This window comes from Streptomyces laurentii (assembly GCF_040635425.1).
In the GTDB taxonomy this organism is placed as follows: domain Bacteria; phylum Actinomycetota; class Actinomycetes; order Streptomycetales; family Streptomycetaceae; genus Streptomyces; species Streptomyces laurentii.
On record NZ_JBEYHT010000047.1, the window covers coordinates 1 to 55,960 of the forward strand.

Annotated in this window: 51 protein-coding genes, 1 tRNA gene and 1 riboswitch (1 of these 53 cut by a window edge); of the genes, 19 read left to right on the forward strand and 33 right to left on the reverse strand. The window is 72.3% G+C overall.

Going from position 1 to position 55,960, the window contains the following annotated elements:
- Positions 1-248: 248 nt before the first annotated feature.
- Entirely contained in the window at positions 249-1,589 is a 1,341-nt protein-coding gene (locus ABZ693_RS25445) for a UDP-glucose dehydrogenase family protein (RefSeq protein WP_359881488.1), read from the forward strand.
- 87 nt (positions 1,590-1,676) lie between these two features.
- On the opposite strand, the gene ABZ693_RS25450 is transcribed toward ABZ693_RS25445, so the two are convergent.
- Genes ABZ693_RS25450 through ABZ693_RS25460 form a run of 3 tightly spaced genes read right to left on the reverse strand, consistent with a single transcriptional unit; the run spans position 1,677 to position 4,709 of the window.
- On the reverse strand, positions 1,677-2,921 hold the full coding sequence (locus tag ABZ693_RS25450) for a dipeptidase (protein ID WP_359881491.1): 1,245 nt from the start codon (positions 2,919-2,921) through the stop codon (positions 1,677-1,679).
- Positions 2,918-3,415: a 5-(carboxyamino)imidazole ribonucleotide mutase gene (gene purE, locus ABZ693_RS25455; RefSeq protein ID WP_359881628.1), complete on the reverse strand. Its 498-nt coding sequence runs from the start codon at positions 3,413-3,415 to the stop codon at positions 2,918-2,920. Before purE ends, ABZ693_RS25450 begins: the two co-directional genes overlap by 4 nt.
- A 34-nt stretch (positions 3,416-3,449) precedes the next feature.
- Positions 3,450-4,709 (reverse strand): 5-(carboxyamino)imidazole ribonucleotide synthase, encoded by a 1,260-nt coding sequence (locus ABZ693_RS25460; protein ID WP_435842534.1) that lies wholly within the window; start codon positions 4,707-4,709, stop codon positions 3,450-3,452.
- 100 nt (positions 4,710-4,809) lie between these two features.
- On the opposite strand from ABZ693_RS25460, the gene ABZ693_RS25465 reads away from it, so the two are divergent.
- Entirely contained in the window at positions 4,810-5,349 is a 540-nt protein-coding gene (locus ABZ693_RS25465; protein ID WP_359881494.1) for a GtrA family protein, read from the forward strand.
- A gap of 17 nt (positions 5,350-5,366) precedes the next feature.
- Here the strand turns inward: ABZ693_RS25465 and ABZ693_RS25470 are convergent, their stop codons facing one another.
- Both ABZ693_RS25470 and ABZ693_RS25475 read right to left on the reverse strand, forming a co-directional pair.
- Entirely contained in the window at positions 5,367-6,632 is a 1,266-nt protein-coding gene (locus ABZ693_RS25470) for a sensor histidine kinase (protein WP_359881497.1), read from the reverse strand.
- A gap of 73 nt (positions 6,633-6,705) precedes the next feature.
- Positions 6,706-7,383 (reverse strand): response regulator transcription factor, encoded by a 678-nt coding sequence (locus tag ABZ693_RS25475; RefSeq protein WP_359881500.1) that lies wholly within the window; start codon positions 7,381-7,383, stop codon positions 6,706-6,708.
- Between the two features lie 432 nt (positions 7,384-7,815).
- On the opposite strand from ABZ693_RS25475, the gene ABZ693_RS25480 reads away from it, so the two are divergent.
- Complete coding sequence (locus tag ABZ693_RS25480; protein WP_359881503.1) at positions 7,816-9,336, forward strand: peptide MFS transporter; 1,521 nt, start codon at positions 7,816-7,818, stop codon at positions 9,334-9,336.
- Positions 9,337-9,425: 89 nt separating this feature from the next.
- Here the strand turns inward: ABZ693_RS25480 and ABZ693_RS25485 are convergent, their stop codons facing one another.
- The 6 genes from ABZ693_RS25485 to ABZ693_RS25510 form a co-directional block, all read right to left on the reverse strand.
- Entirely contained in the window at positions 9,426-10,835 is a 1,410-nt protein-coding gene (locus ABZ693_RS25485) for a hypothetical protein (RefSeq protein ID WP_435842537.1), read from the reverse strand.
- A gap of 47 nt (positions 10,836-10,882) precedes the next feature.
- On the reverse strand, positions 10,883-11,947 hold the full coding sequence (locus ABZ693_RS25490; protein WP_359881506.1) for a hypothetical protein: 1,065 nt from the start codon (positions 11,945-11,947) through the stop codon (positions 10,883-10,885).
- Positions 11,944-12,852, reverse strand: a complete 909-nt coding sequence (locus ABZ693_RS25495; protein ID WP_359881508.1) for a COG1361 family protein — start codon at positions 12,850-12,852, stop codon at positions 11,944-11,946. Before ABZ693_RS25495 ends, ABZ693_RS25490 begins: the two co-directional genes overlap by 4 nt.
- Entirely contained in the window at positions 12,852-13,526 is a 675-nt protein-coding gene (locus ABZ693_RS25500) for a peptidase (RefSeq protein ID WP_359881635.1), read from the reverse strand. Before ABZ693_RS25500 ends, ABZ693_RS25495 begins: the two co-directional genes overlap by 1 nt.
- Before the next feature lie 206 nt (positions 13,527-13,732).
- Positions 13,733-14,161 carry an ATP-binding protein gene (locus ABZ693_RS25505; protein WP_359881511.1) on the reverse strand — a complete coding sequence of 143 codons (429 nt, stop codon included), beginning with the start codon at positions 14,159-14,161 and terminating at the stop codon, positions 13,733-13,735.
- Between the two features lie 138 nt (positions 14,162-14,299).
- Positions 14,300-14,665: an STAS domain-containing protein gene (locus tag ABZ693_RS25510; RefSeq protein WP_359881513.1), complete on the reverse strand. Its 366-nt coding sequence runs from the start codon at positions 14,663-14,665 to the stop codon at positions 14,300-14,302.
- 183 nt (positions 14,666-14,848) lie between these two features.
- On the opposite strand from ABZ693_RS25510, the gene ABZ693_RS25515 reads away from it, so the two are divergent.
- Together ABZ693_RS25515 and ABZ693_RS25520 are read left to right on the forward strand one after the other, a co-directional pair.
- On the forward strand, positions 14,849-15,682 hold the full coding sequence (locus tag ABZ693_RS25515) for an RNA polymerase sigma factor SigF (RefSeq protein ID WP_359881515.1): 834 nt from the start codon (positions 14,849-14,851) through the stop codon (positions 15,680-15,682).
- On the forward strand, positions 15,679-15,966 hold the full coding sequence (locus ABZ693_RS25520) for a phosphotransferase (protein WP_359881518.1): 288 nt from the start codon (positions 15,679-15,681) through the stop codon (positions 15,964-15,966). Before ABZ693_RS25515 ends, ABZ693_RS25520 begins: the two co-directional genes overlap by 4 nt.
- Positions 15,967-15,981: 15 nt before the next feature.
- Here the strand turns inward: ABZ693_RS25520 and ABZ693_RS25525 are convergent, their stop codons facing one another.
- Complete coding sequence (locus tag ABZ693_RS25525) at positions 15,982-16,524, reverse strand: hypothetical protein (RefSeq protein ID WP_359881521.1); 543 nt, start codon at positions 16,522-16,524, stop codon at positions 15,982-15,984.
- A gap of 178 nt (positions 16,525-16,702) precedes the next feature.
- Between ABZ693_RS25525 and ABZ693_RS25530 the strand changes: the two genes are divergently transcribed.
- The gene (locus ABZ693_RS25530; protein ID WP_359881524.1) at positions 16,703-17,086 is read left to right on the forward strand and encodes a hypothetical protein; all 384 of its coding nucleotides are present in this window, start codon (positions 16,703-16,705) and stop codon (positions 17,084-17,086) included.
- Between the two features lie 7 nt (positions 17,087-17,093).
- Here ABZ693_RS25530 and ABZ693_RS25535 read toward each other — a convergent pair whose 3' ends face one another.
- The 5 genes from ABZ693_RS25535 to hutU are packed head-to-tail and all read right to left on the reverse strand — an operon-like array spanning position 17,094 to position 23,285.
- Entirely contained in the window at positions 17,094-17,738 is a 645-nt protein-coding gene (locus tag ABZ693_RS25535; protein WP_359881527.1) for a 4a-hydroxytetrahydrobiopterin dehydratase family protein, read from the reverse strand.
- Positions 17,739-17,759: 21 nt separating this feature from the next.
- Positions 17,760-19,007, reverse strand: a complete 1,248-nt coding sequence (hutI, locus tag ABZ693_RS25540; protein ID WP_359881530.1) for an imidazolonepropionase — start codon at positions 19,005-19,007, stop codon at positions 17,760-17,762.
- Between the two features lie 14 nt (positions 19,008-19,021).
- Complete coding sequence (locus ABZ693_RS25545) at positions 19,022-20,374, reverse strand: formimidoylglutamate deiminase (RefSeq protein ID WP_359881533.1); 1,353 nt, start codon at positions 20,372-20,374, stop codon at positions 19,022-19,024.
- A complete protein-coding gene (locus tag ABZ693_RS25550; protein ID WP_359881638.1) occupies positions 20,365-21,573 on the reverse strand; it encodes an allantoate amidohydrolase in 1,209 nt (402 codons plus the stop codon). Before ABZ693_RS25550 ends, ABZ693_RS25545 begins: the two co-directional genes overlap by 10 nt.
- Positions 21,574-21,590: 17 nt before the next feature.
- Entirely contained in the window at positions 21,591-23,285 is a 1,695-nt protein-coding gene (gene hutU, locus ABZ693_RS25555) for a urocanate hydratase (RefSeq protein ID WP_359881536.1), read from the reverse strand.
- A gap of 104 nt (positions 23,286-23,389) precedes the next feature.
- Here hutU and ABZ693_RS25560 point away from each other — a divergent pair, with 104 nt between their 5' ends.
- From ABZ693_RS25560 to ABZ693_RS25585, 6 genes are all read left to right on the forward strand, one after another.
- Entirely contained in the window at positions 23,390-24,742 is a 1,353-nt protein-coding gene (locus ABZ693_RS25560) for a type III PLP-dependent enzyme domain-containing protein (protein WP_359881539.1), read from the forward strand.
- 37 nt (positions 24,743-24,779) lie between these two features.
- The gene (locus ABZ693_RS25565) at positions 24,780-25,259 is read left to right on the forward strand and encodes an SRPBCC family protein (RefSeq protein WP_359881542.1); all 480 of its coding nucleotides are present in this window, start codon (positions 24,780-24,782) and stop codon (positions 25,257-25,259) included.
- A 128-nt stretch (positions 25,260-25,387) separates the two neighbouring features.
- On the forward strand, positions 25,388-25,792 hold the full coding sequence (locus tag ABZ693_RS25570) for a roadblock/LC7 domain-containing protein (RefSeq protein WP_359881545.1): 405 nt from the start codon (positions 25,388-25,390) through the stop codon (positions 25,790-25,792).
- 206 nt (positions 25,793-25,998) lie between these two features.
- A complete protein-coding gene (locus ABZ693_RS25575) occupies positions 25,999-26,745 on the forward strand; it encodes a transcriptional regulator (protein ID WP_359881548.1) in 747 nt (248 codons plus the stop codon).
- Positions 26,746-26,786: 41 nt separating this feature from the next.
- Entirely contained in the window at positions 26,787-27,179 is a 393-nt protein-coding gene (locus ABZ693_RS25580) for a roadblock/LC7 domain-containing protein (RefSeq protein WP_359881640.1), read from the forward strand.
- A gap of 91 nt (positions 27,180-27,270) precedes the next feature.
- A complete protein-coding gene (locus tag ABZ693_RS25585; protein ID WP_359881551.1) occupies positions 27,271-27,642 on the forward strand; it encodes a hypothetical protein in 372 nt (123 codons plus the stop codon).
- Between the two features lie 151 nt (positions 27,643-27,793).
- Here the strand turns inward: ABZ693_RS25585 and ABZ693_RS25590 are convergent, their stop codons facing one another.
- Together ABZ693_RS25590 and ABZ693_RS25595 are read right to left on the reverse strand one after the other, a co-directional pair.
- Positions 27,794-28,627: a MurR/RpiR family transcriptional regulator gene (locus tag ABZ693_RS25590; protein WP_359881553.1), complete on the reverse strand. Its 834-nt coding sequence runs from the start codon at positions 28,625-28,627 to the stop codon at positions 27,794-27,796.
- Positions 28,628-29,172: 545 nt separating this feature from the next.
- Complete coding sequence (locus ABZ693_RS25595; protein ID WP_359881556.1) at positions 29,173-30,561, reverse strand: cystathionine beta-synthase; 1,389 nt, start codon at positions 30,559-30,561, stop codon at positions 29,173-29,175.
- 125 nt (positions 30,562-30,686) lie between these two features.
- Between ABZ693_RS25595 and ABZ693_RS25600 the strand changes: the two genes are divergently transcribed.
- The 3 genes from ABZ693_RS25600 to ABZ693_RS25610 all read left to right on the forward strand — a co-directional run bounded on the left by ABZ693_RS25600 (position 30,687) and on the right by ABZ693_RS25610 (position 34,610).
- Complete coding sequence (locus ABZ693_RS25600) at positions 30,687-31,883, forward strand: SGNH/GDSL hydrolase family protein (RefSeq protein WP_359881558.1); 1,197 nt, start codon at positions 30,687-30,689, stop codon at positions 31,881-31,883.
- Between the two features lie 112 nt (positions 31,884-31,995).
- On the forward strand, positions 31,996-33,216 hold the full coding sequence (locus ABZ693_RS25605; RefSeq protein WP_359881561.1) for an acetyl-CoA C-acetyltransferase: 1,221 nt from the start codon (positions 31,996-31,998) through the stop codon (positions 33,214-33,216).
- 497 nt (positions 33,217-33,713) lie between these two features.
- Entirely contained in the window at positions 33,714-34,610 is an 897-nt protein-coding gene (locus ABZ693_RS25610; RefSeq protein ID WP_359881564.1) for a hypothetical protein, read from the forward strand.
- A 75-nt stretch (positions 34,611-34,685) separates the two neighbouring features.
- On the opposite strand, the gene ABZ693_RS25615 is transcribed toward ABZ693_RS25610, so the two are convergent.
- From ABZ693_RS25615 to ABZ693_RS25625, 3 genes are all read right to left on the reverse strand, one after another.
- Complete coding sequence (locus tag ABZ693_RS25615) at positions 34,686-35,015, reverse strand: hypothetical protein (RefSeq protein ID WP_359881566.1); 330 nt, start codon at positions 35,013-35,015, stop codon at positions 34,686-34,688.
- A 136-nt stretch (positions 35,016-35,151) separates the two neighbouring features.
- The gene (locus ABZ693_RS25620; RefSeq protein ID WP_359881569.1) at positions 35,152-36,054 is read right to left on the reverse strand and encodes a Bax inhibitor-1/YccA family protein; all 903 of its coding nucleotides are present in this window, start codon (positions 36,052-36,054) and stop codon (positions 35,152-35,154) included.
- 215 nt (positions 36,055-36,269) lie between these two features.
- A tRNA-Leu gene (locus ABZ693_RS25625) sits at positions 36,270-36,351 on the reverse strand.
- Positions 36,352-36,814: 463 nt separating this feature from the next.
- Between ABZ693_RS25625 and ABZ693_RS25630 the strand changes: the two genes are divergently transcribed.
- Positions 36,815-37,585, forward strand: a complete 771-nt coding sequence (locus ABZ693_RS25630; RefSeq protein ID WP_359881572.1) for an ABC transporter ATP-binding protein — start codon at positions 36,815-36,817, stop codon at positions 37,583-37,585.
- 178 nt (positions 37,586-37,763) lie between these two features.
- A complete protein-coding gene (locus tag ABZ693_RS25635) occupies positions 37,764-40,295 on the forward strand; it encodes an ABC transporter permease (RefSeq protein WP_359881575.1) in 2,532 nt (843 codons plus the stop codon).
- An 89-nt stretch (positions 40,296-40,384) separates the two neighbouring features.
- Here the strand turns inward: ABZ693_RS25635 and ABZ693_RS25640 are convergent, their stop codons facing one another.
- From ABZ693_RS25640 to ABZ693_RS25690, 11 genes are all read right to left on the reverse strand, one after another.
- Entirely contained in the window at positions 40,385-41,635 is a 1,251-nt protein-coding gene (locus ABZ693_RS25640; protein ID WP_359881577.1) for a phospholipase D-like domain-containing protein, read from the reverse strand.
- Between the two features lie 153 nt (positions 41,636-41,788).
- Positions 41,789-43,153 (reverse strand): class I SAM-dependent methyltransferase, encoded by a 1,365-nt coding sequence (locus ABZ693_RS25645; protein WP_359881579.1) that lies wholly within the window; start codon positions 43,151-43,153, stop codon positions 41,789-41,791.
- A 198-nt stretch (positions 43,154-43,351) separates the two neighbouring features.
- Positions 43,352-44,731 carry an NAD(P)/FAD-dependent oxidoreductase gene (locus ABZ693_RS25650; protein ID WP_359881582.1) on the reverse strand — a complete coding sequence of 460 codons (1,380 nt, stop codon included), beginning with the start codon at positions 44,729-44,731 and terminating at the stop codon, positions 43,352-43,354.
- A 678-nt stretch (positions 44,732-45,409) separates the two neighbouring features.
- The gene (locus tag ABZ693_RS25655; RefSeq protein ID WP_359881585.1) at positions 45,410-46,324 is read right to left on the reverse strand and encodes a Ppx/GppA phosphatase family protein; all 915 of its coding nucleotides are present in this window, start codon (positions 46,322-46,324) and stop codon (positions 45,410-45,412) included.
- A complete protein-coding gene (locus ABZ693_RS25660) occupies positions 46,321-46,908 on the reverse strand; it encodes a DUF501 domain-containing protein (protein ID WP_359881587.1) in 588 nt (195 codons plus the stop codon). The genes ABZ693_RS25655 and ABZ693_RS25660 overlap by 4 nt, the downstream gene beginning before the upstream one ends.
- Positions 46,909-46,939: 31 nt before the next feature.
- Complete coding sequence (locus ABZ693_RS25665) at positions 46,940-47,410, reverse strand: FtsB family cell division protein (protein WP_359881589.1); 471 nt, start codon at positions 47,408-47,410, stop codon at positions 46,940-46,942.
- 241 nt (positions 47,411-47,651) lie between these two features.
- Positions 47,652-48,932, reverse strand: coding sequence for a phosphopyruvate hydratase (gene eno, locus ABZ693_RS25670; protein WP_359881592.1), 1,281 nt, complete (start codon positions 48,930-48,932; stop codon positions 47,652-47,654).
- Between the two features lie 513 nt (positions 48,933-49,445).
- Positions 49,446-50,267, reverse strand: coding sequence for a transglycosylase family protein (locus ABZ693_RS25675; RefSeq protein WP_359881595.1), 822 nt, complete (start codon positions 50,265-50,267; stop codon positions 49,446-49,448).
- A gap of 3 nt (positions 50,268-50,270) precedes the next feature.
- A riboswitch (cyclic di-AMP (ydaO/yuaA leader) is annotated at positions 50,271-50,445 on the reverse strand.
- Positions 50,446-50,714: 269 nt separating this feature from the next.
- Positions 50,715-52,055, reverse strand: coding sequence for a transglycosylase family protein (locus ABZ693_RS25680; RefSeq protein WP_359881598.1), 1,341 nt, complete (start codon positions 52,053-52,055; stop codon positions 50,715-50,717).
- 128 nt (positions 52,056-52,183) lie between these two features.
- The gene (locus ABZ693_RS25685; protein ID WP_359881599.1) at positions 52,184-53,437 is read right to left on the reverse strand and encodes a cytochrome P450 family protein; all 1,254 of its coding nucleotides are present in this window, start codon (positions 53,435-53,437) and stop codon (positions 52,184-52,186) included.
- A 134-nt stretch (positions 53,438-53,571) separates the two neighbouring features.
- Positions 53,572-54,213, reverse strand: a complete 642-nt coding sequence (locus tag ABZ693_RS25690) for a TetR/AcrR family transcriptional regulator (RefSeq protein WP_359881601.1) — start codon at positions 54,211-54,213, stop codon at positions 53,572-53,574.
- Positions 54,214-54,374: 161 nt separating this feature from the next.
- Here ABZ693_RS25690 and ABZ693_RS25695 point away from each other — a divergent pair, with 161 nt between their 5' ends.
- Together ABZ693_RS25695 and ABZ693_RS25700 are read left to right on the forward strand one after the other, a co-directional pair.
- Positions 54,375-55,181 carry an alpha/beta fold hydrolase gene (locus ABZ693_RS25695; protein WP_359881643.1) on the forward strand — a complete coding sequence of 269 codons (807 nt, stop codon included), beginning with the start codon at positions 54,375-54,377 and terminating at the stop codon, positions 55,179-55,181.
- Positions 55,182-55,253: 72 nt separating this feature from the next.
- Positions 55,254-55,960: the 5' portion of a globin domain-containing protein gene (locus ABZ693_RS25700; protein WP_359881602.1), read on the forward strand. Its footprint extends 517 nt past the window's final position; the window shows 707 of its 1,224 coding nt (coding positions 1-707); the start codon lies at positions 55,254-55,256; its stop codon lies off the right edge, out of view.

A 55,960-nucleotide genomic window follows, 5' to 3' on the forward strand; every position in this document is an offset into this window, starting at 1 on the left:
ACCGCGGCGGCGAACGGAGCGATCTTCGCCTCCGCCAGCGAACGGACCGTCTCCCGGAGCATCTCGTGCTCCTCGGACAGGCGATACAGGTCGAAATCAGCGGATCCAGCCACCGTGACACTCTCCCACGCTTGTTATCTACCACTGAGTAACCGAAAGGGTAGGGCGAGATCCGGTCCCGATCCAGGCCCCCGCGCCACCCCGACTATGCTCGGGCAGGCATTCCGCCCGACCTCACTGGAGTCCGCATGGCCCTCAAGATCACCGTGATCGGCACCGGCTACCTCGGCGCCACGCACGCCGCGGCCATGGCGGAGCTGGGCTTCGACGTCCTGGGCCTCGACGTCGCCCCCGCGAAGATCGAGATGCTCGCGGCCGGGCGCGTCCCGATGTACGAGCCGGGGCTTGAGGAACTGCTCGCCCGGCATGTCGACACGATCGGGGGATCGACCGGCCGGCTGCGCTTCACCACCTCCTGGGACGAGCTCGGGGCGTTCGACGGCGACGTCCACTTCGTGTGCGTGAACACGCCGCAGAAGCACGGCGAGTACGCGTGCGACATGTCGTACGTCGACAGCGCCTTCACCTCGCTGGCGAAGGTCGTCCGCGGTGACGCCCTGGTCGTCGGCAAGTCGACCGTGCCGGTCGGCTCGGCCCGGCGGCTGGTCGGGCTGCTGCCCGAGGGGGTCGCGCTGGCCTGGAACCCGGAGTTCCTGCGCGAGGGCTTCGCCGTACAGGACACCCTGCACCCGGACCGCATCGTCGTCGGCGTCCCCGAGGGCCCGGCCGGCGAGACCGCCGAGAAGGTGCTGCGCGAGGTGTACGCGACACCGCTGGCCGAGGGCTCGCCGCTGGTGCTGACCGACTACCCGACCTCCGAGCTGGTGAAGACCGCCGCCAACTCCTTCCTCGCCACCAAGATCTCCTTCATCAACGCGATGGCGGAGGTCTGCGAGGCGGGCGGCGGCGACGTGGCCCGGCTGGCGGAGGCCATCGGCTACGACGAGCGGATCGGCTCCAAGTTCCTGCGGGCCGGCATCGGCTTCGGCGGCGGCTGCCTGCCCAAGGACATCCGCGCCTTCATGGCCCGCGCGGGCGAGCTGGGCGCCGACCAGGCGCTGACCTTCCTGCGCGAGATCGACTCCATCAACATGCGGCGCCGCGCGTCCATGGTCGAGATGGCCCGCGAGGCGCTCGGCGGCGGCTTCCTCGGCAAGCGGGTCGCCGTGCTCGGCGCGACCTTCAAGCCCGACTCGGACGACGTCCGCGACTCGCCCGCGCTGAACGTGGCCGGTCAGATACACCTCCAGGGCGGCCAGGTCACCGTGTACGACCCGAAGGGCATGCCGAACGCCCGCCAGGTCTTCCCCACCCTCGGGTACGCCGACTCGGCGCTCGACGCCGTACGCGGCGCGGACGTGGTGCTGCACCTCACGGAGTGGCGCGAGTTCCGCGACGCGCTCGACCCGGCCGAGCTGGCCGGCGTCGTCGCGTCGCCGGTCATCCTCGACGGGCGCAACGCCCTCGACCCGGTCCGCTGGCGCGAGGCCGGCTGGACGTACCGGGCGATGGGCCGGCCGACCGCCTGACCCGCCGGAGCATGCGTGAGGGGCCCGGTCCCGTACGGGGAAATCCGTACGGGACCGGGCCCCTTCTCGCGTGACGGTCGTACGGCCTCAGGCGAGCGAGGCGATCGTCGCCACCGACGGGCCCTGCCGGCTCTGCCGGTCGCGGGCCACGGCCTCAGCGTCGCGCAGTACGCGGACCGCGTTGGACCAGGTCAGCTTGGCGAGGTCGGCGGGCGACCAGCCGCGGGTGAGGAGCTCCGCGATCAGGTTCGGGTAGCCCGCGACGTCGTCCAGGCCGGCCGGGGTGAAGGCGGTGCCGTCGAAGTCGCCGCCGATGCCGATGTGGTCGACGCCGGCGACCTCGCGCATGTGGTCGAGGTGGTCGGCGACCGTGGCCGGGGTGGCGATCGGGCGCGGGTTCTCCGCCTCGAAGGCGCGGTGGACCGCCATCGCGTCGGCGGTGGTGTCGAGGTGGTGCAGGCCGTGGGCGCGCATGTTGTCGTCGGCGCGGGCGGTCCACTCCACGGCGGCGGGCAGGATGAACTTCGGGACGAACGTCGCCATGGCCACGCCACCATTGCCGGGCAGCCGCTCCAGGACGTCGTCCGGGATGTTGCGCGGGTGGTCGCAGATCGCGCGGGACGAGGAGTGCGAGAAGATCACCGGCGCGGCGGAGGTGTCGATGGCGTCCCGCATCGTCGTCGCGGCGACGTGCGAGAGGTCGACCAGCATGCCGGTGCGGTTCATCTCGCGGACGACCTCGCGGCCGAAGGCGGTGAGTCCGCCGTGCCGGGGCGTGTCGGTGGCCGAGTCCGCCCAGTCGTTGTTCTCGTTGTGGGTGAGCGTCATGTAGCGCACGCCCAGGGTGTGCAGCGCGCGCAGGGTGGCGAGGGAGTTGTTGATCGAGTGGCCGCCCTCGGCGCCCTTGAGGGAGGCGATCCGGCCGTCGGCGCGGGCCGCTTCCATGTCGTCGGCGGTGAGCGCGGGCGCCAGCTCGCTGCCGTAGCGGGCGAGGAGCTGGTCGACGGCGTCGATCTGCTCCAGGGTGGCGCTCACGGCGTGGTCGCCGGCCAGCCGGCCCGGCACGTACACGGACCAGAACTGGGCGCCGACGCCGCCGGCCCGCAGCCGGGCGAGGTCGGTGTGCAGCGCGCCGCGCTGGTCGCCGGCGATGTCGAGCTTGTCGAGGTCGTAGCCGCAGTGCTCGCGCAGCGCCCACGGGAGGTCGTTGTGACCGTCGACGACGGGGGCCTCGGCGAGCAGTTCCAGGGCCTCGGCGAGGCGGGCGGACGCGGCCTCGGTCACACCGGGGGCGGCGGCGCCCGGGGTGCCGTCGGTCTCCGCGGCGCTCATCGGGCGAATCCGAAGGAGGCGGAGCCCTCGACCTTCTGACGGAGCCGCTTGCCCTTCTCCGTCGCCTGGTCGTTGAGCTTCTTCTGGAACTCGGTCATCCGGGTCTGCAGCGCGGGGTCGTGCGCGGCGAGGATCCGGGCGGCGAGCAGGCCCGCGTTGCGGGCGCCGCCGACGGAGACGGTGGCGACGGGGACGCCGGCCGGCATCTGCACGATGGAGAGCAGCGAGTCCATGCCGTCGAGGTACTTCAGCGGGACGGGCACGCCGATGACGGGCAGCGGGGTGACCGAGGCGAGCATGCCCGGCAGGTGGGCCGCGCCGCCGGCGCCCGCGATGACCGCCTTGAGGCCGCGGCCTGCGGCCTCCTCGCCGTACGCGATCATCTCGCGCGGCATCCGGTGCGCGGAGACGACGTCGACCTCGTACGCGATCTCGAACTCGTCGAGGGCCTCGGCGGCGGCCTCCATCACGGGCCAGTCCGAGTCGGAGCCCATGACGATGCCGACGAGCGGGTGTCCGGCGGGCGTGTTACTCAACGATCGTCCCTCGCAGGTAGTCGGCGGCGTGACGGGCGCGCTCCAGCACGTCGTCCAGGTCGTCGCCGTAGGTGTTGACGTGACCGACCTTGCGGCCGGGCTTCACGTCCTTGCCGTACATGTGGATCTTGAGCTGGGGGTCGCGGGCCATGCAGTGCAGGTACGCCGCGTACATGTCGGGGAAGTCGCCGCCGAGCACGTTGCTCATCACGGTCCACTTCGCGCGCGGGCGCGGGTCGCCGAGCGGGAGGTCGAGCACGGCGCGGACGTGGTTGGCGAACTGCGAGGTGACCGCGCCGTCCTGGGTCCAGTGGCCGGAGTTGTGGGGGCGCATGGCCAGCTCGTTGACGAGGATGCGGCCGTCGCGGGTCTCGAAGAGCTCGACCGCGAGGTGGCCGACGACGTCGAGTTCCTTGGCTATGCGCAGCGCCAGCTCCTGCGCCTGGCCGGACAGCTCCTCGGAGAGCCCGGGCGCGGGCGCGATCACGGTGTCGCAGACGCCGTCGACCTGTCGGGACTCGACGACCGGGTACGCCACGGCCTGGCCGTGCGGCGAGCGGACGATGTTCGCGGCCAGTTCGCGCGCGAAGTCGACCTTCTCCTCCGCGAGGACGGGCACGCCGGCCAGGAACGCGTCATGTGCGTCCTCAGCCTTTCGTACGAACCAGACACCCTTGCCGTCGTAACCGCCGCGCACGGTCTTGAGGATGATCGGGAACCCGTCGCCCTCGGCGGCGAAGGCCGCCGCGTCGGCCGGGTCGGCCACGATGCGGTGGCGCGGGCTCGGGGCGCCGATCGCGTCGAGCCTGGCCCGCATCACCCCCTTGTCCTGGGCGTGCGCGAGGGCCGCGCGGCCGGGCCGGACGACGACGCCGTCCGCCTCCAGGGCCGCGAGGTGCTCCGCGGGCACGTGCTCGTGGTCGAAGGTGATCACGTCACAACCGCGCGCGAAGTCACGCAGCGTGTCCAGGTCGCGATAGTCGCCGACGACGACCTCGCTCACCACCTGGGCCGCCGAGTCCTGCGGGGTGTCACTGAGGAGCTTGAACTTCAGGCCGAGGGGGATGCCCGCCTCGTGGGTCATACGGGCGAGCTGACCGCCACCGACCATGCCGACTACCGGGAACGTCACCCTCTTAGGGTATCCGCACAAGTTCCGGAGCCGTCTCCGGCTGTGTTTTGTCACAGCGGGAGTGGGGTCGGGCACGGATCGCGAGCATCGGGCGCGGGCGGCCGTACGGGTGGTTAGCATGGCGTGGTCGTCGCCTTCTTACGGCGGCTTCACCCGCAGGAACCCGCACAGCCCCGAACGCGACCGCACGCACCCGAACGGACAGGACAGAGCCCTCACGATGAGTGAACCCGGCACACTGCGTCCGCGCGTCGAGCGCCTCGCCCGCGAGGTCGCCAAGTTCGGCGTGGTCGGCGGCCTCGGCGTGCTGGTGAATCTGGCCGTCTTCAACCTGGTGCGGCACTACACCGGCCTGCCGGTGGTGCGGGCCAGTCTGATCGCCACCATCGTGGCCATCCTCTTCAATTACGTGGGGTTCCGCTACTTCACGTACCGCGACCGCGACAAGTCCGGCCGCACCCGCGAGATGACGCTGTTCCTGCTGTTCAGCGCGATCGGCCTGGTCATCGAGAACGGTGTCCTGTACGCGGCGACGTACGGCGCGGGCTGGGACACCCCGCTCCAGAGCAACTTCTTCAAGTTCTTCGGCATCGGCGTCGGGACGCTGTTCCGCTTCTGGTCGTACCGCAGCTGGGTGTTCAAGGCCCTGCCGGTGGAGAGGACCGGGAAGACCGAGGCCGAGCGGGCGGTGCGTACCGCCGAGGCCCTGCTGGAGAAGACCCCGCGCCAGGCCACCCGCAAGCAGCCCGACCGGGTCTGATCCGAAGCCGTACCGCGTCAGCGGACCGGGCGCTCCGGCTCCGTACGGCTGCGCACCTCACGGCTCAGGAAGAGCGCGAAGACCGGCGGCTGCTGCTGGAGCAGTTCGAGCCGGCCGCCGTCCGCCTCCGCGAGGTCCCGGGCGACCGCGAGGCCGATGCCCGTGGAGCTGCGCCCGCTGACCGCCCGCTCGAAGATCCGCGCCCCGAGGTCGGCGGGGACGCCCTGGCCCTCGTCGGTCACCTCGATCACGGACTGGTTGCCGGTGACGCGGGTGCGCAGGGCGACCGTGCCGCCGCCGTGCATGAGCGAGTTCTCGATCAGCGCGGCGAGCACCTGGGCGACCGCGCCCGGGGTGCCGACGGCGCGCATGCCCTGCTTGCCGGAGTGCACGATGGCCCGCCCGGCGCTGCGGTAGGCGGGCCGCCACTCCTCGATCTGCTGCTTGATCACCTCGTCGAGGTCGAAGGCGACGGCGGAGCCGGTGCGCGGGTCGCGCGCGTTGGTCAGCAGCCGCTCCACGACGTCCGTGAGCCGCTCGACCTGCGTGAGCGCGATCGTGGCCTCTTCCCGGACCGTCTCCAGATCGTCGGCCACGGCGACCTCCTCCAGGCGCATGGAGAGGGCGGTCAGGGGCGTACGGAGCTGGTGGGAGGCGTCGGCGGCGAGCCGGCGCTCGGCGGTGAGCATGCGCGCGATCCGCTCGGCGGAGGCGTCGAGGACATCCGCGACCCGGTCCAGCTCGGGCACCCCGTACCGCTTGTGGCGGGGGCGCGGGTCGCCGGAGCCGAGACGTTCGGCGGTCTCGGCGAGGTCGGTGAGCGGCGAGACGAGCCGGTTGGCCTGGCGTACGGCGAGCAGGATGGCCGCGACGACGCACAGCAGCGCCACTCCGCCGGTGGTCAGGGAGGTGCGGACGACCTCGGCGGTGATCGCGGAGCGGGCCTCCTCGACCACCACGGTCTCGCCGCGCTCGCCCTCGGCGTGGCCGCGCAGGACGCTGCCGGTGGGGCGGGTGCCGAGCTCGATCGCGTCACGGCCGGGGATGGAGACGCGGGCGTACCGCTTGGCGCCGCTCTGTTCGGCGAGGATCGTCGGGGTGACCGGCTCGCCGCCGATCAGCCGGCTGTCGACGATCGACACGATCCGCAGCGCCTCGGCGTCCACGCTCTCCTGGGCGCCGGCGGTGATGGTCCGGGACTCGACGAAGACGAGGGAGCCGCCGAAGACGGCGATGACGACGAGGACCACGGCGAGCGTGGAGTTGATCAGACGGCGGCGCACCCGGTGACGTTCTCTCGTTCTCGCGTTCCCGCGTTCTTCGGCGGCTCTGGCGGCTCTGCGGGCCCTGCGGGCCCTAGTTCTTCTCGAAGCGGAAGCCGACGCCCCGCACCGTGGCGATGTAGCGCGGGTTGGCCGCGTCGTCGCCGAGCTTCTTGCGGAGCCAGGAGATGTGCATGTCGAGGGTCTTGGTGGAGGACCACCACGTGGTGTCCCAGACCTCGCGCATCAGCTGGTCGCGGGTGACCACCCGGCCCGCGTCGCGGACCAGGACGCGCAGCAGGTCGAACTCCTTGGCGGTGAGCTGCAGCTCCTCGTCGCCCATCCAGGCGCGGTGCGACTCGACGTCGATCCGTACGCCGTGGGTGGTCGGCGCGGCGGCCGGCTCGGTGGCGCCGCGGCGGAGCAGGGCCCGGACGCGGGCGAGGAGCTCGGCGAGCCGGAAGGGCTTCGTCACGTAGTCGTCGGCGCCGGCGTCGAGGCCCACCACGGTGTCGACCTCGTCGGCGCGGGCGGTGAGCACCAGGATCGGCACGGTGTGCCCCTCGGCGCGCAGCCGGCGGGCCACCTCCAGGCCGTCCATGCCGGGCAGCCCGAGGTCGAGCACGACCAGGTCGACCCCGCCCCGCAGTCCGGCGTCGAGGGCGGTGGGGCCGTCCTCCCGCACTTCGACCTCGTATCCCTCGCGCCGAAGGGCGCGGGCCAGCGGTTCCGAAATGGAGGCGTCGTCCTCGGCGAGCAGTACACGGGTCATGAGGCGATGGTAGTCCGCGGGACACCGCTGCCGTGGCGCGATCCGAAGGGCCGCGGGAGACCCTGTGGATCTTGACCCGTAAGCTGCCGAACGCCTTCGATCGCGGGCATTCGGTTCCCCGGACGCCTGTGATCCATCTCTCAAGTCCTTCCATATCCGGCAGTGTCGTGTCGTATGGTGGCGAGAGTTCTCTTGCGGTAATCCGGGACCTTTGGCCGCGTTGGCGAGCCAAGGGTCTCTTTCTGCACAAGGCCGCCGTCCGCGGTTTTGAGTCCTGGGAACAGTGAACGACCTGTGGGCCGGGTCCTGGCGCGATGACGCGTCGAGGGCGTGGATCCCGGTGGAGCGCGACCGCGTTCCCGCCGGTGCCGGCCTCCCCCACCGGGCGCAACCCGCTCACCAAGCGCGCGTCCCGACAGAGCAAGGATCGACATGGCGTCCAGCCTGACGAAGGCTTCCACCGGAACCCCTGGTTCCGAGAAGACCTTCTTCGGCCACCCTCGCGGCCTGGCCACTCTCTTCATGACCGAGATGTGGGAGCGCTTCTCCTACTACGGCATGCGGGCCCTTCTCGTCCTGTACCTGGTCTCCGGTGGCGCCGAGGCCGCCACGGGCAGCCAGGGCGGCGGACTCGCCATGACGGCCGCCACGGCCACGGCGATCTACTCCGTGTACGTGTCGATGGTCTACCTGATGGCCATGCCCGGTGGCTGGTTCGGCGACCGTGTCTGGGGCGCCCGCAAGACGGTCGCCATCGCCGGTTTCGTCATCATGGCGGGCCACGGCTCCCTTGCCCTGCCGGGTCAGGCCGCGTTCTTCGCCGGTCTCGCGCTGGTCGCCATCGGTTCCGGTCTGCTCAAGGCCAACATCTCGACGATGGTCGGCCACCTCTACGACGGCCCGGACGACCCGCGCCGTGACGGTGGCTTCACGCTCTTCTACATCGGCATCAACCTGGGTGCCTTCATCGCGCCGTTCATCGTCGGCACCGTCGGCGAGAAGGTCAACTGGCACCTCGGCTTCCTCCTCGCCGCGGCCGGCATGGGCATCGGCCTGGTGCAGTTCCTCTTCGGCACCAAGCACCTCAGCGCGCAGAGCAGCGTCGTCCCGAACCCGCTCGCCCCGGCCGAGCGCAAGAGCCTCCTGGTCAAGGCCGCCCTGGTCGTGGTCGTCGCCGCCGTCTTCTACGGCGTCGTCATCGGCATGGGCATGTACACCCTGAACTGGGCGCTCGTCCCGATCACCCTCGCCGGTCTGATCATCCCGGTCGCCGTCCTCGTCCGCATCAAGCGCGACAAGGACCTCGACAAGACCGAGCAGTCGAAGATGACCGGTTACATCTGGTTCTTCGTCGCCGCCGCCGTCTTCTGGATGATCTACGACCAGGGTGGCTCGACCCTGTCGCTGTTCGCCGACGGCAAGACCTCCGGCACCGTCTTCGGCCTGGGCTTCCCGGCCACCTGGTACCAGTCGCTGAACCCGCTGTTCGTGATGAGCCTCGCGCCGGTCTTCGCCTGGCTGTGGCTGTGGCTGGCCCGCAAGAACCAGGAACCGAACACCATCGTGAAGTTCTCGATGGGTCTGGTCCTGGTCGGCGCCTCCTTCTTCATCTTCATCGTCCCGATGAACATGGCGAGCGACGGCACCAAGGTCACCCCGCTCTGGCTGGTCTCGATCTACATGATCCAGACCATCGGTGAGCTGTGCCTCTCCCCGGTCGGCCTCTCCGTCACCACGAAGATGGCGCCGAAGAAGTACGCCTCCCAGATGATGGGTGTCTGGTTCCTCGCCGTCACCGCCGGTGACTGCACCACGGGTCTGCTCTCGCTGGCCGGTGTGAGCCTGAACGGCATCGGGATCATCGCCATGCAGGCGTCGCTGGCCGTCGTGGCCGGTATCGCGATCTACATGTACCGCAACAAGGTCCAGACGCTGATGGGCGACGTGCACTGACGCACGTACCCATGGACGTACGGCATACGGAGGGCCGTCGCACCGATTCGGTGCGGCGGCCCTCCGCCGTTTCCCCGCTGCCGGCCGCTTCAGCGGCGCAGCCGGGCCCACGGGGTGAAGGTGAACACCGCGCCGCCGAGCAGGATCACCGTGCCGGCGACGAGGGCGAGCGCGCGCAGGGTGCCGTGGTCGGCGGCGCCGGTCTCGGCGAGACCGCCGCCGCTGCCTCCTCCGGTGGTGCCCGAGCCGCCGGAGGTGCCCGAGCCGCCGGAGGCGCCTCCGGCCTGCTTCTCGGTGTCCAGGGTCAGGGACGCCTGGGCCGAGCCCTTGACCTCGCACGGGATCACGATCGGCGTGCCGCCGAGCGAGACGCTGATGGTGAGCTTCCCGGGCGTCAGGGTGGTCTTGCCGGTCGCGCCGGGCGTGTACGTCCCGGTCATGTCGGTCAGGTCGACCGGCTTGCCCGCCTCCAGCGGGGCCGGGTTGCCGGGCCCGGTGACCTTCACCGAACCGGAGTCGGCGCCCCCGAGACGGATGTCCATGGAGGGCTTGAGGGCGTCCTTGGGGAGGGCGGCGGGGCTGTTCATGACGCCCTTGGCGGTCTTGACGGTGAGGGCGTAGGAGCCGCCGTTCTTCTTGGCGCCGATCGTCACCTTGGAGGAGATGGAGGAGGGGCCGGGGGCCTGGCAGGCGAAGTTCACCGCGACTTCCTTGCCGGGGAAGTCGGTCCGGCCGCCGGAGCCGCCGGTGCTGCCGCCGCCCGAGGTGCCTGAGCCGCCGGTGCTCGACGCGGTGCCGGACGAGCCGGAGGAGCCACTGGACGAGCCGCCCGTGCCGCTGGTGCCGCCCGTGCTCGACGTGGTGCCCGTGGTGCCGGACGAGCCGGAGGACCCGCCGGTGGCAGACCCGCCGGAGGCAGACCCGCCGGAGGCCGCCGTACCGCCCCCGGACGTCGTCCCCCCGCCGCTCGTCGTACCGCCCGAGGCCGTCGTACCGCCCCCGCCGGCCGTCACCTTGATCGTGGCGCCGGCGGCGACGGTCTCCTTCGGCGCGCACTTCGTGTCGGTCGACATGACGTTGACGGTGTACGCGTCGGGCGTCAGCGTGATCTCGCCCGGCGCCGTCAGCTTCAGCGTGCCCTTCATGTCGGAGAGGATCATCGGGCTGCTCTTCGGGATGGGCGGGTTCTGCCGGGGGCCGGTCATCGTCAGCGTGCCGCTCGCCGCGCCGCCGAGCTTGACCACCCCGCTGGGCTGGACGGTGTCCTTCCCCAGGTCGAGGAAGTCGGGGTTCTTGGAGGCGGCGGCGACCGTCTTCCACACCACCTCCACCTCGTCGCCGACCTTGGCCTCCGCGGGCGCGGTGAGCCGCACCGTCGTCGTGCCCTGCACGGGTGGCAGGCCGGAGATGGCGGGCGGGATGCACTCCGTCCGATACGAGACCTCCGCCGCGGCGGCGGGCCCGGCGGCCAGCAGGATCCCCGCGCCGCCGAGCATCATCGCGACGCCGGCCGCGCCGATCCTCCGTGTCGTCGTGCGTGTCGTCCTCACGACCGTCCCTTCGTCGTCGGGCTGTTGTCTGACGGTGCGGAGTCGGGGGTGAACCACGGCAGGACGGCGGTCGGCGCGTCCGCCGAGGCCGGCCGCGGCCCGGGGTCAGGGGCGGGGGCCGGGGTCCCGCCGCGCCGGGGGTGACGGCGGCGGGCCGGGGCGCGGGCGTCCGGCGGGCGGACCCGGTCGACGACCGCCATGCCGATACGGAACAGGGCGGCCGGGACCACGAGCGCGAGCAGCAGCCAGAAGAGCGTGACGCCCCACGGCCGGCCGACCGCCCACGGCTGCTCGACCAGCACCTTCCCGCCGTACCGGACGGACACCCGGTAGTCGCCGTGGGCGCCCGCCGTCAGTTCGACGGGCAGTTTCACGAGGGCCTTGCGGCCGGGCTGGATCGTGCCGCGCCACTGCTGTTCCTCGTACTGCGGCGAGAGGACCCCGTGCCGGCTGCCGACCTCGAAGACGGGGTCCTTGACGGCGTTCTGGCCGAGGTTGCCGACCGTCACGACCACCTCGCGGCGGGCGGGCGCGCCGAACCACACGAGGACGCCGCTGGAGCCTTCGAGCCGGGCGGAGGTGAGCACCGCGAGCCGGCCGTCGCCGGTGGCCGCGGGCAGCGGGGCGGTCGGATGCCCGGCGACGGTGAACGCGACGTCCACCGTGTCCGTCCCGGCGGCCGCGCCCCGGGGGCTGGTGACGACGGCGACGTGAACCACGCAGGGGCAGGGCTTGGGCGGTTCGGCGACGGGCAGCCGGGAGCTGAAGGCGCCCCGGGCGTCGACGGTGGCGGCCCGGCCGTCGGTGTTGGCGCAGGAGTTCGTGCCGCCGATGACCCCCTTGCCGGGCTCCCCCTGGCCGCAGATCAGCAGCATGAGCAGCGCGCCGGGCTGCCAGCCGGAGCCGCTGATGGTGAGGGTGCCGCCCTTGCCGCCCTCCTTCTGCGAGAGCACGACGGCGGGCGGCTCGGCGGCCCGGGCGGCGGCGGACGGCCCGGCGGTCAGCGCCGCGAGCAGGGCGAACAGGAGTGCCGTGAGCACGGTCGTACGGGGGCGGGTCATCGCTTCCTCCTCCGTAGCGCGTACGCCGTGTACGTGACCGCGCCCGCCCCCGCGAGGAGCGCGGCCGTGGCGGCGGCGATCCCCGGCGCGGAGGCGAAGGACGCGGCCGCGCGGGCGGTCGCGGGCGGGGCGCCGGGAGCGGCGGCCGTCAGCCGGACGGTGACCGCGTCGAGGGCGGGCGGGTCGGGCCACGGTTCGGTGCGGGTGGCGCGCTCGCCGGGGCGCAGGGTGAGCGGGAGCGGGCGTTCGGGGCGGTCGAGGACGGTGCCGAGGACGCCGTCGGCGCGGACGGCGAGGCGCGGTGCGAGGGTGGTCGTGCCCCGGTTGACCAGGGTGTAGCGGACGGTGCCGGAGCGGTCCACGCGGACGTCCTCGACGGTGAGCGCGGCCAGCCGCGGGCCGCTGACCCGCAGGTGGAGCGGGACGACGGTGGTGCGGGCGGCGGCGGTCCGGGCGGCGGCCTCGGCCCGTAACGCGCCGCGGTGGTCGCCGGGCGGGGTGCCCGCGCCGACGGTGACGGTGAACGGCACGTCCGCGCGGGTCCGGGCGGGGACGGTCACCGTGCGGGCGGCGAAGGTGACCGGGGCCGGAGCGGCGTCGCCGGTGAGGCGGACGGTGAGCGGGGCGGTGGTGGGGTTGGTGACGGACAGCGTGTCCGTGAGGACGCTGCCGGCCGCGCCCTCCAGATAGACGTACGGGCGGCCGGCGGCGGGCGCCGCGCTCCAGCCACCGCCGGATGCGGGGCCGGGAGCGGCGACGGACGCGGGGCCGGGCCCGATCGCGGGCGCGGGGCCGGGGGCGGCGGCGAGGAGGGCGGGGAGCGCGAGGGCCCCGAGCCCGGCGCGTACCCCCGCTCGTACGACCCGTGCCGCCCGCCCCGCCCGCAGCGCCCGTGCCGCCGTCATCAGCGCGCCGTGGGCCGCGACGGGCGCCGGGTGAGCCAGAGCACCCCGGCCGCGCCGGTCAGCAGCACCGTGCCGCCGAGGGTGCCGAGCGCGACGGCCGAGTCGAGAGGACCGGTCTTCGGCAGCCGGCCGCCGCCGCCCGACCCCGTACCGCCGCCGGAGGAGCCGTCCCCGGACCCCGTACTCCCGCCGGAGCCGCCCGCGGCGGCCGTGACGTCCAGTTCCAGGGAGGGCTTCGGGCCGTTGGACGGCTTGCAGACGGCGGCGTCCATGCCGAGCGCGTGGACGGTGAGGGTGCCGGCGGTGAAGGTGACCCTGCCGCTCTTCTTCGGGGTGTACGTCCCTGTCAGTTTCCCTATTTTGATGGGGGTTTGGGGCGGGATCGCCTCGGTGTTGGGCTCGCCCTTGACCTGGACCTTGCCACTGTCGGCGCCGCCGACGACGAGTTCGGCGCGCGGGGTCATGACGCCCTTCGGCAGCTCGACGGGGCTGTCGGAGACGCCTTTGTCGAAGGACATCGTGACCGTGTACGTGTCGCCGTTCTTCTCGGCCGTGACGCCGACGGGCGAGACCGCGCTCTTGGGACCGATCTTCGTCTCGCAGGCGTAGTTCACGTCGACGACGGCGGCGTGGGCGGCCGGGGCCGCCAGCAGCACGGCCGAGCCGGCCGCCATCGCCACCGCCGCCGCGGCCGCCCGCGCCGCCGATGACCTCGCCACCTTCGGCGCGCCCGCCGTTCTCCTCCGGTTCGGCACCACAAGCACCCCTCACCGCACGATTCCTGACGGAGTATCAGATGGGCCGTCAAGGTACGCCCACGGCGTCGAGGAGGGAAGGGAGGCGGAGCGATGGGAGAAGGAGGAAAGGGAAAGCGCGCGCCCTACGCGGGCGCGGCGAGTTCCGCCCAGACGGTCTTGCCGGGAGTGCCCGGCGTGCGCTCGATACCCCAGGCGCGGCAGAGGCGCTGCACGATGAACATGCCGTGTCCGCCCGGCCGTCCGGCCCGGTGCGGGGTACGGGGCGCGGGCTGGCCCGCGCCGCGGTCGACGACCTCCAGGCGCAGCACGTCGGCGAGGCGCAGCACGCACAGGCTCTCCGGGCCCTCGGCGTGCAGGCAGGCGTTGGTGACCAGTTCGGAGACGACGAGCAGGACGTCCTCGGCGGCGGCCCGGCGGTCGGCGGTGGCGGCCGGGAGCCAGCCCCAGTCGTGGAGCGCCGACCGGGTGAAGTCACGGGCGAGCGGCACGGTGCCGGGGGTCGACCCGAGCGCGAGCCGGCGGACGTCGGGGTCGCCGGAGGCAGTCTCCATCAGTGCTTCACCTCACCGATTCAGCGAAACGAGGACGAGGGGGCGGGGCAGGACGCGCGGAACGGGGTCACCGTCCCCGGCCCGGAGGGGGCGAGGTCCGGGGCCGGGAGCGGACCCGGCACCGGGAGCGGGCCCGGCTCAGCCGGGGAGGGCGGATTCGATCGTGTCGTGCAGGGTGAAGACGGCGTCCGCCCCGGTGATCTCGAAGACCCGGGCCACCGTGGGCCGCATCGCCGCGAGATGGACCCCGCCGCCCGCGGCCTCGGCTCTCAGCCGGGCGCCGAGCAGGACGTTCAGCCCGGTGGAGTCGCAGAACTCAAGCTGTGAGCAGTCGAGTACGAGGCGTACCCGGCCTTCGTCGAGGGCCTGATCGAGTGGCGTACGCAACAGTTCGGCGGTGTGGTGATCGAGCTCACCCACCGGGGTGAGGACCTCGCTCGCCCCCACGGTCCGGACGTCGACCCGGAACCGCCCGGGTGCGCTGCCGATGTGCTGGCGGTACATGCGTCGAACCATACAAGTCCGGGCTCTCCCGGCGCACATGCGCTCCGCCTCAAACCATCCCTAAACAGACAATTGCCACTTGCGACCTTCACCGTCGATTGGGTAGGGCTAGAAGAACACATTCGACACGGCCGGCTTCGGAGGCGCCGCAAACCGCAGCAAAAGACCACATTGGAGGAGACCATGTCCCCCCGGCTCGACGTCACGGAACTCGCCGATCTCCCGCCGATTCCGCCCGTCGACGAGATCGCGCCGCATGACGCGCGCGCGCTGTCGAAGACCCTCTTCGCCCGCCTCGGCCAACTGGAGGAGGGCACCCACGAGTACGCGTACGTCCGCAACACCCTGATCGAACTCAACCTGGCCCTGGTCAAGTTCGCCGCCTCCCGGTTCCGCACCCGCAGTGAACCGATGGAGGACATCGTCCAGGTCGGCACCATCGGCCTGATCAAGGCGATCGACCGCTTCGAACTGGCCCGCAACGTCGAGTTCCCCACCTTCGCGATGCCGACGATCATCGGCGAGATCAAGCGGTTCTTCCGCGACACCTCGTGGTCGGTGCACGTCCCGCGCAGACTCCAGGAACTCCGCCTCGACCTCGCCAAGGCCGGCGACGAGCTGGCCCAGCGCCTCGACCGGTCGCCCACCGTCGACGAGCTCGCCCGAGAGCTGGGCCTGCCCCCCGAGGAGATCGTCGAGGGCATGGCCGCCGCCAACGCGTACACGGCCAGCTCGCTCGACGCCCCGCCCGAGGAGACCGAGTCCGACGGCGCGACGCTCGCGGACCGCCTGGGGTACGAGGACCACGGCATCGAGGGCATCGAGTATGTCGAGTCGCTGAAGCCCATGATCGCCTCGCTGCCGTTCCGCGAACGCCGCATCCTCTCCCTGCGCTTCACCGCCGGCCTCACCCAATCCGAGATCGGCGAAGAACTGGGCATCTCCCAGATGCACGTCTCGCGGCTGCTCTCGCGGACATTGGCACGCCTACGCAGGGGACTTACGCTCGACGAGTGACAAGATCACCGGAGCACGACACCGTAACCTCCCTGCTGGGGACGGGACGGTCCGCCGACGTGTACGCGCTCCCGGCGCCGCACGAGGAATGGGTCCTGCGCCGCCACCGCGACGGCGGCGACGCGGAACGCGAGGCGCGCGTCATGCGCGACCTCGCCGACCACGGCTTCCCCGTCCCCCACCTCGCGGCCGCGACCGCCTTCCGCGCGGCGGACCCGCACCTCACGGCGGAGGAGCGGGCGGGCGTGGAGGCGGCGGCGGACCTGGTGGCGACGGTCGGCTGACCGCCGGTCCCGGACCTACCAGCCAGTCCGCGCCTCGCCCAGGACGTCCAGGCCTGCGCGGGCGGCCAGTTCGCGGACGCGGGCCGGTGGGCAATGCTTGTGGACGTGGAGGAAGACGGTGTGGGTCTCGGTGCGGCGGTCCGGGGGGTCCAGTTCGAGGTCGTCGTGGTGGAACACCACCTGCACCCCGTCGTACTGGACGCTGCCGTCCGGACCGGGCCAGCGTCCGCGCCGGCCCAGCATGGCCGGGGCGTCCCCGGCCGCCGCCAGGAACGGCAGGTCCGCGTCCTCCGGCGCCTCCTCCGACCACGCCCACACCGGGAACCGGTCCGGCTCGGGCTCGCCCCAGGGGTCGTACTCCTCCTGGTCACTCCCCTCGAACGCCAGGTCCGGCACCGCCTCCGCCACCCGGAGCAGCCGCTCCGGGTCCGCGAGCACCGCGTCGACCCATATCTCGTCCTCGATCAGCTCCAGTCCCGCGCTCAGTTCCTTCGCCCGGTCGTAGGCGGCTTCTTCGTCGGTGGTCCGGTAGACGGGATAGGCCCGTGAATGCCCCATGCGGCCACCCTCACATGCCGCGCACCCGTCCTGCCAGCGCCTTTCCCCGCTCTGGACCGGGCAGGCACGGCGCGGCGAGAATCGCGGGGATGAGAAGCGGACGGCTTCGGGCGCGCGGGCCCCTCGGCTTCCGGTAGCCCGCCGGGAACGGCCCGGCGGTCGCTGCCGAGGAGTCTCGATGTCGCGCACCGCTCATCACACCCGTACCTCCTACGCCCCTGCCGCCGAGGACCGTTGGCGTCCCGGCGGTCCGTGGCATGCCGTGGTGCTGTACGACCTCCGGTACGAGGCGGGCGAGCGCGCCGCCGCCGGGCGGGAGGGGCGGCGGGCGGTGCCGCGGCGGGTGCGGCGGGCGGTGGCCGTGTACGCGTTCCCGCGCTACCAGCGGGATGCGTCCGTCGGATGCTGGGCGGCGGTGGAGGAGCGGCGTGCGCGGCAGCTGCTGCGGGCGCGGGTCGGGGCCGTCGTCGGGCTGGTGAACTCCGCGTCCGGCCCCGAGGCCGCGGACGACGTGGACGTCCCGCCCGCCCGGCACCGGCGCTGCGGGCTGTGGATGGCCTGAGGCGAAATCAGAGCGTGCCCACGCACGCCTCGTTGCCCTCCGGGTCCGCGAGGACCCAGTGGGAGGGGGCGTACGTGTCGGTGACCAGGGTGCCGCCGGCGGCGAGGGCGGCCTTGATGCGGGTGTCGGCCTCGTCGTACGGGATCCAGACGTCGACGTGGAGGCGGTTGCGCTGCGGGCGTGGGGCGTCCATCGGCTGAAAGTAGAAGGCGGCGTTGCGGCGGGCGGGGTCGATGAGGTCCTCGGGGCTGCCCGCGCGGTGGTCGTAGCCGAGGAGGGCGCGCCAGAACGGGGTGACGGCCGGGATCGACAGGGCGTCGACGGTGACCTGAACGGCGGTGAGGGCGGCGGGTTCGGCGGTCAGGTCCAGGGTGCGCGCCAGGGCCGAGACGGCGCGGGCCCGGGCCGGGTCGCCCTCCGTCAGGCCGTAGAGCGTGTCCGTCACCGTGACCAGGCGGACCGTCACGGCGTCGGGGCGCAGGTCCACGTCGGGTGCGTGGTCCGCGAGTTCGGGCAGGTCCGCGAGGGCGGCGGCGAAGCGGGCGCCGGCGGCGAAGGAGCCGGTGCGGAAACGGGCACAGGCTCCTTCGCCGAGGACCCGCCAGTCCTCGGTGCCGGGGGACTCGCGGAACTGGCGCGGGGTGATCTTCATGCGCGCCAACGTAGGGCCTGGTCAGGCCACTCGTACACCCGTGCGCCAGACCTGGGCGACCAGCGGGACGCCCGGCCGGTAGGCGAGGTGGACGTGGGAGGGGGCGTCGAGGAGGACGAGATCGGCGCGGGCGCCGACGGCGACGCGGCCGATGTCGGTACGGCGCAGCGCGGCGGCGCCGCCCGCGGTGGCGGACCAGAGGGCCTCGTCGGGGGTCATGCGCATGTCGCGGACGGCGAGGGCGATACAGAAGGGGACGGAGGAGGTGAAGGAGGAGCCGGGGTTGCAGTCGGTGGACAGGGCGACGGTCACGCCCGCGTCCACCAGGCGCCGCGCGTCGGGCCACTGCGCGCGCGTGGAGAACTCGGCGCCCGGCAGCAGGGTGGCGACCGTGTCGCCGGAGGCGAGCGCGTCGACGTCGGCGTCCGTGAGATGGGTGCAGTGGTCGGCGCTGGCGGCGCCGAGTTCGACGGCGAGCTGGACACCGGGGCCGTACGAAAGCTGGTTGGCGTGGATCCGGGCCGCGAGGCCCTTCGCCTGGCCGGCCGTCAGGATCGCGCGGGCCTGGTCGCCGTCGAAGGCGCCCTTCTCGCAGAAGACGTCGATCCAGCGGGCGTGCGGGGCGCAGGCGTCCAGCATCGGGCCGGTGACGAGGTCGACGTACGCGGCGGGGTCGTCGGCGTAGTCGGGGGACACGATGTGCGCGCCGAGGTAGGTGACCTCGTCGGTGTGCTCGGCGGCGATGCGCAGGGCGCGGGCCTCGTCCTCGACGGTGAGGCCGTAGCCGGACTTGGTCTCGAAGGTGGTGGTGCCCTGGCGCAGGGCCTCCGCCATGTAGTGGGCGACGTTGGCGGAGAGTTCGGCGTCGGTCGCGGCGCGGGTGGCGGCGACGGTGGTGCGGATGCCGCCGGCCTTGTAGGGCTGGCCGGACATCCGGGCGTGGAACTCGGCGGTCCGGTCGCCCGCGAAGACGAGGTGGGAGTGGGAGTCGACGAAGCCGGGGATCACGGCCCGGCCGGCGGCGTCGACCCGGTTGTCAGTGGCGGGTGCTTTGCTGGATTCACCGACCCAGACGACACGGTCGCCGTCGATGACGACGGCCGCGTCCTGGATCAGGCCCAGGGGGGTTCCATCACCGAGGGAGGGGTCGTTGGTGACGAGGCTGGCGATGTTGACGATGGCGGTGGCGGTCGTCGCCACGGCGCTGTTCGCGCTCGTGGGGGCGGGGGTCGCCGCCGGGCTGTTCGTCGCCGCGGGGCCGGTGTTCATGTGGGGTGTCTCCTTCAGCCGCGCAGGGCGGCGATCGAGTCCGCGAGGGCTCCGGCCGCGTCGGGGACGGTCGCGTGGACCCCGTCCCGGACGACCGTACGTCCACCGACGACCGTGTGCCGTACGTCCGCCGCGGACGCTGCGAATACCGCCGTCTCGGCTGCCAGACGCGGCGGTGGCCCCGCTGTCCTGACCGTGTCGAGGGCGATCGTCGTGAAGTCGGCGAGGGCGCCCGCTTCGAGGCGGCCGGCGTCGGTCCAGCCGAGGGCCGCATGGCCGTCGGCGGTGGCGGCGCGCAGCAGCGCGGCCGCCGTCCAGTGACCGCGGGTGCGGGTGCGCAGACGCTCGTTCAGTTCCATGGCGCGCGCCTCTTCGAGGAGGTCGACGACGGCGTGGCTGTCGCTGCCCAGCGAGAGGGGGGAGCCGGCGCGCTGGAGGGCGGCGGCGGGGCCGATGCCGTCGGCGAGGTCGCGTTCGGTGGTGGGGCACATGCAGGTGCCGGTGGCGGACCCGCCGATCAGCGCGATGTCGCCGTCGGTCAGGTGGGTGTTGTGGACGCCGGTGGTCCGCGCGCCGAGGACGCCGTGGTCGGCGAGGAGCTGGGTGGGGGTGCGGCCGTGGGCCGCCTGGCAGGCGTCGTTCTCGGCGGTCTGCTCGGAGAGGTGGACGTGCAGGGGAGCGTGGCGGTCCTCGGCCCAGCGGGCGACGGTGGCGAGCTGGTCGGCCGGGACGGCGCGTACGGAGTGGATGGCGGCGCCGATCCGTGCGCCCTCGCGCTCCTTGAGCGCCGACGCGCGCTCGGCCCAGGCGTCCGCCGTGCCGTCGGAGAAGCGCAGCTGGTGCGGTTCGGGGGCCGCGCCGAAGCCGGAGGAGAGGTACGCGGTGTCGAGGAGGGTGATGCGGATGCCGGCCTCGCCGGCGGCGGCGATCAGGGCCTCGCCCATGGCGTTGGGGTCGGCGTAGGGGGTGCCGCCGGGGGCGTGGTGGAGGTAGTGGAATTCGCCGACGGCCGTGATGCCGGCGAGCGCCATCTCCGCGTACACGGCGCGGGCGAGGGCGAAGTAGCTGTCGGGGGTGAGCCGCCCGGCGACGCCGTACATGACCTCGCGCCAGGTCCAGAAGGTTCCGGAGCCGACCTGGACGGTGCCGCGCAGGGCCCGGTGGAAGGCGTGGCTGTGGGCGTTGGCGAGGCCGGGGATCGTCAGTCCGCGCAGCACCTCCGCGCCGGGCGGGGGCGTGGCCGCCCCCGTCCGGACGTCGGTGATCCGCCCGTCCGCGACCTCCAGGAGGACGCCGGACTCGACGACGGGGTCGGTCCAGGCGTGTTCCAGCCAGTAGGTGGCAGGGGTGGGGGTGGTCACCGGCACGCGAGGCCCTCCAGTACGTCGGCGAGTGCGCGGACTCCGGCGAGGCAGTCGTCCTCGGCGGCGGACTCGGCCGGGGAGTGCGAGACGCCGGTGGGGTTGCGCACGAACAGCATGGCGGTCGGGATGGAGGCGGACAAAATACCCGCGTCGTGTCCGGCGCCGGTGCCGAGGACGGGGACCTTGACGCCGTCGGCGGACGCCTCGCCGAGGATGCGGCCGATCTCGTCGCGCAGCGCGTGTCCGAACTCCACGATCGGGGTGAAGGACTCGCGGACGACGGCGAGGTCGACGCCCTGGCGGGCGGCGTGGGCGCGGGCGGCGGTCTCGATGCCGGCGACGACGGTGTCCAGGGACTCCTGGTCGGCGGCGCGGGCGTCGAGCCAGCCGCGGACGAGGGAGGGGATGGCGTTGACGCCGTTGGGCTCGACCGCGATCTTGCCGAAGGTGGCGACGGCGCCCGCGAGTTCGGCCTGCTCGCGGGCGGCGAGGACGGTCTCGGCGTACGGCAGCATCGGGTCGTGCCGGTCGACGAGCCGGGTGGTACCGGCGTGGTTGGCCTCGCCGTGGAAGTCGTACCGCCAGCGGCCGTGCGGCCAGATGGCGGAGGCGATGCCGACGGGGTCGCCGGACAGGTCGAGGGCGCGGCCCTGCTCGACGTGGAGTTCGACGAAGGCGCCGATGCGGGCGAGCCGCTCCGGGTCCGGGCCGATGCCCGCCGGGTCGTGGCCGGCCGCCTCCATCGCCTGGGGCAGGCTGACGCCGTCGGCGTCGCGCAGCTCGAAGGCCTTCTCCCGGGTCAGCTGTCCGGAGGTGAGGCGGGAGCCGACGCAGGCGAGGCCGAAGCGGGCGCCTTCCTCGTCGCCGAAGTTGACGATGGCGAGGGGGCGCCGGAAGGAGACGCCGCGGGCGCGGAGTTCGTCGAGCGCGGCGAAGGCGGAGACGACGCCGAGGGGGCCGTCGAAGGCGCCGCCGTCGGGGACGGAGTCGAGGTGGGAGCCGGTGACGACGGCGTCGCCGGCGGTGGGGTCGCCGAGCCAGGCCCACTGGTTGCCGTTGCGGTCGGTCTCGACGTCGAGGCGGCGGGCCTCGGCCTGCATCCGGAACCAGAGGCGGCAGTCGGCGTCGGCGCCGGTCCAGGCGTAGCGGCGGTATCCGCCCGAGGCGTCGCTGCGGCCGATGGGCCGCAGCGACGTCCACATGGCGTGGAAGGAGGCACTCACGCGGAGCCTTCCTCGGAACCGGTGCCGGTGCCGGTGTCGCCCTCGCGCATCGGGACGCGGACGCCGCGCTCGCCGGAGACGCGCTCGGCGATGTCGTAGCCGGCGTCGACGTGACGGATGACGCCCATGCCGGGGTCGTTGGTGAGCACGCGGCGGATCTTCTCGCCGGCGAGCGGGGTGCCGTCGGCGACGGTGACCTGGCCGGCGTGGATGGAGCGGCCCATGCCGACGCCGCCGCCGTGGTGGATCGACACCCAGGAGGCGCCGGAGGCCACGTTGACCATGGCGTTGAGCAGCGGCCAGTCGGCGATGGCGTCGGAGCCGTCGAGCATGGCCTCGGTCTCGCGGTACGGGGAGGCGACGGAGCCGCAGTCGAGGTGGTCGCGGCCGATGGCGAGCGGGGCGGCGAGTTCGCCGGAGGCCACCATGTCGTTGAAGCGCTCGCCGGCGCGGTCGCGCTCGCCGTAGCCGAGCCAGCAGATCCGGGCGGGCAGGCCCTGGAAGTGGACGCGCTCGCCGGCCATCTTGATCCAGCGGTGCAGCGACTCGTTCTCGGGGAAGAGGTCGAGGATCGCCTTGTCCGTCTTGTGGATGTCGGAGGCCTCGCCGGACAGGGCGGCCCAGCGGAACGGGCCCTTGCCCTCGCAGAAGAGGGGGCGGATGTACGCGGGGACGAAGCCCGGGAAGGCGAACGCGCGGTCGTAGCCGGCCAGCTGGGCCTCGCCGCGGATGGAGTTGCCGTAGTCGAAGACCTCGGCGCCGGCGTCCATGAAGCCGACCATGGCCTCGACGTGCTTGGCCATGGACTCGCGGGCGCGGGTGGTGAAGCCGGCCGGGTCCTTGGCGGCGGCGTCCGCCATGTCCTCGAACGCCATGCCCACCGGGAGGTAGGCCAGCGGGTCGTGGGCGGAGGTCTGGTCCGTCACGATGTCGATCGGGGCACCCTCGGCGAGCATCTGCGGGAGCAGGTCGGCGGCGTTGCCGAGGAGGCCGATGGACAGCGGGCGGCGGGCGTCGCGGGCCTCGGTGGCGAGCTGGAGGGCGTGCGCGAGGTTGTCGGCCTTGACGTCGAGGTAGCGGTGCTCGATGCGGCGCTCGATGGCGCGCGGGTCGCAGTCGACGCAGATCGCGACGCCGTCGTTCATGGTGACGGCGAGCGGCTGGGCGCCGCCCATGCCGCCGAGGCCGGCGGTCAGGGTGATGGTGCCGGCCAGGGTGCCGCCGAACTTCTTCGCGGCGACGGCGGCGAAGGTCTCGTAGGTGCCCTGGAGGATGCCCTGGGTGCCGATGTAGATCCAGGAACCGGCGGTCATCTGGCCGTACATGGTGAGGCCGAGGGCCTCCAGGCGCCGGAACTCCTCCCAGTTGGCCCAGTCGCCGACGAGGTTGGAGTTGGCGATGAGGACGCGCGGCGCCCACTCGTGGGTCTGCATGACGCCGACCGGACGGCCGGACTGGACGAGCATCGTCTCGTCCTGCTTGAGGGTGCGCAGGGTGCGCACCATGGCGTCGAACGAGCGCCAGTCGCGGGCGGCCTTGCCGGTGCCGCCGTAGACGACGAGCTTGTCGGGGTGCTCCGCGACCTCGGGGTCGAGGTTGTTCTGGAGCATCCGGAGGGCGGCCTCCTGCTGCCATCCCAGGGCGCTCAGTTCCGTACCGCGCGGGGCCCGTACGGGGCGGGGTCCTGACATGGCGAAGCCTCCTCGGTTATTCACTCTGGTATTCACATCCTGGCCCGCTGAATAGACTTAGTCAACAGCTGCGGCGGCGCCCCGCCCGGTGGTGGGATGGACGCATGGCCACCTCCCTCGGAACGACCTCGCCGAACCGCCGGGAACACGCTCGCGACCGCGCCGTGCGCGCCGCCGTCGCCCAAGGACTCCTCTCCGCCGAGGAGCCCGTCGCCGCCCTCCTCGACACGGCCGGCATCCGCGCCTCCGCCGCCGCCCTGACCAGCGCCTTCGCCGCCGTCACCGACGCCCCCGTCCTGCACGCCTTCGCCGTGAAGGCCGCCCCGCTCGTGCCCGTCCTGCGCCTGCTGTACGAGGCGGGCCTGGGCGCCGAGGTCGCGAGCCCCGGCGAACTGGCCCTGGCCCGGGCGGCCGGGGTGCCCCCGTCCCGTACCGTCCTCGACTCCCCCGCCAAGACCCACGCCGAGCTGCGCCAGGCCCTCGGCCTCGGCATCGCGGTCAACGCCGACAACCTCCAGGAACTGGCCCGGCTCGACGGCCTGCTCCCGTCCGCCGCCGGCGCCCCGCCCGTCGGACTCCGGGTGAACCCACAGGTCGGAGCCGGTGCGATCGGCGCGATGTCGACCGCCACCGCCACCTCCAAGTTCGGTGTCGCGCTGCGCGACGACGGCGCCCGCGAGGCCGTCGTCCAGGCGTATCTGGACCGCCCCTGGCTCACCCGGCTGCACACCCACACCGGCTCCCAGGGCGTCCCGCTCCCCCTCATGGCCGAGGGCGTCCGGGCGGCCTACGCGCTCGCCGAGGAGATCAACGACCGGGCCGGGCGCCGGCAGATCGACACCCTCGACATCGGCGGCGGCCTCCCGGTGAACTTCGCCTCCGACGAGGACACCCCGACCTACGCCGCGTACGCCGGGCTGCTCGCCGCCACCGTCCCCGGTCTGTTCGACGGGCGCTACGCGCTGGTCACCGAGTTCGGCCGGTCGCTGCTCGCCAAGCACGGCACCGTGCTGGCCCGGGTCGAGTACACGAAGACCTCCGGCGGCCGCCCCATCGCCGTCACCCACGCGGGCGTCCAGCTCGCCGTCCGCACCGTCTACGCCCCCGGCTCCTGGCCGCTGCGGATCCTCGCCTACGACGCGGAGGGCCGGCCCCGCGCGGGCGAGCCGGCGGTCGTCCAGGACGTGGCCGGACCCGCCTGCTTCGCCGGGGACCTGCTGGCCACCGGGCGCGCGCTGCCGCCGCTGCGGCCGGGCGACGTGGTGGCGGTGCCGGACACCGGCGCGTACTACTTCGCCCACCACTACGCGTACAACAGCCTGCCCCGGCCCGCCGTGTACGGATTCACCCGGGCGGCCGAGGGCGGCACGGTCTTCAGCCTGGTCCGCCGGGCCCAGACCCTCGACGAGATCGTGGCGGAATCGGGCGGCGGCCGGCCGGACGCGCTGACGGCATGACCTTGCGCCCGGGCGGCGGCGGTGCTCCCGTGGATCCATGACAGCAAGCACCTCGGTGGTCGTGGAACGGAAGGTGGCCGCCTCGCCCGGGCGTGTCTGGCTGATGATCACCGACCTGCCCGGACTGCCCCGGCTGCTGTCCGCCGTCGACCGGGTCGAGGTGCTGACCCAGGGCGGCTTCGCGGTCGGCACCCGCTGGCGCGAGACCCGGCGGACGCTGGGCCGGCAGGCCACCGAGGAGCTGACGGTGACGATCTGCGAACCGGCCGAGCGGTACGTCACGGTGGCCGACTCGGGCGGCATGCACTACGCGTGCGAGCTCGCCCTCGCGCCCGACGGGCCGCTCGCCCGCGCCACCGCGACCACCCTGCGCCTCACGTACACCGCCCGCCCCGGCTACGACCGCGCCCCGACGCCGCTCACCCGGCTGCTCGGGCGGCTCGGGACGCGGGTGATGGCGCGCTCGCTCGCGCGGGACCTGGAGGAGATCGCGCGGGCGGTGGAGACCCGGGGCTGAGGCCGCTCCTCCGGATCCGCTGACAAATTCCTCTGGAAAATGCCAGAACTCCTGCCCGGGAGCGCGACGTTGAGTAGCGTCACCGTTACTGCCGTACGCCCGTACGCCGCATCGGGAGGGGATCTCGCGTGCCCGGAATCGACGAGTGTCTTCAGGAGGCCATGAGCCTGCCGGGGGCGCGCGGGGCCTGGCTGGTCGACTGGACCAGTGGTCTGGCCCTCGGGTCGGCGGGCGAATCCCCGGTCGGCGACCACGAGACGACCGCCGCCGAGAGCGCCGAATTGGCCCGCGCGGCGGCCGAGTTCGAGTCACCGGCGGGAACGGGCGACGGCGCGTTACCACCCGAGGCCGGCGCCCCGCCGGTCGAGGACCTGATCGTCAGCACCCGCGTCGGGTACCACGTGATCCGCTTCGTCGAGACCGACTTCGACAGCAGTGTCTTCCTGCATCTCTGGCTGGACCGCTCCACCGGCAACCTCGCACTCGCCCGCATCCGGCTGGGCGACCTCGCCGAGAGGCTGGTCCTCGGATGAGCGCGCTCCCCCCGATACGCCCGGTCCGCGTCGACTCCCCCGCCTTATCTTCCTTACCTTCCTTACCTTCCTTACCTGCCTCGGCTGCCTTACCCCCCTTATCCGCACCGCCTCCCTCCCCCGCCATCCCCGCTTTTCCGGCCGCCCCCGCCTTCTCCGCGGCCCCCGCTCCCCCCTCGCTTCCGGCGGCCACCCCCGTCTCCCCCATGCTGCTGCGGCTCACCGCCGAGAAGGCCACCGGCGCCCTGTTGCGCGACCACGGCACCCTCTACCTCGTCGACGGCCGCGTCGTGCACGCCGAAAGCCCCAGCTCCCCCGGCGTCGACGTCCTCCTCGCCGCCGCCGGCCGGCTGCCCCGCGAAGGCTGGGACGACGCCGTGAACCAGGCGGGCGCGCGCGGCACCGTCGGCCGCTTCCTCGTCGACAGCGGCCGGCTGCACGACGGGGAACTGGAGATCTGCCACCTGGAGGCCGTCTTCGACGCCGCGTTCTTCGCCCTCGGACCCGCGAGCGGCCCGACCCGCTTCCGGTACGGGGCGGCGCACTGGTTCGGCGCGGTGCGCCCGGTCGCCACCGAGGCCGTGGAACGCGAGACGCTGCGCCGCCGCGACCTCCTCGACAGCGTCTGGCCGTACCCCGCCGTCGACACCGCGCCCGTGGTCCCCCGCCCCGTCGCCCCCGGCCAGCCCGTCGGCACCCGGCACCGGGCCCTGCTCGCGGCGGCCGACGGCGTACGGACCCCGGCGGACATCGCCCGGGTGCTCGGGCGGCCCGCGTTCCACACGCTGCTGGACGTACGACGGCTCGCCGCGGCCGGTCTGGTGGAAACCCCTCACGAAGCGGCGCCCCCCGCCCCGCCCCCGGTGCCCGCCTGGGTCGGCGAGGTCGCCACCCCCGACCCCGACGTCGCCTTGCTCCGCCGGCTCCGTGACGCCCTGGAGGCAGCCCTGTGATGAGGCGTGCCCTGCGCCTGCGCGCCGAGAGGAGACAAATGATGACTGCGGAGGCCGAGGTGCTCGGCGAGCTGAGACGGCTGCGGGCCCGGCTGCCCCAGCTCACCGGGGCCCTGGCGGCCAGCATCGACGGACTGGTGCTCGCCCGGGACGCCGTCGACGCCGAGGCGGAGAGCGTGGCCGCGCTGACCGCCGCCGCGCTGGGCGTCGGGCAGCGGCTCGCGGACACCACCGGACAGGGCGGCTTCAAGGAGCTGCTCGTCCGGGGCGAGAACGGCTACGTGGCGACGTACGCGGCGGGCGGCTCGGCCGTGCTGACGCTGCTCGCCGAACCCCGGATCAACGTCGGCCGGCTCCACCTGGAGGCCCGCCGGTCCAGCGCCCGCATCGCCGAGCTGGTGGACGGCGCGCTGGAACGCAGAGACCTGAACTGACCACCCGGCCACCGGTCGACCGGCCGGCCACCGGCAGGTCGGCCACACCAGAGAACGACGACACCCACGGAAAGAAGAACGGAACCACACCATGGCGAACACCGAGACCTCCCTCAAGGAAGCCGCCCAGATCGAAGGCGCGATCGGCGCGGCGCTCGTCGACTACACGAGCGGCATGGCCCTCGGCACGATAGGCGGCGGCAAGGACCTCGACCTGAACGTCGCGGCGGCCGGCAACACGGACGTCGTCCGGGCGAAGGTCCGCGCGATGGAGATGCTGGGGCTCAGCGACGAGATCGAGGACATCCTCATCACCTTGGGCAGCCAGTACCACCTGCTCCGGCTGCTCAAGACCCGCGGCGCGAACGGTCTCTTCCTGTACCTGGCGCTGGACAAGGGCCGGGCGAACCTGGCGATGGCCCGCCACCAGCTGAAGAAGATCGAGAGCGAGCTGGAGATCTGACCCCGGACGCCCCCCCATGGGCCGTGGCCCCGGCCGGTCGGCGATGAGCCGGCCGACCGTCCGGGGTCACGGCCACCCCCCACGTCCAGGGACAGCGACTCCAGCGACTCAGCGACTCCGACGACTCCGGCGACTTCGGCGCCCCCAGGGGTCAGTCGACGAACAGACCGCGCGTCGCCGCGCGCGTGTCGAACTCCTCCAGGCGCGCCTGCGCGTCCGGCAACTCGTCCGCCATCGCCTCCAGGAGCACCCGGCCCAGCAACATCGGCGCGCAGGCCGTGTCGAAGGCGAGGCCGGTGCCGACGGGGGCCGGGATGAGCAGGTCGCTGTGGGCGGCGACGGGGGCGAAGGCGGACTCGGCGACCGTCACCACGGTGAGCCCGGACGTACGGGCATATGCCAGCGCGTCGACGACCTCGCGCGGATGGCGCGGCAGCGCGAAGCACAGGAGCGTCGACGCCCCGGCGCGGACGACCGCGTCGATCCGGTCCTCCAGCATCGAGCCGCCCTCGTCGAGCAGCCGTACGTCGGGGTGGACCTTGCCCGCGAAGTACGCGAAGCCGCGCGCCTGCGAGGAGGCGGCCCGCAGACCGAGCACGGGCAGCGGGCGGGAGGCGGCGAGCAGCCGGCCGGCCCGTACGACGGGCGCGGGGTCGGCGAGGAGGTCGGCGAGGTGCCTCAGGTTCTCGATCTCGCCGAGCACGGCCTGCTGGTACTCGTTGTGGCCGACGGTCTCCTCGGGGGCCGCGGGCACGCTCTCGCGCAGATGCCGGCGCAGCGCCGGATAGCCGTCGAAGCCGAGCGCGACCGCGAAACGGGTGACGGACGGCTGGCTCACCCCGGCCAGGTCGGCCAGCTCCACACTGGACAGGAACGGCACGTCGGCGGCCCGCCGCACCATGCAGTGCGCGATCCGCCGCTGTGTCGGCGTGAGCCGGTGCCCTTCGAACAGCGTCTGCAGCCGTCCAGCGGGACTGTCGTTCATGCCGTCCCCCTCCCCTTCCACCTGCCGACTATTCATGCACCAAGAACTCTGCATAAGCATATGCAGTCGGCGGGCGCGAGGGAGCCCGGACGTACGGATGGACGCATAGCCGCAGGGGCGCGTGGAAACGGGCGGGCCCGCGGAAAGAGAGCGCGGGGGCCGCCGTCCCCTGCCGGGCGGTGCCGGGCAGAGGTCGGGACGACGGCGGTCCCCGCGAGCGGACGCGGGGCCCGGGTCAGGACCGGGGGCCCGCGTCGGACGGCGTACCAGGAGATCCGGGAGCCGCTCCGGAGGCCCGTGACGCCGACGAGGAACACTCTCCCGCCGTCGTGTTACGCGGGCGCTGCGGGCGCGTGTCGCGCGCGTACCGTTCGTGTGACGTACACGCGCGGGGGCGTACGGAGTCGTACGGGGCGACGCCACGCGCGTAGACATACGAGACGGGGCGGCCGGTGCCCGAAAGCCCCGCCGCCCCGTCTCGTACCGCTCTGTGTCTCTGCGGCGCCGTGGCGCCGTACCGCTCTCGCGCTGTACCGCTGTACCGCTTACTTCACGCCGGGGTTCGCGGCCAGGAAGGCCAGCAGGTCCTGGCGGCTGACCACGTCGGTCGGCTTGCCCTCGACGAGGACGATCGCCGCGTCCGCGTCGCCGAGCACCGCCATCAGGTCGGCGACCGGCTCGCCCGAGCCGACCTGCGGCAGCGGCGCGGACATGTGGTCGCCCAGCGGGTCCTCCAGGGACGCCTTCTGGTTGAACAGGGAGCTGAGCAGCTCGCGCTCGACGACCGAGCCGACGACCTCGGCGGCCATGACGTCGGGGTGACCGGCGCCCGGCTTCACGATCGGCATCTGGGAGACGCCGTACTCGCGCAGCACCTCGATGGCCTGGCCGACGGTCTCGTCCGGGTGCATGTGGACGAGCGAGGGCAGACCGTGCGTCTTGTGGCCGAGCACGTCCGCGACGGTGGCGGAGGTGGTGTCCTCCAGGAAGCCGTAGTCGGCCATCCACTCGTCGTTGAAGATCTTCGAAAGGTACCCGCGGCCCGAGTCCGGAAGCAGCACGACGACCACGTCGTCCGGGCCCAGCTCCTTGGCGACCTCAAGGGCGGCGACGACCGCCATGCCGCAGGAGCCGCCGACGAGCAGGCCCTCCTCCTTGGCGAGGCGGCGGGTCATCTGGAAGGCGTCCTTGTCGGACACGGCGACGATCCGGTCCGTGACGGTCCGGTCGTACGCGGTCGGCCAGAAGTCCTCGCCGACGCCCTCGATCAGGTACGGACGGCCGGAGCCGCCGGAGTAGACCGAGCCCTCCGGGTCGGCGCCGATGACCTCGACCCCACCCTCGCTGGCCTCCTTGAGGTAGCGGCCGGTGCCGGTGATGGTGCCGCCGGTGCCGACGCCCGCGACGAAGTGGGTGATCTTCCCCTCCGTCTGCTCCCACAACTCGGGACCGGTGGTCTCGTAGTGCGAGCGCGGGTTGTTCGGGTTCGAGTACTGGTCGGGCTTCCAGGCACCGGGCGTCTCACGGACCAGACGGTCGGAGACGTTGTAGTACGAGTCCGGGTGCTCCGGGTCGACCGCGGTCGGGCAGACCACGACCTCGGCGCCGTACGCGCGCAGGACGTTGATCTTGTCCGTCGAGACCTTGTCCGGGCAGACGAAGATGCACTTGTAGCCCTTCTGCTGGGCCACGATCGCCAGGCCGACTCCGGTGTTGCCGGAGGTGGGCTCGACGATGGTGCCACCCGGCTGGAGAGCACCGCTCTCCTCGGCGGCCTCGATCATGCGGACCGCGATGCGGTCCTTGACCGAGCCACCGGGGTTGAAGTACTCCACCTTGGCCAGGACGGTCGCCTGGATGCCGGCGGTCACGTTGTTGAGCTTCACCAGCGGGGTGTTGCCGACGAGGCTGATCATCGAATCGTGGAATTGCACCGTAGTCTCCGGGGTCTCCGTAATGGTGCAGCCAGCGTATTCGCTGGAATGCGTAGGCGGAGCCGCTTCCGGGGCAGTAGACGACAAGACGGCTTCACTACGACGTACGGGAGGTGACGGCCCCGATGTCCAGGGCGAGGGTGGCACGGCGGATCGCGGCGGGCGCGGCGTACGGCGGCGGGGGCATCGGGCTGCTCGGAGTGGCCGCGGTGGGCGTGCTGCTCGCCGAGGCGGCGCTGGCCCGGCGGTCGGTCGGGACCGGCGTGGCGCCGCTGCCACCGGGGCCGGACGGACGCTACGGGCAGGCATATGACGAGGAGCCCCCGCTGCGGCTGGCCCTTCTGGGTGATTCCACCTCGGCCGGCCAGGGCGTGCGGCGCACCGGGCAGACCCCGGGAGCGCTGCTCTCCTCGGGCCTGGCGGCGGTGGCCGAGCGGCCGGTGGACCTGCGGGTCGTGGCCCTGCCCGGGGCGCGCTCGGACGATCTGGAACGGCAGGTGTCGCTGCTGCTCGCCGGGCCGCACGGGGCGCCCGACGTGTGCGTGATCATGATCGGCGCCAACGACGTCACCCACCGGGTACCCGCCACCGAGTCGGTGCGCTGCCTGGCGGCGGCGGTACGGCGGCTGCGCGCGGCGGGCTCGGAGGTCGTCGTCGGCACCTGCCCGGACCTCGGCACGATCGAGCCGGTCTACCAGCCGCTGCGCTGGCTGGCCCGGCGGGCCTCGCGGCAGCTGGCGGCGGCGCAGACGATCGTGGTCGTGGAGCACGGCGGGCGGACGGTGTCGCTGGGCGACCTGCTGGGGCCGGAGTTCGCGGCCAACCCGCGCGAGATGTTCGGGGTGGACAACTTCCACCCGTCGGCGGAGGGCTACGCGACGGCGGCCATGGCGGTCCTGCCGACCGTCTGCGCGGCGCTCGGCATCTGGCCGGAGCCGGAGCGGATCGAGCCGGCCCGGCGCGAGAACCTGCTGCCGGTGGCGCAGGCGGCGGCCGAGGCGGCGAGCGAGGCGGGCACGGAGGTGGCCGGTACGGAGGTGGCGACCGCCCGCGCGCCCTGGGCACTCCTCAAGCACCGCAGGCGCCGCCGGCTGCCCCTGCCGAACGGCATCGGGAACGGCCACGGCAAGGGGAACGGGAACGGGAACGGTTCCGGCCACGGGAATGAAAAGGGGCGCGGGAGCGGTAAGAGGAAAGGAGCCGGGAACGGGAACACGGCCAAGCGTTCGCCCGGCTCCGAGGGCTCCGACGGCCCCGGGAAACCGGGCGCGGCCGGGGGCTCGTCCGGGGAACGGGAGGAGCCCCTCTCCCAGGACACCTGAGCGAGCGCTTAGAAAAGAGGCCCGCATCACACGCCAAGGCCGGTGACCCCGTGCGGTACGTACGGGTAACTTCCCTTTCTGTCCACCCACTCCGCATTTTTCTGGAGCCGTGATGCCCGAAGCCGTCATCGTCTCGACCGCCCGCTCTCCGATCGGCCGGGCCTTCAAGGGCTCCCTCAAGGACCTGCGGCCCGACGACCTGACCGCCACGATCATCCAGGCCGCGCTCGCCAAGGTCCCCGAGCTGGACCCGCGCGACATCGACGACCTGATGCTCGGCTGCGGTCTGCCGGGTGGTGAGCAGGGCAACAACCTGGGCCGGATCGTGGCCGTGCAGATGGGCATGGACCACCTCCCGGGCTGCACCATCACCCGCTACTGCTCCTCCTCGCTGCAGACCTCGCGGATGGCCATGCACGCCATCAAGGCGGGCGAGGGCGACGTCTTCATCTCGGCCGGTGTCGAGATGGTCTCGCGCTTCGTGAAGGGCAACTCCGACTCGCTGCCGGACACGCACAACCCGCTCTTCGCCGAGGCCGAGGCCCGCACCAAGGCCACCGCCGAGTCCGAGGGCTCGACCTGGCACGACCCGCGCGAGGACGGCCTGGTCCCCGACGCGTACATCGCCATGGGCCAGACCGCCGAGAACCTGGCGCGCTGGAAGGGCGTCACCCGCCAGGACATGGACGAGTTCGGCGTCCGCTCGCAGAACCTCGCCGAGGAAGCCATCAAGAAGGGCTTCTGGCAGCGCGAGATCACCCCGGTGACGCTGCCGGACGGCACGATCGTGTCGCAGGACGACGGCCCGCGCGCCGGCGTCACCCTGGAGGGCGTCTCCGGCCTGAAGCCGGTCTTCCGCCCCGACGGCCTGGTCACCGCCGGCAACTGCTGCCCGCTGAACGACGGCGCCGCCGCGCTCGTGATCATGTCCGACACGAAGGCGCGCGAGCTGGGCCTGACCCCGCTGGCCCGCATCGTCTCCACCGGCGTCTCCGCGCTCTCCCCCGAGATCATGGGCCTCGGCCCGGTCGAGGCGTCGAACCAGGCCCTGAAGCGGGCCGGTCTGACCACGAACGACATCGACCTGGTCGAGATCAACGAGGCGTTCGCCGCGCAGGTCATCCCGTCCTACCGCGACCTGGGCTTCGACCTGGACAAGGTCAACGTCAACGGTGGCGCGATCGCCGTCGGCCACCCCTTCGGCATGACCGGCGCCCGCATCACCGGCACCCTCATCAACAGCCTCCAGTTCCACGACAAGCAGTTCGGCCTGGAGACGATGTGCGTGGGCGGCGGCCAGGGCATGGCGATGGTGATCGAGCGGCTGAGCTGAGCCGGAGCGAAGGGTAGGGGTCGCCCGAGGAACGAGGGCGGCACCTGCCCGCAGCGGTGGCGAAGCTCGGCGCGACCGAAGAAGAGGGCGGCTGAGCTGAGCCGGAGCGGAGGGTAGGGGTCGCCCGAGGAACGAGGGCGGCACCTGCCCGCAGCGGTGGCGAAGCTCGGCGCGACCGAAGAAGAGGGCGGCTGAGCCAGGTTCGCGGCAGCCCGCTGAACACCCTTCGAACCGCGCGGAATCGACCGGGACCGACGCCCCGTAACCAGACGACTACGAGGCGAACCCTCCCGCGTCCAAGCCGTGACCGAATCTCCCCCAGGATGTGACATACGTCCTGGGGGAGAGTCGTTTTCCCAGGTCAGCACGGTTTCAGGACCAAACACCCGGCCGAAATACCTGCCCATTTCGTGACGTAATGCACTGACAACCGGAGCAACCTCACCGCAAGCTGATGTAGGAAGTCGGGGGATCGACTCGGAATCGGGAGTACGTCAGTGAGCGCACTGTCTCTTGCCCTGCTGGTGAGCACGGCCGCCGCAACGGCTGTGGGCGCCGCCGCTCTGCACGCCGCCCGGGGTCTCCGTCAGCAGATCACCGCGCTGCGCGGCGAACTCGCCGCCGAGCGGGGCGTCTCCGTCCCGCAGGCGCGCCAGTCGCACGCCGCGGAGATACGGGCCGCGGTCGCCGAGGCGCTCGCCGAGGAGCGGGAGCGGGAGCTGGCCGAGGCGCGGGCGTTCTGGGCCGCGCAGGAGGCCCGGGACGCCGCCGACGCCCCGTCGCTGCTGGGCGGGCTCGCCGGGCCCGCCGACGACGGTCCGTACTACGTGCCGCGCCAGGCCGACTTCGTGGGCCTGGAGGCGATGGCCCTGGAGGCCATGGAGGCGGAGGCCGCCGCGCTCGACAACCGGGAGACCCGGGAGGCGCTGGACGCCTTCGACGCGCTCGACGGTCTCGACACACTGGAGGACCTGCCCGAGCTGACCGGCGCCGGCGACTACGCGGAGGACTCCCCCGAGCTGGCCGCGGCTCGTCGCCGGCACCCCTCGCACCCGGACTTCGTGCCCGTCCGCACCCCGGTGGCGACCGACCACGAGCGCACCGTGGACCGCCTGGAGGAGCTGGCCGAGACCGGTACGGCGCTGACCGACGTGCGTCCCGGCCCGCTGGGCACGCTGGACGTGTACGTCTTCGCCGACGGCACCACGCTCTGCATGACGCCGGGTCACCGCGAGACGGCCGAGCGTCTCGCGGAGGCGCTGCGGGCCGGGCGTACCCCGGTCCTGCTCGGCGGCTCGGGTGTCTCGGGGGCGTACGCGCTCACGTTCTCGTACGGCGAGAGCGCCGAGGACACCGTCTACATCCTCGCGGACCGCGTGATCGCCAGTTTCTGACGGGCTCTGAGAGCCCGGGGCCCCGCTCACGGCCCCAGGGCCTCGCTCCGGCCCCCAGGAGCCCCGCTCACGACCTCAGAGCCCTGCCCGGGCCTCCGCCTCCCGTACCAGCCGCACGGCCTCGTCCAGCGCCCCCTCAGGGGCCCCGGGCGGGGCCGTGCGGAGTGTTTCGGCCAGATCCGCGGCGGCGACCGCCAGTTGGTCGGCGACCGCGAAGACGCCGGCGTCGGGCATCGTCCGCGGCTCGCGGTCCGGGAACTCCAGCCGCTGCGCCCGGTCGGCCAGTTCCCTGGCGAGCGCCAGGCCCTCCGCCGCGGCCCCGCGCTGCAGGCGGCTCTGCGGGGCGGCCCGCAGCCGGTCGGCGAAGCGTTCCGCGGCGGTGGTCAGTTCAGTCGTATCGCGCACCCGGCCGACCCTATGCGCCCCGCCCGGCCCCCCGCCAAACGGCCCCCGAACCGCCCCCGGAACACCCCGTGACGCGGAAGGGCCCGCCCGGCGGCTGCCGGACGGGCCCCTCCCCCGCTCATGGGGACGCGGCGGGTCAGTCGTCGCCCTGAAGGATCGACAGGAGGCGCAGCGCCTCCAGGTAGATCCACACCAGCGTCATGGTCAGACCGAAGGCGGCCAGCCAGGACTCCTCGCGCGGAGCGCCGTAGGTGATGCCGTCCTCGACCTGCTTGAAGTCGAGGGCGAGGAAGCAGGCACCGAGGATGATGCCGATGATGCCGAAGACGATGCCGAGGCCGCCGGAGCGGAAGCCCAGGCCGTCGCCGCCGCCGAAGAGCGAGAACAGCAGGTTGACGGCCATGAGCAGCACGAAGCCCATCGCGGCGGCCATCACGAAGCCGTAGAAGCGGCGGGTGACGCGGATCCAGCGCATCTTGTAGGCGATCAGCACGCCGGCGAAGACCGCCATGGTGCCGAGGACCGCCTGGGTGACCACGCCGTCGGCGATGTACGTCGAGACGGCGGCGGAGATCACGCCGAGGAAGACGCCCTCGAAGGCCGCGTAGCCCAGGATCAGGGCCGGGCTGGGCCGGCGCTTGAACGACTGGACCAGCGACAGCACGAACGCGACGAGCGCGGCGCCGATGGCGATGCCGTAGGACTTGTTGATGTTCGCCGGGTCGACCGGCAGCAGCAGCCAGGACGCGATGGCGGTGACCACGACCGTGCCGAGCGTGATGGCCGTGCGGCTCACCACGTCGTCGATCGTCATCACGTCGCCGCGGACCTGCTGCGGGGCGCCGAACCGGGTGTCCTGCGTCGCGTACGGGTTGGTCCCGTACGGGTTCGCGGTGCCCTCGGCGTAGGGGTTGCCGGTGGGGTACGGGGTCGTTCCGACGGCGGGGCCCCCGGCCTGCGACTGCTGCGGCCCGAAGCCCGCGGAGCCGTTGTCGCGGCTGAACCCCCGTCGCGAGAAGACCGGGTTGCTGCTCCTCATCTCACTCCTCCATGGCCGCACGGCGCGGCACTGCGACCAGAGTAATGCGAAGGCAAAAGAAACTCTCTCGTGCTGCGGGAGGATCTTCATCACGAATCGAGCAGCGGAGCTCCCCCGAGGCTCCCCCTTGAAGGGGGAGCCAGGGAGCGGTGCGAGGAGGTACGACGGCGGTACGAGTGACCCGAGATGCCCCGAGGTGTGTCGGTCGGGGAATGTGCCCGGAACCGGATTCGAACCGGTACGGCCCGAAGGCCAGCGAGGTTTAAGCTCGCCGTGTCTGCATTCCACCATCCGGGCGTGGCGCGAAGCCCCGCGTTGGCACACGAGCCTATCGGGGCGGCGTCGCTCGATCAGAGGAACCGCTACCCGATGTTGTCTTATTTTATTGACAGCTGAGGGTGCGTCAGCACAGGTGGAGGCCCCTGGCGAAGGGGAACAGGGATCGCGGCAGCAAAGTCGTCGCCTTCGGATTGACGGAAACTCGCCGCCCGCCCGGGACGACCTTGTCACCTCGGCCCCGCCGGGCCGGGCCCCCGGGGCCGGTCTTCCGCCCCTCGCCCGTGATCACGGCATGCGGTGCGCCCCTTGATCACGTCTCAGGGTTCCTGTCATACCTCAGGAGGAGGGGCCACCCGCGCGGTGCGACTCCAGACTGCCCCAGGAACGGGCATGTGGACGGACGATCCGGGCTCTAACGCTCGACACGATGGAGTGGTTCCCGAACAAGCCGGATTGACCCCGATGGACAGGAGTCCTCGCCGTGACCACCACTCCCACCGTGCCCCGCTCGACCGCGGTGGCCGCACGTGCCACCGACCTCTCCAAGGTCTACGGACACGGCGAGACCCAGGTGGTCGCGCTCGACCGCGTCAGCGTCGACTTCCGGCAGGGCGAGTTCACCGCGATCATGGGCCCCTCGGGCTCCGGCAAGTCGACCCTGATGCACTGCGTGGCCGGCCTCGACTCGTTCAGCTCCGGCTCCGTCCGGATCGGCGACACCGAGCTGGGCAACCTGAAGGACAAGCAGCTCACCCAGCTGCGCCGGGACAAGATCGGCTTCATCTTCCAGGCGTTCAACCTGCTGCCGACGCTGACCGCGATGGAGAACATCACCCTTCCGATGGACATCGCGGGCCGCAAGCCCGACAAGGAGTGGGTGGAGCGGGTCATCGACATGATCGGTCTGTCCGGCCGGCTGTCCCACCGCCCCTCGCAGCTCTCCGGCGGCCAGCAGCAGCGGGTGGCCGTGGCCCGCGCGCTGGCCTCCAAGCCCGAGATCATCTTCGGTGACGAGCCGACCGGAAACCTCGACTCGCGCTCCGGCGCCGAGGTCCTCGGTTTCCTGCGCAACTCGGTGCGCGAGCTCGGCCAGACCGTGGTGATGGTGACCCACGACCCGGTCGCCGCCGCCTACTCGGACCGCGTCGTCTTCCTCGCGGACGGCCGGATCGTCGACGAGATGATCCACCCGACGGCGGACGACGTGCTCGACCGCATGAAGGCGTTCGACGCCAAGGGCCGTACGAGCTGAGCCAGGAGCCGTAGCCGGCCGAGCGAAGCCGGACCGGACGCCAGGCCGGGCCCCCGCGGCCCGGCCCCGCCCCGTTCCCGCCGCTCCCCCGCGCCCGGCTCCCCTCCTCGTACCCCCGTCACCCCTTCCGTTCCGGATTCCGGATTCGGGACCCAGGACCCAGGACTCAGGACCTCCCATGTTCCGCACCGCCCTGCGCAATGTGCTCGCGCACAAGGCCAGGCTGCTGATGACCGTGCTCGCCGTCATGCTCGGCGTGGCCTTCGTCTCCGGCACCCTCGTCTTCACCGACACCCTCTCCGCCGCCTTCCGCAACCAGTCCGCCAAGAGCTACGACGACGTCGCCGTCGCCGTCACCGCCCCGCTGAACACGGGTGACCCGGCGGCCTCCTCCGGCCTGTCCGAGCGGACCCGGCAGAAGATCGCCGCGCTCGACGGCGTCGCCGAGGTCACCGGCCGCGTCACCGGCTTCGCCGGCGTGCCCGACAAGAACGGCAAGCTGATCGGCGTCGGCTGGTCCAACAAGGGCACCAACTTCGTCGCCGGCAAGGACGGCAAGGACGCCTCGTTCGCGTTCGCCTCCGGCACCGGCCCGGTCGCGGACGACGAGATCGCCCTCGACCAGGACACCGCGACCAAGGGCGGCTACCAGGTCGGCGACCGGGTCCGGGTGGCCACCACCGGGCCCGTCAAGACGTACACCCTGACCGGTGTGTTCACCACCGAGGACGGCGCCGTGAGCGCCGGCGGCAGCCTCGTCCTGTTCGACACCAAGGTCGCCCAGCGGCTCTTCGCGAAGCCGGACACCTTCCAGGAGATCACCGTGCGCGCCGAGTCCGGCGCCGACGCGGACAAGATCCTGGCCGCCGTGAAGCCGCTCGTCGGCGACACCGCCGACGCCAAGACCGGTCAGGACCTCGCCGACGAGCAGGCCCGGGACATCGAGTCCAGCATGGGCACGCTCAATCAGATGCTGCTCGGCTTCGCCGGCATCGCGCTCTTCGTCGGCATCTTCCTGATCTCCAACACCTTCACCATGCTGGTCGCCCAGCGCACGAAGGAACTCGCGCTGATGCGCGCCGTCGGCGCCTCGCGCAAGCAGATCACCCGCTCCGTGCTCGCGGAGGCCGGTCTGGTCGGCCTGGTCGCCTCCGTGATCGGCTTCGGCCTCGGCATCGGCCTCGCCGCCGGACTGCGCTCCGCCATGGCCGCGTTCGAGCTGAAGGTGCCGGCCGGCAACCTGGTCATCGGTGCCACTCCGCTGGTCTCGGCGCTCGCCGTCGGCGTCCTCGTCACCATGCTGGCCGCCTGGCTGCCGGGCCGCCGCGCCGCGAAGATCCCGCCGGTCGCCGCCATGAGCAGCGTCCACGCGGTCGCCACCACCAAGTCCCTGGTCGTCCGCAACACCATCGGCGCGATCCTCACCGCGCTCGGCGTGGTCGGTGTCGTCCTCGGCGCCGGCAAGGGCGGCAGCGACGGCCGCACGTTCATCGCCGGCGGCGCGTTCCTCGCCCTCCTCGGCGTGATCGTGCTGATCCCGCTGCTGTCCCGCCCGATCATCGCGCTCGCCCGTCCGCTGCTCAACGCGTTCGGTGTCGCGGGCAAGCTGTCCGGCCAGAACGCGGTCCGCAACCCGCGCCGCACCGGCGCCACCGCCTCCGCGCTCGCCATCGGCCTCACCCTGGTGACCGGTCTCTCGGTGGTCGGCGCCTCGGCCGGCGGCGCCATGGACCGGGCGACCACCGACCAGATCAAGGCCGACTACATGATCGCCATGGCCAGCGGCGACGGCCTCAGCCAGGCCGCCCTGGACGCCGTGGCGAAGACCCCGGGGGCCACCGCGGTCTCGCCGCAGCAGGCCGGCTGGTTCGACCTGGAGAAGGGCGGCTTCGCGTCCGTCTCCGGTGTCGCCCCGGACGCCATCGGCAAGGTGCTCAAGCTGGACGTCACGGAGGGCTCGCTCGACTCCCTCGCGAAGGGCGAGATCGGCGTCGAGGACAAGACCGCGAAGAAGCGCGGCTGGAAGGTCGGCGACACCGTCAAGGTCACCTTCGCCGACAAGAAGAAGGGCGAGGTCACGGTCGGCGCGGTCTACGCGGACAGCGACTTCGTCTCGCCGATCATCGTGGACGCCAAGGTCCTCAACGCGCACGACACCCAGCCGTACATCCCGCAGATCCTCGTCAAGATGGACGGCGGCCCGTCGGACGCGGCCGAGAAGGCCGTGATGAAGTCGCTCGGCGACAACCCGGCGATGACGGTGATGGACAAGAAGGACATCCGTGACACCTTCAGCGGCGCCATCGGCATGATGCTGAACATCATGTACGGCCTGCTGGCGATGGCCCTGCTCATCGCGGTCCTCGGTGTCGTCAACACGCTGGCGATGTCGGTCTTCGAGCGGCAGCAGGAGATCGGCATGCTGCGCGCGATCGGTCTCGACCGGCGCCGCGTGAAGCGGATGGTCCGTCTGGAGGCCGTGGTCATCAGCCTCTTCGGCGCGGTCGTCGGCATCGGCCTCGGCTCGTTCCTGGGCTGGGCGGTCGGCGAGACGATCAAGGGCAGCCTGCCGGACTACGCGCTGGTCGTGCCGTGGGGCCGGGTCGGGATCTTCCTGCTGCTCGCCGGACTGGTGGGCGTGCTGGCCTCCCTGTGGCCGGCCCGCAGCGCCGCGAAGCTGAACATGCTGCAGGCCATCAAGGCGCAGTAGCTCCTCCGCTGTACGGACGGCCGGCGGGCCGGGTCCCTCACCAGGGACCCGGCCCGCCGGCCTTTCGCGGGTACGCGCGCGTACGGGGCTCAGCCGCCCGCGCAGTACTCCATCAGGCGGTCGTGGTTCGCCCGGTACTGGTCGTACAGCGCCGCCACGTCGATCTTCAGCAGCGTCTCGTCGTTCGCCCGCAGCGCCGGGTACGAGTAGTTGTGGCTGCCGGTCCACACCAGCTTGCTGCCGGGCACCCCGGCGTACGTGCCCTCCACCATCAGGTACTTGGAGTGCAGCCCGGCCTTGGCCGTGTCCGCGCCCCGGTCCTCGTAGCACTGCACCCGCCGGGTGAGCCTGCCGGACAGGATCGACTCGACACCCGCGCCCGTCGAGCCGGGCGTGCCGTCGTGCGCGAGATACACGCCGCAGCCGGCGTTCTTCAGGTCGACGAGCTTGCTCGCCACCTCGCGGCGGGTGAAGAGGTTGGCGGCCATCCGGACCTGGGTGCCGCCCGCGCAGTCGACGTTGTCGAGGATCAGCTTGACGGTGTCGGTGCTCGCGTCGGCGTCGTATGCGGTGCCCGGGGCCTCCTTGCGCGGGAAGAAGTAGGCCTTGTACGGGCCGCTGGCCGGCGTCTTGTAGTAGTGGTCGAGGCCGGCCCCGGCGGTGCCGTAGGACAGCAGGTCGGCGAAGTAGTCCTGATAGACGCCGTAGAGGCCGCTGTCGACGATGGTGACGGCGTTGTTGAACAGGTCGGTGCGCTGGACGCCGGTCAGGTTGGCCGAGGACTGCACGACGACGTTCTTCGCCCCGCCGGTGGCGGAGAAGAGGAAGAACTTGTTGTGGTTGATGGCCCCGTCCGGGTCACTCGGCAGCCGCCGGTCGCCAAGGCAGCCGCGGCCGGCCGGGCAGGCGTACACCCAGGAGTTCTTCGTACGGTCGGTGCCGAGCGCACGGGCGAGGGCGTCGTACTCGCCGCCGGAGGTGGTGAGGGTGGTGTGGTCGAGGAGGACCCGGACGCCGACCCCGCGCGCCGTGGCGGCGGCGAGCGCGGCGGTGACGTCGTCGTCGGTGAAGGTGTACATGCTGACGCTGATCGTGGAGCCGCTCTCCGCCCGCTTCACCAGGTCGACGAGGTGATCGCGGATCCGGTTCCGGGCACCGGCGTCGCCGCCGGGGTCGTTGAAGGTGGCGGTGGTGGTCACCGCCGCGGCCTCGGGCTCCGCGGGCGCGAGCTCCGCCGGCGCGGCGCTGCCCGGGACCGCGGACAGGGCGAGCAGGCCGGTGGTGGCGATGGTGGCGGCGGCCAGGGCCAGCGGCGGACGGGTGGCGGGTCGACGGCGCACGGTTCCCCCTACGAGACGGTCGCGGTACGGACGGACGCACCGGCCCACGGGAAAGCGGGGTGCCGGTACGCACCGGCACCCCGCCTACCCCGGACCCGGAGGGCCTGAACGCGGCCGTCCCCCGAACCGGCTACCTTTCCCGCGCACTTGGGCTCACGCCTCGGCCGCTGCCGCCTCCTCGGTCCTCGTACGGGCGGCCGTCCCGGTCCCGGTCCCGGTCTCGGTCCACTCGCGCGGCCGCAGCGCCATCCCCGAGGCCCCCGAGCCCGGCGTCTTCACCGCGAGGAACTGGTTGACGCCGATCCGGTTGCGTTCGAAGGAGACCGCCGACGCGGCCATGTAGAGCCGCCAGATCCTCGCCCGGCCGGGCGAGGTCAGCCGGATCGCCGTGCTCCACTCGCGCTCCAGGTTGGCCACCCACCGGCGCAGCGTCAGCGCGTAGTGCTCCCGGATCGCCTCGACGTCGCGCACCTCGAAGCCCGCGTCCTCCAGGGTCGCGAGGGTGCGGCCCATCGGGGCGAGTTCGCCGTCCGGGAAGACGTACGCGTCGATGAAGGCGTCCACGTGGTACGCGGCCTCGTCGGGCTCCGGGCGGCGCGCGATCTGGTGGTTGAGCAGCCGTCCGCCCGGCTTGAGGAGCCCGTACAGGATGTCCGCGTACTCCCGGTACCGGACCGCGCCCACGTGCTCGGCCATGCCGATGGACGAGATGGCGTCGAACGGCCCGTCGGGGACCTCCCGGTAGTCCTGCACCCGGATCTCGACCCGGTCCGCGAGACCCTCCTCGGCGACCCGCTTGCGGGCGAACGCGGCCTGCTCGCGGGACAGCGTGATGCCGACGACCTTGACCCCGTACTCGCGGGCCGCGTGGATGGCCATCGAGCCCCAGCCGCAGCCGACGTCGAGCAGCCGGTCGCCCTCCTTCAGCCGCAGCTTGCGGGCGATCAGGTCGAGCTTGTCGCGCTGGGCGTCCTCCAGGGTCCCGGCGGGGCCGTCGAGGTCCCAGTACGCGCAGGAATAGACCATCGAGGGCCCGAGGACCAGCTCGTAGAACTCGTTGCCCACGTCGTAGTGGTGACTGATCGCCTGTTTGTCGCGGCGCTTGGAGTGCCGGGTCCCGCTGCGCCCGCGCGCCTCCTCGACGGGCGGCTTCGGCGGTGGCAGCGGACCGGCCAGTTTCAGCAGCGCGCGGGCCGCGGCCCGTACCTTCGGATCGCGGACGGCGTCGAGCGCGCTCCGCGTGTCGTCCCCCCGCTCCCAGATCGCGCCGGCGAGCTTGTCCAGGACTTCGTACAGATCCCCCTCGACGTCGATCTCGCCGGCCACCCAGGCGCGCGCGAGACCCAGCTCCCCCGGCTTCCACAGCAGCCGGCGCAGGGCGCGGCGTTCGCGGATGATCAGTACGGGGCCGCCCGCAGGTCCGGCTTCGCTGCCGTCCCAGGCCCGCAGCCGTACCGGGAGCCTGGCTCCCAGGACGTCCTCGGCGAGGGCGGTCAGCCGTGATGCGGCGTCGGCCATGGTGCAACACCTCCGTGATCCCGTGCCCCAGAAATGCGTGTCACCAGGGGAACACCGTCGGTAGGCGATTCACTCCCGTCCGAACGCAACGCGTCCGTAAAAACATACGAACGGACACAACGAAAGGGCCGTCCGCACCACGGATGGCGGACGGCCCTTTCGGGGGTACTACGGGTACTTCAGGCGTATGACGCGAGGTCAGGAAGCCTTGGCGGGCTCCTGCGCCGGGGCGGCCGGCTTCGGGGCGGGCTTGGCCGCCTCGTAGAACTCCTCGCGCGGCGTCTCCATGGCACCGAGGGAGACGACCTCACGCTTGAGGAACATGCCCAGGGTCCAGTCGGCGAAGATGCGGATCTTGCGGTTGAAGGTCGGCATCGCCATGCCGTGGTAGCCACGGTGCATGTACCAGGCGAGACGGCCCTTGAGCTTGATCTTCATCTTGCCCATGACGATCATCGCGACGCCCTTGTGCAGGCCGAGACCCGCGACGGCGCCCTTGTTGGCGTGGCGGTACTCCTTCTGCGGGAAGCCGCGCATGCCGGACACGACGTTGTCGCCGAGGACCTTGGCCTGACGCAGGGCGTGCTGCGCGTTCGGCGGGCACCAGGCGTTCGGGTTGCCGGCGTCGCGGCCGACCATGTCCGGGACCTGGGCGTTGTCGCCGGCGGCCCAGACGTAGTCCATGCCCTGGACCTGGAGCTTCTCGGAGGTGTCCACGTGGCCGCGGGGGCCGAGCGGCAGACCGAAGCGGGCGAGCGCCGGGTTCGGCTTCACACCGGCGGTCCACACGATCGTGTTGGCGTCGACCTCGAGGCCGTTCTTCAGCACGACGTGGCCGTCGACGCAGGAGTCCATCGAGGTCTGGAGGTAGATCTCGATGCCGCGGCTCTCGAGGTGCTCCTTGCCGTACTGGCCGAGCTTGGGGCCGACCTCGGGAAGGATCTTGTCCGCGGCGTCGACCAGCACGAAGCGCATGTCCTCGCGCTTCACGTTGGTGTAGTACTTCGCCGCGTCGCGGACCATGTCCTCGACCTCGCCGATGGTCTCGGCACCGGCGAAACCACCGCCGACGAAGACGAAGGTCAGCGCCTTGCGGCGGATCTCCTCGTCGGTCGTCGAGTCGGCCTTGTCGAGCTGCTCGAGGACGTGGTTGCGCAGGCCGATGGCCTCCTCGATGCCCTTCATGCCGATGCCCTGCTCGGCGAGGCCGGGGATCGGGAAGGTACGGGAGACGGCACCCATCGAGATGACCAGGTAGTCGAACGGCAGCTCGTACGACTCGCCGGTGAGCGGCGCGATCGTCGCGACCTTGCGGTCCTGGTCGATGGTGGTGACCCGGCCGGTGAGCACCTCGGCTCCGCGCACGACGCGTCGCAGCGGGACGACGACGTGGCGCGGCGAGATGCTGCCGGCGGCGGCTTCGGGGAGGAAGGGCTGGTAGGTCATGTACGACCGGGGGTCGACGACCGTGACGGTCGCCTCGCCGTAGCGCATCTTCTTCAGGATGCGCCGAGCTGCGTACAGTCCTACGTACCCGCCGCCTACTACGAGGATCCTGGGACGCTCCGTGGTGCTCATGGCATCGAGTATCCACCCCGCGGGAGGGGGTACCTCGTGAGCCCCTTCACAAGGTTGTCGGGTACCTCTGCTACACTCCGCCGCCCACGTGACCGATGTCATGTTCCAGCAAAGGAACCGGGGGCTCCGGTTGATCGTTGTCCACCCCCTGTGAACTGGTCCGGAGGCCTTTCCTTCACGCTGAATGACAGGGTGCGTTCACACGATGGAATCAATGAGCGAAGATGCGTGCGCGCCTGCGAAAGGGCCCCGGACAGCCCCCCGGAGGGACCAAAGTCCCTCCACAGGCCCCTAGAGGACCCTTTCTCTTGTGAAGAACTTCACGACCCTTTTCGACAGGACGTCGCCAAGCACCCCTCATGGGCCCCTTTCGGCCCTCTTCCGCACCGCCCGCAGGCCCCTCACAGGCACTCATAGCCACCCGCTATGCGACGCATAGCGGTGCCGCATGGTGACCGCGAGGCCACCCTCCGGACTCCCCGGAGGGCCTCGGCGGGCCGTCTCGGCGGGCTGACTCGGAGGGCCGCCGAGGGGCCGGAACGCGGAACCGCCCGGCGCGCGTGAGAACGGGACGACGTCACGCGGCCGGGCGGGACGGTTCCGCGGGCAGCCCTGGAGAAGCAGCCCTAAGCCCGGGAGAAGCAGCCCTGTGGAAGCAGCCCTATAAAAGGGGAACGGTCACGCCACGGAGAGCGCGATCCCGTCGAGGATGTCGTGCTCGCTGACGACGACCTCGGTGGCGCCGGTGCGCTCCATGATCTCGGCGAGGACCAGCGCGCCCGCGACGATCACGTCGACCCGGCCCGGATGGATGACCGGGATGGCGGCGCGCTCGTCGTGGGTGGAGCCGAGCAGCCGGGCGACCACCTCGTCCACCTGGGCCCGGGAGATCCGGGAGTGGTGGACCTTGGTGGAGTCGTACTCCGGGAGGCCCAGCGCGATCGCGGCGACCGTGGTGACCGAGCCGGCCAGGCCGACCAGCGTCCCGGCCTCCGTCAGCGGCACGTTCTCGGCGGCCAGGTCCATCGCGGCCCGGACGTCGGCGCGGATCGCCGCGATCTCGTCGGCGGTCGGCGGGTCGTGGCGCACATGCCGTTCGGTCAGGCGTACGCAGCCGATGTCCACGGACCGGGCGGCCTCCACGTGCCGGACGCCGACCACGAACTCGGTGGAGCCGCCGCCGATGTCCACGACCAGCCGCCGGTCGTCGCCGGGCAGCTCGCCGGTGGCGCCGGTGAAGGAGAACTCGGCCTCCTGGTCGCCGGTGATGACCTCGGGCTCGACACCCAGGATCCCGACGACACCGCGGACGAACTCGTCCCGGTTCTCGGCGTCGCGCGAGGCGGAGGTGGCCACGAAGCGGAGCCGCTCGGCGCCCAGCTCCTTGACGACCGCCGCGTACTCGCGGCACGCGGCGAAGGTCCGCTCCAGCGCCTCGGGCGCGAGCCGGCCCGTCCGGTCGACGCCCTGGCCGAGCCGGACGATCGTCATCCGCCGGTCCAGCTCGATCAGCTCGCCCGTCTCCGGGTGGACGTCCGCGACGAGGAGGCGGATGGAGTTCGTACCGCAGTCGATGCCGGCGACCCGGGTCATTCCGCGGACCCCTTCGGCGCCTCGGCCTGCTCGCCCTGCCCGGCCGTCCCGGACCCTTCGGCCTTCTCCGCGCACGGGGTGACGCACGGGCCCTTCGCCCACCACTCGGGCAGCATCGCCAGGGCCTCGTCGCCGAACGGGTTCACGCCCGGGCCCGCCACCAGCGCGTGGCCGACGAGCACGTGCAGGCACTTGACCCGGTCGGGCATGCCGCCGGCGCTCGGGAAGCCCTCCAGGACCTCGATGGCGTCGCGGCGCGCGATGTAGTCCTCGTGCGCGGCGCGGTACGCGGCGGCCAGCTCCGGGTCGGTGGCGAGCCGGGCCTGCATCTCCTTCATCACGCCGTTGGCCTCCAGGGTGCCGATGGCGGAGGCGGCGCGCGGGCAGGTCAGGTAGTACGTCGTGGGGAACGGCGTGCCGTCGGGGAGCCGGGGCGCGGTCTCGACGACGTCCGGGTTGCCGCAGGGGCAGCGGTGCGCGATGGCGCGCAGGCCGCGGGGCGGCCGGCCGAGCTGGGCCTCGAAGGCGGCGACGTCCAGGGCGGTGGGCTCGGTGCGTTCGGTCTGCGGAGGGGGCGTGTCCATGTCTGCCTTGTTCGTCGGTCGTGCGGTCGGGTCAGTGGCGGTCGGCGTTGTCCACGCCGTCCCACAGGTTGTCGTACCAGGGGCGGTCGTCCGCGCCCCGCTCGGAACGCGGGCGGTCCGCCGCGTCCGGGTCGTTCACGGTGAAGCCGGTCTCGCCGGGCCGCACGTAGTGCAGGTGCTCGCGGGCCAGCCGGCGGATGTAGGCCGGGTCCTGGAGACGGGCCTTCTCGTCGCGCAGCTGCTCGACCCGGCGGGCGGCCTCGGCGGCCTTGCGCTTCTGGTCGGCGATCTCGCCCTGCTGGGACACGTAACTCCGCATCGGGTACGCGAGCGCCACCACCAGCGAGCAGACGACGAGCGCGAGGAAGGCGGCGCGTCCGGTGAGCCGGGAGCGGCGGGCCTGACGGCGGGTCTGGGAGCGGTAGACACGGGCGGCGGTCTGCTCGCCGAGCAGCCTGATCCGGGTCGCGGTCGAGAACCGGTCCCGGTCCTTCACGGCCATGTCCTGCGTCTCCCCATCCGTCCGTGCCCGTCGCGGTCCGCCGCGTACGGTCACGCGCGTCGCGTACGGTCGCGCGCCCGTGCTCCCACGCGCGCGTGCCGGCGCGGTGCGTGCCGGTCAAACGTACGTCCCCGCACACGGTACGGGACCGGGTGCGGGGACGGACGGAGGCGGCGAGCCGAAGATCGGCCCTGACGGGGGTTCGGCCCGCCGGGGCGAGGTCATCGGCCCGCCCGGGGCATCAGCCCTTGAAGCGCGGGAAGGCGCTGCGGCCGGCGTAGACCGCGGCGTCGTCGAGGATCTCCTCGATGCGCAGGAGCTGGTTGTACTTGGCGACGCGCTCGGAGCGGGCCGGGGCGCCGGTCTTGATCTGGCCGCAGTTGGTGGCGACGGCCAGGTCGGCGATGGTGACGTCCTCGGTCTCGCCGGAGCGGTGCGACATCATGCACTTGAAGCCGTTGCGCTGGGCCATCTCGACGGCGTCCAGGGTCTCGGTCAGCGAACCGATCTGGTTGACCTTCACCAGGAGGGCGTTGGCGGAGCCCTCCTCGATGCCGCGGGCCAGGCGCTCCGGGTTGGTGACGAACAGGTCGTCGCCGACGAGCTGGACCTTGGCGCCGAGCTTGTCGGTGATGACCTTCCAGCCGGCCCAGTCGTCCTCGAACAGCGGGTCCTCGATGGAGACCAGCGGGTAGGCCGCGACCAGCTCCTCGTAGTACTCGGTCATCTCGGCGGCCGAGCGGGACTTGCCCTCGAACTCGTACACGCCGTCCTTGTAGAACTCGGACGCCGCGACGTCGAGCGCGAGCGCGACGTCCTTGCCGGGCACGTAGCCGGCCTGCTTGATGGCCTCGAGGATGAGGTCGAGGGCCTCGCGGTTGGAGCCCAGGTTCGGGGCGAAGCCGCCCTCGTCGCCGAGGCCGGTCGACAGACCCTTGTCCTTCAGGACCTTCTTGAGGGTGTGGTAGACCTCGGTGCCCCAGCGCAGGGCCTCGGAGAAGGACTCCGCGCCGATCGGCGCGATCATGAACTCCTGGATGTCCACGTTGGAGTCGGCGTGCGAGCCGCCGTTCAGGATGTTCATCATCGGAACGGGCAGCAGGTGCGCGTTCGGGCCGCCGAGGTAGCGGAAGAGCGGGAGGTCCGACGCCTCGGAGGCGGCGTGCGCGACGGCGAGCGAGACGCCGAGGATGGCGTTGGCGCCGAGCGACGACTTGTCCGGGGTGGCGTCCAGGTCGAACATGGCCTGGTCGATCAGGCGCTGCTCGGTGGCGTCGTAGCCGACGAGCTCCGGGCCGATCTGCTCGATGACCGCGAGGACGGCCTTCTCGACACCCTTGCCCTGGTAGCGGTTGGGGTCACCGTCGCGAAGCTCGAGAGCCTCGAACGCACCGGTGGAGGCGCCCGACGGAACGGCAGCACGGCCGGTGCTGCCGTCGTCGAGGCCGACCTCGACCTCGACGGTGGGGTTGCCTCGGGAGTCCAGGATTTCCCGGGCTACGACGACGTCGATGGACGGCACGAGCATCTCCTTCTGGGATGTGACGCTGGGTGTGACGCATGCGGCAAGGTCTCGTTCGCCTTGCGACAAGAGCCTAACCGGCGCGGCGGCCGGGGCCACCGGGCGCCCGCCCGCTAAGACGAAAAAGGACCCGGGGGCATGCACATGGGGAGGAATCCCCTGGGTTACCGATCGGTACGGAAGGGCCGAAACCGGCCCGGAGCGCACGCTCCGGGCCGGTTTCGGGGGGGGGACCGCCGGATCACCGGGTCCTGGGGTCCCGAAGTCACGGGGTCACGGAGTCACGGGGTCACGGGGTCACCACGGGGGACAGTCGCCGAACCCGCGCGAGGTGGCCGCTCGTGTGAGGTGGGGCTCACGCGAGAGGACGGCCCACAGGCTCATCGACTCACAGACGCTCGGACTCAAGCACTCAAGGGCTCAAGGACCCGACGGCCCGACGGCTCGCCGACTTCACCGGCTCACCGGCTCACCGCGTCACCGGACCGCCGGCTCACCGCGCCAGGGGACGGCTCACTTCAGGTGGAGCTGCTGGCCCGGGTAGATCAGATCGGCGTCCGTGACGACGTCCTTGTTCAGCTTGAACAGCTTCTGCCAGCCGCCCTTGACGCCGTGCGCCTGGGCGATCTTGCTGAGGGTGTCGCCGGAGACGACCTTGTACTCGCCGTCGCCCTTCTTGACCGTCTTGCCGGTCGGGGTGGTGACGGTCTTCTTGGCCGTCGCCTTCGGGGCGGCCTTCGGAGCGGCCTGCTGGGTGCTCTGCGGGGCCTGGCGCTGGGTGCCGCGGGTGGTCGGCTGCTCGGTGGAGCGCTTCGGCGTCATCGAGCCGGTGGCACTGCCGGAGCCGGTGCTCTTGCTCGCCGAGGACGACGAGGAAGAGGAAGAGGAGGAGGACGACGCCGAGGAGGAGGACGACGCCGAGGAGGAGGAAGAGGAGGAGGACGAGGAGGAGCCGGTGTACGCGGCGCCGGAGAGGCCCACGCCGCAGCTCGGCCACGCGCCCTTGCCCTGGCTCGCCAGGACCTTCTCGGCGACGGCTATCTGCTGGGACTTCGAGGCCAGGTCGGCGCGCGAGGCGTAGGCGGTGCCGCCGTACGCCGCCCAGGTGGACGGGGAGAACTGGAGGCCGCCGTAGTAACCGTTGCCGGTGTTGATGGACCAGTTGCCGCCGGACTCGCACTGCGCGACGCGGTCCCACTCGGAGGCGGTGGCGGCGGAAGCGGTGCCCGCGGCCATCAGCGGGGCGGCCACGGCGACGCCGGCGACGCTCGTCAGCGTGATGACACGGGTGGCCTTGGAGGGACGACGGTGTTTGCCCTTGCCGGAAAGCAGCATGGAGATTCTCCTCACCGACGCCTACGAGGTGAGCTGTCGGGTTCGGACCTGTGAGTTGTCCGGCCGCGTGTCCTTGCACGCGGCTTCACCCCAAGCCGGTCGTTCGGCCGTCTGTCTCAACGGCCGGGACCGGCACGTACCTTGGGTCCCCCGCTCCTGCCTTCGGCGCTTGTCGCGACGACTGTTCCCATCGGCCGGCGGCAGGATTCGGCGTACCGCCCGACGGGGCCCGCTGTGGCGAGCGGTCACGACCGTAGACACAGACCCGGGAGAAGATCAAAGCCCATCAACCCGGAAAAATCGCCCCTACTTGCACTCCGTCAGGGGGTGTTTATGCAGGTGAGGGGCGATTCGATCACGCGTCCCGGTCGTCACACGCCCATTCGGCAAGAGAGATCCATGTCTCACTGCGCCATAACGGACATTCAGGTCGCGACCGACCGCTGACTACTTGTCGGACAAGGCGTCCCGGTCACCCAGGCTGAGGCTCTGACCAGGAACGATGAGGTCGGGGTCGGAGCCGAGGGCCTTCTTGTTGGCGTCATAGAGCGCGGACCAGCCACCGGAGAGGCCGGTGCGGCGCGCGATATCCGCCAGACTGTCCCCCGACCTAACGATGTATTCGTCCGCCTTGTCCGCTGTGACCGAATTTCCGGCCGCGACCTTGCCGTCGGCGGGGCGAGTCTCCCCCTTGCCCGCGGCGTCGGCCGGAGTCCCGGCGTGACGCCCGGATTCGTGCGCGATGTCCGAGTTGCCCGTCTCTTCTGGCGCGGCGTCACCCCGGTGCTTGCCCTTGGCATTGCCCTGGCCCTGCTTCCGGCTCTCCTCCTGACCCCGGTCCTGGCCGGTGCCGGGGGCGGTCGACCCGGGCGTGGACGGCGTCGTGGAGACGTCGGGGGTCGCCGGGACCGCGGGGGTCACGGGCGTGCTCGGGACGGCCGGCGTGCCGGGCAGGAGGACGCCGGGGATGGCGAGGAGGCCGGTCGGCGCCGGGGCGATGGAGATGCTCGGCACGGCCGGGCTCGTCGGGGTGGCGGGCGCCGCCGGGGTGGTCGGGGTGACGGAGGCGTCGGGCGCGGCCGGGCCGGTCGTCGCGCCCGGGTTCGGGTCCGCGGACCAGCCGGGCGCGGTCGGACCGTACCCCTGCCCGTCGCCGCCCTGACCGTTGCCGTTCTGGCCGTTGCCGTTCTGCTCGTACCCGGGCTGCCCCAGGCCGGTGCCGAACCGGCCCCGGTCGCCCTGGTCCCCGTCGGACTGCCCGCGGTCTTCCTGGCCGTTGCCGTTCTGTCCGCGGTCGCTCTTCTTGTCGCCGCGGGCCTCGGTCGGCAGGCCGTCGGTACGGCTCGACTCGACGACGGGCCGGTGCGACGCCGAGGGGCGTGCGCCGGAGCCCGGGTCGACGGCGGGTGCCTTGCCGTCGTGCGTGAGGCCGGCGATCGGGGCGCAGGTGTCCCACTGGGTGTCACCGGCGGCGAACGCCTTCTCGGCGACGGAGATCTGCTGGGCCCGGCTGGCCAGGTCGGCGCTGGGCGCGTAGGCGAGGCCGCCGTGCCGTTCCCAGCCGTCCTGGGTGAACTGCAGGCCGCCGTAGAGACCGTTGCCGAAGTTGGCGCTCCACGCGCCGCCCGACTCGCACTCGGCGACCCGGTCCCAGGTCTGGGCGTCGGCGGCGGAGGCGGAGCCCGTGGCGAGCAGGGGCAGCGCCAGGGCCGATCCGGTCACTCCCGCGGCGACGACGATGGCGGGGGCCTGACGGGGGCGACGGTGACGTCCGTTCCCGGAGCGCATGCGGAGGGCCTTTCGCGTGACGACGTGGACTTACGGGTGAGACTTGCGGGTGAACGTAGCCGCATTCGAACGGGCGTCACAAGTCGATGCACCCCGGATCACGTGAACATCACATTTCTGACGCAGCGTCAGTTGCCGTGGACCCGAGGGGCGGGAGTGAACTCCACCGGCAGGGTCCGCAGGCCACGCATGATGAGCCCGCCGCGCCATCGCAGTTCGGCCGGATCGGCGCCGAGCCGGAGGTCCGGCAGCCGGGTCAGGAGCGTCGCGAGCGCCGCCTGCCCCTCCAGGCGGGCCAGCGGCGCGCCCAGGCAGTAGTGGATGCCGTGCCCGTACCCCAGGTGCTGGTTGTCGCGCCGGGCGAGGTCCAGGGTGTCCGGCCGGTCGAAGCGGGCGGGGTCGCGGTCGGCGGCCGCCAGGACGACGAGGACCGGGTCGCCGGCCGGGATCTCCTGCCCGCCGATGGTCAGCGGCCGGGTGGCGAACCGCCAGGTCGCCATCTCCACCGGCCCGTCGTACCGCAGCAGCTCCTCGATCCCGGTCTCCAGCAGGCCCCGCTCCCCCGCGGCGAGCGCGTCCTGGAGCCGGGTGCGCTGCCCGGGCTCACGCAGCAGCGCGTAGACGCCGTTGCCGATGAGGTTGACGGTGGTCTCGAAGCCGGCGAAGAGAAGGATGAAGGCCATGGCGGCGGCCTCGTTCTCGGTGAGGTGCTCGCCGTGGTCCGAGGCCCGGATGAGCCCGGAGATCAGATCGTCGCCCGGCTCTCCCCTCTTCTTGTGGATGAGCTCGGCGAGGTAGCCGCGCATCTTCTTCACGGAGCGGGCGACCCCGCCGCGCGGGCCGCCGCCGTGCCGGATCATCATCCCGGCCCAGTCGCGGAAGTCGTCCTGGTCCTCGCGCGGGACGCCGAGCAGGTCGCAGATCGCGTAGATCGGCAGCGGGAACGCGAACTCGTGGATGAGGTCCGCGCTGCCCCGCTCCGCGAAGCCGTCGATGAGCCGGTCGGTGAGTTCCTGGACGCGCGGGGCGAACTCGGCGACGCGGCGCGGGGTGAACGCCTTGGAGACGAGGCGGCGCAGCCGGGTGTGGTCCGGCGGGTCGATGTTGAGCAGATGCGTCATCAGCTCGGCCTTGCGCTCGCCCGGGATGCCGGTCTTTCCCTTGGCGTGCGCGGGCTCGTCGTGGTGCGCCGGGTTCTTCGACAGCCGCTGGTCGGCGAGCGCCTGACGGGCGTCCGCGTACCGCGTCACGAGCCATGCCTCCACCCCGCTGGGCAGCGTCGCCCGGTGTACGGGCGCGTGCTCGCGCAGCCAGGCGTACGCCGGGTACGGATCGGTGGCGAACTCCCAGGTGAACAGCTCGGGGGCGGGGGGTGTGCTCATGTTCCGACCGTACAAGGCACCCAGCCGGGCACCACCGGGGCCCGTCGGTGACCCGGGGGACGGACCTGGCCGGCGGACCGGGTCAGCGGGCCTGGCCGGCGGGCCCGGTCAGCGGACCCGGTCAGCGGACCCGGTCAGCGGTAGGCGGCGAGGAAGACCCGCACCCCTTCCTTCGCGTACCGGTCCAGATCGGCGTCGGTGTGCTGGGCGGAGCCGTGGAACATGGCCGCGTTGACCGGGATCCAGAGCAGCAGCCCGGCGAAGTGGTGCGCGGCGAGCGTGGGGTCCGGGACGGTGAGCCGCCCCTCGGCGGCGAGCCGCCGGAAGCTCTCGGCGAGGCCGTCGAGCACCCGCTCGAAGCCGCGCTCGTACCAGCTCGCGCCCAGCTCGGGGAACTGGTCGGCGTTGGCGATGATCAGGCGGCGCAGCTGGAGGACGCGGTCCTGGGTGAGGGTGCCGACGAAGCTCTGGGCGAGCCGGGTCAGGCTCTCCTCCAGGCCGTCCTCGCCGCCGGTTCCGTCGGTGCCCCCCGGAGCGGCACCGGTGTGGAACTCGGCCGCCGCGCCGATCATCGCGTCGACGCCGTCGGCGGTCGCCAGGACGATCTCGGCGAACAGCGTGTCCTTGTCGGCGAAGTGCTTGTAGACGGTCTGCTTGGAGACCGCGGCCAGTTTCGCGATGTCGTCCATGCTCGTCCCCGCGTATCCCTTGGACAGGAATACCGAGGTCGCCGCCTCCAGGATCGACTGGTGCTTGAGTGCCGAGCGGCTGTCCATGTCCGTCCCCTTCTCTCTCTGCTCTCCGTCCCCGTCGGAAGTGCTCACCCGAAAGAGTACTGGACTGACCAGTACTCAGGTGAGTACTGTACGGTCCAGTACCTGATCGTGATCGAGATCGAGTTTCGAACGAACTCTGGGGAAGGGGCTCTCCCATGACCGTGCACAAGGTCGTTTCCGCCGACGGCACCGCGATCGCCTACGAGACCCGCGGCGCCGGCCCGGCCGTCGTGCTGGTCGGCGGGGCCCTGATGACCGGCGCCGAGTCCGCCGAGCTGGCCGGGCTGCTCGCCGAGCGCTTCACCGTGATCACATACGACCGCCGGGGCCGCGGCGACAGCGGCGACACCGCGCCGTACGAGCCGGCGCGGGAGTCCGAGGACCTGGAGGCGCTGATCCAGGGCCCGGCCGGCGGCTCCGCCGCGCTCTTCGGCATGTCGTCCGGTGCCGTCCTCGCCCTGGAGGCCACGGCCCGGATCGGCGGCGCCGTGACCCGACTCGCGCTGTACGAGCCGCCGTTCGTCACCGACGGCAGCCGCCCGCCGCTGCCCGCGGACTACGTGGCGCACCTGACGGAGCTGATCGGCCGCGAGGCCTACGGGGACGCGGTGGAGTACTTCATGACGGCGGCGGTCGGCGTGCCCGCCGAGTTCGTCGCGGGCATGCGCCAGGCCCCGTTCTGGGCGAGCATGGAGGCCGTCGCGCACACCATCTCCTACGACGGCCGGGTCATGGGCGACACCATGTCCGGGCACCCGCTGCCGGTCGACCGCTGGGCGTCGGTGACCGTGCCGGTGCTCGTCGGCAGCGGCGACCAGGGCGCGCCGCACATCCTGACCGGCGCGCGCGAACTGGCCGAGGCGGGCGACAACTTCACCCTGCGCGTGTTCCCCGGTGAGGAGCACGCGATAGCGCCGCAGGTCCTGGCCCCCGTGCTCGCCGACTTCTTCGGGGCCCCGGCGGTGTGACGTTCCGCGTCACACTCCCCAGGCGCGGGGTGGGGCACTCGGCCGGCCGGCGAGGTGCTTAGATCTCTTCAAGTGGATGCCCAGCTACTCAAAAGCACGTTCGCGGTCGTCGAGAGACGGGCGGAGCACGCTGTCACCTACTTCTACTCGCACCTGTTCTGGAACAACCCGCGGGTCCGCGAGCTGTTCCCGGCCGACATGGCGCCACAGAGAGACCGGTTGTTCGCCGCGCTGACCCATGTGGTGACACACCTGGAGGACCCGGGGCTCGCGGAGTACCTCGGCCAGCTGGGCCGCGACCACCGGAAGTTCCTGGCGACGCCCGCGCTCTACAGCGCGGTCGGCACCAGCCTGCTCGCCGCGTTCGCGCACGCGACCGGCGCCGCCTGGACGATGGAGGCGGAGAAGGCGTGGACGGAGGCGTACGGGCTGGTCGCCGACCTGATGCAGGCCGGCGCCGCGCGGTCCGCCGACGCGGGGCAGCCGGCCTGGTGGGACGCCGACGTGGTGCGGCACGAGCGGTACGGGCCGGATCTGACACTGCTGACGCTGCGCCCCCGGACGCCCTTCCCGTACCTGCCGGGGCAGTACACGAGCCTCAGCACGCCCCATGTGCCGCTGGTCTGGCGGACCTACTCGCTCGCCAACGCGCCGCGTCCGGACGGCACGGTGGACCTGCACATCGGGCGGGTCGAGGGCGGGGTGATGAGCACCGCGTTGTCCGACCGGCTCCGGACGGGCGAGACGGTGCGGCTGTCCGCGCCGAGCGGCGCGCTCAC

Bases quoted from the DNA above. Each gene is read 5' to 3' on its own strand.
- ABZ693_RS25445 (WP_359881488.1), top strand. From the start codon at position 249: ATGGCCCTCAAGATCACCGTGATCGGCACCGGCTACCTCGGCGCCACG.
- ABZ693_RS25450 (WP_359881491.1), bottom strand. From the start codon at position 2,921: ATGAGCGCCGCGGAGACCGACGGCACCCCGGGCGCCGCCGCCCCCGGT.
- purE (WP_359881628.1), bottom strand. From the start codon at position 3,415: ATGGGCTCCGACTCGGACTGGCCCGTGATGGAGGCCGCCGCCGAGGCC.
- ABZ693_RS25460 (WP_435842534.1), bottom strand. From the start codon at position 4,709: ATGCTAACCACCCGTACGGCCGCCCGCGCCCGATGCTCGCGATCCGTG.
- ABZ693_RS25465 (WP_359881494.1), top strand. From the start codon at position 4,810: ATGAGTGAACCCGGCACACTGCGTCCGCGCGTCGAGCGCCTCGCCCGC.
- ABZ693_RS25475 (WP_359881500.1), bottom strand. From the start codon at position 7,383: ATGACCCGTGTACTGCTCGCCGAGGACGACGCCTCCATTTCGGAACCG.
- ABZ693_RS25480 (WP_359881503.1), top strand. From the start codon at position 7,816: ATGGCGTCCAGCCTGACGAAGGCTTCCACCGGAACCCCTGGTTCCGAG.
- ABZ693_RS25485 (WP_435842537.1), bottom strand. From the start codon at position 10,835: ATGATGCTCGGCGGCGCGGGGATCCTGCTGGCCGCCGGGCCCGCCGCC.
- ABZ693_RS25490 (WP_359881506.1), bottom strand. From the start codon at position 11,947: ATGACCCGCCCCCGTACGACCGTGCTCACGGCACTCCTGTTCGCCCTG.
- ABZ693_RS25495 (WP_359881508.1), bottom strand. From the start codon at position 12,852: ATGACGGCGGCACGGGCGCTGCGGGCGGGGCGGGCGGCACGGGTCGTA.
- ABZ693_RS25500 (WP_359881635.1), bottom strand. From the start codon at position 13,526: ATGGCGGCCGGCTCGGCCGTGCTGCTGGCGGCCCCGGCCGCCCACGCC.
- ABZ693_RS25505 (WP_359881511.1), bottom strand. From the start codon at position 14,161: ATGGAGACTGCCTCCGGCGACCCCGACGTCCGCCGGCTCGCGCTCGGG.
- ABZ693_RS25510 (WP_359881513.1), bottom strand. From the start codon at position 14,665: ATGTACCGCCAGCACATCGGCAGCGCACCCGGGCGGTTCCGGGTCGAC.
- ABZ693_RS25515 (WP_359881515.1), top strand. From the start codon at position 14,849: ATGTCCCCCCGGCTCGACGTCACGGAACTCGCCGATCTCCCGCCGATT.
- ABZ693_RS25525 (WP_359881521.1), bottom strand. From the start codon at position 16,524: ATGGGGCATTCACGGGCCTATCCCGTCTACCGGACCACCGACGAAGAA.
- ABZ693_RS25530 (WP_359881524.1), top strand. From the start codon at position 16,703: ATGTCGCGCACCGCTCATCACACCCGTACCTCCTACGCCCCTGCCGCC.
- ABZ693_RS25535 (WP_359881527.1), bottom strand. From the start codon at position 17,738: ATGAAGATCACCCCGCGCCAGTTCCGCGAGTCCCCCGGCACCGAGGAC.
- hutI (WP_359881530.1), bottom strand. From the start codon at position 19,007: ATGAACACCGGCCCCGCGGCGACGAACAGCCCGGCGGCGACCCCCGCC.
- ABZ693_RS25550 (WP_359881638.1), bottom strand. From the start codon at position 21,573: ATGTGGACGTCGCTGCGGCCCATCGGCCGCAGCGACGCCTCGGGCGGA.
- hutU (WP_359881536.1), bottom strand. From the start codon at position 23,285: ATGTCAGGACCCCGCCCCGTACGGGCCCCGCGCGGTACGGAACTGAGC.
- ABZ693_RS25560 (WP_359881539.1), top strand. From the start codon at position 23,390: ATGGCCACCTCCCTCGGAACGACCTCGCCGAACCGCCGGGAACACGCT.
- ABZ693_RS25565 (WP_359881542.1), top strand. From the start codon at position 24,780: ATGACAGCAAGCACCTCGGTGGTCGTGGAACGGAAGGTGGCCGCCTCG.
- ABZ693_RS25575 (WP_359881548.1), top strand. From the start codon at position 25,999: ATGCTGCTGCGGCTCACCGCCGAGAAGGCCACCGGCGCCCTGTTGCGC.
- ABZ693_RS25580 (WP_359881640.1), top strand. From the start codon at position 26,787: ATGACTGCGGAGGCCGAGGTGCTCGGCGAGCTGAGACGGCTGCGGGCC.
- ABZ693_RS25585 (WP_359881551.1), top strand. From the start codon at position 27,271: ATGGCGAACACCGAGACCTCCCTCAAGGAAGCCGCCCAGATCGAAGGC.
- ABZ693_RS25590 (WP_359881553.1), bottom strand. From the start codon at position 28,627: ATGAACGACAGTCCCGCTGGACGGCTGCAGACGCTGTTCGAAGGGCAC.
- ABZ693_RS25600 (WP_359881558.1), top strand. From the start codon at position 30,687: ATGTCCAGGGCGAGGGTGGCACGGCGGATCGCGGCGGGCGCGGCGTAC.
- ABZ693_RS25605 (WP_359881561.1), top strand. From the start codon at position 31,996: ATGCCCGAAGCCGTCATCGTCTCGACCGCCCGCTCTCCGATCGGCCGG.
- ABZ693_RS25620 (WP_359881569.1), bottom strand. From the start codon at position 36,054: ATGAGGAGCAGCAACCCGGTCTTCTCGCGACGGGGGTTCAGCCGCGAC.
- ABZ693_RS25635 (WP_359881575.1), top strand. From the start codon at position 37,764: ATGTTCCGCACCGCCCTGCGCAATGTGCTCGCGCACAAGGCCAGGCTG.
- ABZ693_RS25645 (WP_359881579.1), bottom strand. From the start codon at position 43,153: ATGGCCGACGCCGCATCACGGCTGACCGCCCTCGCCGAGGACGTCCTG.
- ABZ693_RS25650 (WP_359881582.1), bottom strand. From the start codon at position 44,731: ATGAGCACCACGGAGCGTCCCAGGATCCTCGTAGTAGGCGGCGGGTAC.
- ABZ693_RS25655 (WP_359881585.1), bottom strand. From the start codon at position 46,324: ATGACCCGGGTCGCCGGCATCGACTGCGGTACGAACTCCATCCGCCTC.
- ABZ693_RS25660 (WP_359881587.1), bottom strand. From the start codon at position 46,908: ATGGACACGCCCCCTCCGCAGACCGAACGCACCGAGCCCACCGCCCTG.
- ABZ693_RS25665 (WP_359881589.1), bottom strand. From the start codon at position 47,410: ATGGCCGTGAAGGACCGGGACCGGTTCTCGACCGCGACCCGGATCAGG.
- ABZ693_RS25675 (WP_359881595.1), bottom strand. From the start codon at position 50,267: ATGCTGCTTTCCGGCAAGGGCAAACACCGTCGTCCCTCCAAGGCCACC.
- ABZ693_RS25680 (WP_359881598.1), bottom strand. From the start codon at position 52,055: ATGCGCTCCGGGAACGGACGTCACCGTCGCCCCCGTCAGGCCCCCGCC.
- ABZ693_RS25685 (WP_359881599.1), bottom strand. From the start codon at position 53,437: ATGAGCACACCCCCCGCCCCCGAGCTGTTCACCTGGGAGTTCGCCACC.
- ABZ693_RS25690 (WP_359881601.1), bottom strand. From the start codon at position 54,213: ATGGACAGCCGCTCGGCACTCAAGCACCAGTCGATCCTGGAGGCGGCG.